30 protein-coding genes and 2 pseudogenes (1 of these 32 running past the window's edge) are annotated in these 47,316 nt (G+C 71.7%); 16 read left to right on the top strand and 16 right to left on the bottom strand.

Going from position 1 to position 47,316, the window contains the following annotated elements:
• Nucleotides 1–132 (top strand): non-reducing end alpha-L-arabinofuranosidase family hydrolase (locus ACPC54_RS33420; protein WP_498969713.1); only part of this gene is annotated, 132 nt, incomplete at its 5' end.
• 165 nt (nt 133–297) lie between these two features.
• Here ACPC54_RS33420 and ACPC54_RS33415 read toward each other — a convergent pair.
• Together ACPC54_RS33415 and ACPC54_RS33410 are read right to left on the bottom strand one after the other, a co-directional pair.
• A complete protein-coding gene (locus ACPC54_RS33415) occupies nt 298–1,416 on the bottom strand; it encodes a fatty acid desaturase family protein (RefSeq protein ID WP_498970195.1) in 1,119 nt (372 codons plus the stop codon).
• 7 nt (nt 1,417–1,423) lie between these two features.
• Nucleotides 1,424–2,485, bottom strand: a complete 1,062-nt coding sequence (locus ACPC54_RS33410) for a ferredoxin reductase (protein ID WP_498970194.1) — start codon at nt 2,483–2,485, stop codon at nt 1,424–1,426.
• A gap of 87 nt (nt 2,486–2,572) precedes the next feature.
• Between ACPC54_RS33410 and ACPC54_RS33405 the strand changes: the two genes are divergently transcribed.
• Entirely contained in the window at nt 2,573–3,712 is a 1,140-nt protein-coding gene (locus ACPC54_RS33405) for a PucR family transcriptional regulator (RefSeq protein WP_498970193.1), read from the top strand.
• A gap of 520 nt (nt 3,713–4,232) precedes the next feature.
• Here ACPC54_RS33405 and ACPC54_RS33400 read toward each other — a convergent pair.
• From ACPC54_RS33400 to ACPC54_RS33390, 3 genes and pseudogenes are all read right to left on the bottom strand, one after another.
• Nucleotides 4,233–4,328: pseudogene (locus ACPC54_RS33400) on the bottom strand (gfo/Idh/MocA family oxidoreductase); the annotation flags it as partial.
• Nucleotides 4,329–4,696: 368 nt separating this feature from the next.
• A complete protein-coding gene (locus ACPC54_RS33395) occupies nt 4,697–5,212 on the bottom strand; it encodes a DUF4265 domain-containing protein (protein WP_498970192.1) in 516 nt (171 codons plus the stop codon).
• Between the two features lie 2 nt (nt 5,213–5,214).
• Nucleotides 5,215–12,165, bottom strand: a complete 6,951-nt coding sequence (locus ACPC54_RS33390) for an RHS repeat-associated core domain-containing protein (protein ID WP_498970191.1) — start codon at nt 12,163–12,165, stop codon at nt 5,215–5,217.
• 718 nt (nt 12,166–12,883) lie between these two features.
• On the opposite strand from ACPC54_RS33390, the gene ACPC54_RS33385 reads away from it, so the two are divergent.
• Both ACPC54_RS33385 and ACPC54_RS33380 read left to right on the top strand, forming a co-directional pair.
• Entirely contained in the window at nt 12,884–16,435 is a 3,552-nt protein-coding gene (locus ACPC54_RS33385; RefSeq protein WP_498970190.1) for a ricin-type beta-trefoil lectin domain protein, read from the top strand.
• Nucleotides 16,436–16,763: 328 nt separating this feature from the next.
• Nucleotides 16,764–16,952 carry a hypothetical protein gene (locus ACPC54_RS33380; protein ID WP_498970201.1) on the top strand — a complete coding sequence of 63 codons (189 nt, stop codon included), beginning with the start codon at nt 16,764–16,766 and terminating at the stop codon, nt 16,950–16,952.
• A 187-nt stretch (nt 16,953–17,139) separates the two neighbouring features.
• On the opposite strand, the pseudogene ACPC54_RS33375 reads toward ACPC54_RS33380, so the two are convergent.
• Both ACPC54_RS33375 and ACPC54_RS33370 read right to left on the bottom strand, forming a co-directional pair.
• Nucleotides 17,140–17,448, bottom strand: a pseudogene (locus ACPC54_RS33375) (GMC family oxidoreductase N-terminal domain-containing protein); the annotation flags it as partial.
• Nucleotides 17,449–17,534: 86 nt separating this feature from the next.
• Nucleotides 17,535–17,984, bottom strand: a complete 450-nt coding sequence (locus ACPC54_RS33370) for an Lrp/AsnC family transcriptional regulator (RefSeq protein WP_498970189.1) — start codon at nt 17,982–17,984, stop codon at nt 17,535–17,537.
• A gap of 150 nt (nt 17,985–18,134) precedes the next feature.
• Between ACPC54_RS33370 and aspA the strand changes: the two genes are divergently transcribed.
• Nucleotides 18,135–19,580, top strand: a complete 1,446-nt coding sequence (gene aspA / locus ACPC54_RS33365) for an aspartate ammonia-lyase (protein WP_498970188.1) — start codon at nt 18,135–18,137, stop codon at nt 19,578–19,580.
• 22 nt (nt 19,581–19,602) lie between these two features.
• Here aspA and ACPC54_RS33360 read toward each other — a convergent pair whose 3' ends face one another.
• Complete coding sequence (locus tag ACPC54_RS33360) at nt 19,603–25,758, bottom strand: beta-ketoacyl synthase N-terminal-like domain-containing protein (protein WP_498970187.1); 6,156 nt, start codon at nt 25,756–25,758, stop codon at nt 19,603–19,605.
• Between the two features lie 201 nt (nt 25,759–25,959).
• Between ACPC54_RS33360 and ACPC54_RS33355 the strand changes: the two genes are divergently transcribed.
• Nucleotides 25,960–26,955 (top strand): alpha/beta fold hydrolase, encoded by a 996-nt coding sequence (locus ACPC54_RS33355; RefSeq protein ID WP_498970186.1) that lies wholly within the window; start codon nt 25,960–25,962, stop codon nt 26,953–26,955.
• Nucleotides 26,956–26,969: 14 nt separating this feature from the next.
• Here ACPC54_RS33355 and ACPC54_RS33350 read toward each other — a convergent pair whose 3' ends face one another.
• On the bottom strand, nt 26,970–27,512 hold the full coding sequence (locus tag ACPC54_RS33350) for a TetR/AcrR family transcriptional regulator (RefSeq protein ID WP_498970185.1): 543 nt from the start codon (nt 27,510–27,512) through the stop codon (nt 26,970–26,972).
• 104 nt (nt 27,513–27,616) lie between these two features.
• On the opposite strand from ACPC54_RS33350, the gene ACPC54_RS33345 reads away from it, so the two are divergent.
• Nucleotides 27,617–27,817: a hypothetical protein gene (locus ACPC54_RS33345; RefSeq protein ID WP_498970184.1), complete on the top strand. Its 201-nt coding sequence runs from the start codon at nt 27,617–27,619 to the stop codon at nt 27,815–27,817.
• A 242-nt stretch (nt 27,818–28,059) separates the two neighbouring features.
• On the opposite strand, the gene ACPC54_RS33340 is transcribed toward ACPC54_RS33345, so the two are convergent.
• Nucleotides 28,060–28,971 (bottom strand): LysR family transcriptional regulator, encoded by a 912-nt coding sequence (locus ACPC54_RS33340; RefSeq protein ID WP_498970183.1) that lies wholly within the window; start codon nt 28,969–28,971, stop codon nt 28,060–28,062.
• Nucleotides 28,972–29,160: 189 nt separating this feature from the next.
• Between ACPC54_RS33340 and ACPC54_RS33335 the strand changes: the two genes are divergently transcribed.
• Nucleotides 29,161–30,522 carry a TolB family protein gene (locus ACPC54_RS33335; protein WP_498970182.1) on the top strand — a complete coding sequence of 454 codons (1,362 nt, stop codon included), beginning with the start codon at nt 29,161–29,163 and terminating at the stop codon, nt 30,520–30,522.
• Between the two features lie 264 nt (nt 30,523–30,786).
• Here the strand turns inward: ACPC54_RS33335 and ACPC54_RS33330 are convergent, their stop codons facing one another.
• A complete protein-coding gene (locus ACPC54_RS33330; protein ID WP_498970181.1) occupies nt 30,787–31,980 on the bottom strand; it encodes a glycine C-acetyltransferase in 1,194 nt (397 codons plus the stop codon).
• A gap of 31 nt (nt 31,981–32,011) precedes the next feature.
• Entirely contained in the window at nt 32,012–33,040 is a 1,029-nt protein-coding gene (gene tdh, locus ACPC54_RS33325; RefSeq protein ID WP_498970180.1) for an L-threonine 3-dehydrogenase, read from the bottom strand.
• Between the two features lie 465 nt (nt 33,041–33,505).
• Here tdh and ACPC54_RS33320 point away from each other — a divergent pair, with 465 nt between their 5' ends.
• On the top strand, nt 33,506–34,933 hold the full coding sequence (locus ACPC54_RS33320) for a serine hydrolase domain-containing protein (RefSeq protein ID WP_498970179.1): 1,428 nt from the start codon (nt 33,506–33,508) through the stop codon (nt 34,931–34,933).
• A 55-nt stretch (nt 34,934–34,988) separates the two neighbouring features.
• On the opposite strand, the gene ACPC54_RS33315 is transcribed toward ACPC54_RS33320, so the two are convergent.
• A complete protein-coding gene (locus ACPC54_RS33315; protein WP_498970178.1) occupies nt 34,989–36,050 on the bottom strand; it encodes an ATP-dependent DNA ligase in 1,062 nt (353 codons plus the stop codon).
• 107 nt (nt 36,051–36,157) lie between these two features.
• Here ACPC54_RS33315 and ligD point away from each other — a divergent pair, with 107 nt between their 5' ends.
• Complete coding sequence (ligD, locus tag ACPC54_RS33310) at nt 36,158–37,165, top strand: non-homologous end-joining DNA ligase (protein WP_498970177.1); 1,008 nt, start codon at nt 36,158–36,160, stop codon at nt 37,163–37,165.
• A gap of 17 nt (nt 37,166–37,182) precedes the next feature.
• Nucleotides 37,183–37,845 (top strand): GNAT family N-acetyltransferase, encoded by a 663-nt coding sequence (locus tag ACPC54_RS33305; protein WP_498970176.1) that lies wholly within the window; start codon nt 37,183–37,185, stop codon nt 37,843–37,845.
• Here the strand turns inward: ACPC54_RS33305 and ACPC54_RS33300 are convergent.
• Both ACPC54_RS33300 and ACPC54_RS33295 read right to left on the bottom strand, forming a co-directional pair.
• Nucleotides 37,832–38,326, bottom strand: coding sequence for a hypothetical protein (locus tag ACPC54_RS33300; RefSeq protein ID WP_498970175.1), 495 nt, complete (start codon nt 38,324–38,326; stop codon nt 37,832–37,834). The two genes, ACPC54_RS33305 and ACPC54_RS33300, sit on opposite strands and share 14 nt — an antisense overlap.
• A gap of 40 nt (nt 38,327–38,366) precedes the next feature.
• A complete protein-coding gene (locus ACPC54_RS33295; protein ID WP_498970174.1) occupies nt 38,367–39,557 on the bottom strand; it encodes an 8-amino-7-oxononanoate synthase in 1,191 nt (396 codons plus the stop codon).
• Nucleotides 39,558–39,779: 222 nt separating this feature from the next.
• On the opposite strand from ACPC54_RS33295, the gene ACPC54_RS33290 reads away from it, so the two are divergent.
• The 4 genes from ACPC54_RS33290 to ACPC54_RS33275 all read left to right on the top strand — a co-directional run bounded on the left by ACPC54_RS33290 (nt 39,780) and on the right by ACPC54_RS33275 (nt 45,856).
• A complete protein-coding gene (locus ACPC54_RS33290) occupies nt 39,780–40,235 on the top strand; it encodes a hypothetical protein (RefSeq protein WP_498970173.1) in 456 nt (151 codons plus the stop codon).
• A gap of 32 nt (nt 40,236–40,267) precedes the next feature.
• A complete protein-coding gene (locus ACPC54_RS33285) occupies nt 40,268–42,547 on the top strand; it encodes a hypothetical protein (protein ID WP_498970172.1) in 2,280 nt (759 codons plus the stop codon).
• 3 nt (nt 42,548–42,550) lie between these two features.
• Entirely contained in the window at nt 42,551–43,273 is a 723-nt protein-coding gene (locus ACPC54_RS33280; protein WP_498970171.1) for a hypothetical protein, read from the top strand.
• Nucleotides 43,274–43,363: 90 nt separating this feature from the next.
• Nucleotides 43,364–45,856 carry a DEAD/DEAH box helicase gene (locus ACPC54_RS33275; RefSeq protein WP_498970200.1) on the top strand — a complete coding sequence of 831 codons (2,493 nt, stop codon included), beginning with the start codon at nt 43,364–43,366 and terminating at the stop codon, nt 45,854–45,856.
• A gap of 83 nt (nt 45,857–45,939) precedes the next feature.
• On the opposite strand, the gene ACPC54_RS33270 is transcribed toward ACPC54_RS33275, so the two are convergent.
• On the bottom strand, nt 45,940–46,791 hold the full coding sequence (locus ACPC54_RS33270; RefSeq protein ID WP_498970170.1) for a hypothetical protein: 852 nt from the start codon (nt 46,789–46,791) through the stop codon (nt 45,940–45,942).
• A gap of 248 nt (nt 46,792–47,039) precedes the next feature.
• Between ACPC54_RS33270 and bioB the strand changes: the two genes are divergently transcribed.
• Nucleotides 47,040–47,316: the 5' end (the start) of a biotin synthase BioB gene (bioB, locus tag ACPC54_RS33265; RefSeq protein WP_498970169.1), read on the top strand. Its footprint extends 950 nt past the window's final position; the window shows 277 of its 1,227 coding nt (coding positions 1–277); the start codon lies at nt 47,040–47,042; the stop codon falls past the right edge of the window.

Raw genomic sequence — 47,316 nt, 5'->3', positions numbered from 1 at the left:
GACAACCCCGACCAGACCATGACCGTCGACCCCTGCAACCTGCGACTCCTCTACCAGGGCAAGTCCCCCACCGCGACCGGCCCCTACGACCAGCTCCCCTGGCGCCCGGGCCTGCTCACCCTCCAGCGCTGACCCGGCCGGCTACGACGGGAAGGGGAACCCGGCCGATCACCGGCGGGGTTTCCCCTTCCGTACCACGGGCCGACGGGAGCGGTACCGTGCAGCACTGGTGGTGGAGTGCGGCGCAGGGGCTGCAGCACGACTCCTGGGGCAGCTGAGTCACCCGAGCCCCGGGGCTCAGGCCGCGACGGGCTCCTTCTTGCCGCCCGGCGTCGTGGCCGCGGGCTTCTTGTTCGGCAGCGAGAGCCGGAAGACCTTGCGCCACGCGGAGAACACCTGCCTGGGCAGCGGCCCGGTGACGTACTCCAGCTCGTACTTCTCGAACAGCGCGCGCACCTTCACCGCGACCTCGGCGTACCGGTTGCTCGGCAGGTCCGGGAACAGGTGGTGCTCGATCTGGTGCGACAGGTTGCCGGTCATGAAGTGCATGGCCCTGCTGCCGCTGATGTTCGCCGAGCCCATCATCTGGCGCAGGTACCACTGGCCGCGAGTCTCGCCCTCGACCGACCGGCGCTCGAAGACCTGTACGCCCTCGGGGAAGTGTCCGCACATGATGACCGAGTGGGTCCAGAGGTTGCGGACCAGGTTCGCGGTGAACGTGGCGGCGAGCGTGGTGAGGAACGACGGGCCCGACAGCAGCGGGTGGATCACGTAGTCCTTGAGCACCTGCTTGCGGATCTTGCGGCCCACGGCCCTGGCCCGCGCACGGAACTCCGGGTCCTTGCGGCGGCGTTTGCTCAGGTTCTTGCCGAGCTCCAGGTCGTACGCGGCGATGCCGTACTCGAAGAAGCAGGCGTTGATGAAGTTCCACAGCGGCTGGCCGAGGTGGAACGGGTGCCACTTCTGGTCCTCGTCGACGCGCATGATGCCATAGCCGAGGTCGTTGTCCTTGCCGATCACGTTGGTGTACGTGTGGTGCAGCTCGTTGTGCGAGTGCTTCCACTGATCGGACGGCGAGACGTGATCCCACTCCCAGGTGGTGGAGTGGATCTTCGGGTCCCGCATCCAGTCCCACTGGCCGTGCAGGACGTTGTGGCCGATCTCCATGTTGTCCATGATCTTCGCCACGGACAGGCCGGCGGTGCCGAGCAGCCACGCGGGCGGGAAGATCGAGAACAGCAGCACGCCCCTGCTGGCCAGCTCGAGCTTGCGCTGCGCCGAGATGACCTTGCGGATGTAGGCGGCGTCCTTCTCGCCGCGGCCGGCGATCACCTCGTCGCGGATCGCGTCCAGCTCGCGGCCGAGTTCCTCGATCTGCTCCGCGGTCAGATGGGCGGTGGGGTCGATGGCGGTCAAGGTGCTTCTACCGTTCGATGTCGCAGGGGCCCGCTGCGGCGGACACACAGGTCTGGATGAGGACGCCCGGCTCGGCCTCGGTGATCTCGCCGGTGCGCAGGTCGCGGACGGCGCCCGCCGTGAGCGGCGTGACGCAGCCGAAGCAGATGCCCATGCGGCACCCGGACGGCATGAGCACGCCGGCCTCCTCGCCGACGTCCAGCAGCGGCGTGGCGCCGTCCGCGTCGACGGTCTTGCCGGTGGTACTGAACGTGACCTCGCCGCCGCCGTCGCCGCCGCCGACGACGATGCGGGGGCGGAAGCGTTCGGTGTGCAGGCGCTCCGGGACGCCGTGCTCGGCCCAGTGCTCCGCTGCGGCGTCGAGCAGGCCCGCGGGCCCGCACGCCCAGGTCTCGCGCTCGGCCCAGTCGGGCACGAGGCCGTCGAGACGGGCGATGTCGAGCCTGCCGTCGGTGTCGGTGTGCACCTCGACGAGCCGCAGCTTCTGGTCTGCGACCAGGTCGTGCAGGTCATTGCGGAAGATCACGTCACGCGGCTGCGGCGCACAGTGGACCATGACGACGTCATCGAGCCCGGTGTCGCGCAGCATGCCCATCACGGGCGTGATGCCGCTGCCGGCCGTCAGGTACAGCACCTTGGCGGGCCTGGCACGCGGCAGCACGAAGTCACCGGTCGCCTGGTCGAGCTGGACCAGCGTGCCCGGTGTCGCCCTGCGGACCAGATGGTTGCTGACCTTGCCGTCCGGGATCGCCTTCACGGTGATCGTGATGCGGCCGTCCCGGCGGTTCGTCGGTGAGGTGATGGAGTAGGCACGCCACAGGCGCACTCCGTCGACGTCGACTCCGATCCGCACGTACTGACCGGCCGTGTGGCCGCGCCAGCCCCGTCCCGGCCTGATCACGACGGTCGCGGCGTCACCCGTCTCGGGGTGCACGGCCTCGATGCGCCCACGCAGGTCAGCGCCCGCACGCAGCGGGCTGACCAGGTCAAGGTAGTCCGACGGCAGCAGCGGCGTCGTGACCATCTCCAGCAGTTTCCAAGCCCTGCTGCGGAGGGCTGCACTCGTCATGACTCCAGCTTGTGCGCCTCAGGGCGTAAAGTCCTGACCGTAGGATGTAAATCTTGCCGGCTGAATTGTTCACAGGGAACAAAAAACGTGAGCCATGCAATCCGGAGGGCCAGCGAGCTGGTCCTGGACGACGAGACGGTCACCGCGCTTCGGGCCGCGCTGCCGGCCACCGCCGACGAGGTCGTCCAGGCGATCATCGACGAGGTCCCTCCCTATGCGAACGCCCTTTCGGGCCGCATGGGCGGCACCATCCGCCGAGCCGTCCATACCGCCCTGGGGCACTACCTGGACCTCGCGAGCGGGAACGCCACGGGTGGCGACGGCGGTGACGCAGCCTACGAACTGGGCCGCGGCGAGGTGCGCGACGGCCGTTCGATGGACGCCCTGCTCAGCGCCTACCGCGTCGGCGCCCGCGTGGCCTGGCGATGCCTGGCAGCGGGTGCCGTACCCGCAGGTCTGCCCGCCGCCGAGGTCGCCAAGTTCGCCGAGCTGACCTTCGCCTACATCGACGAGCTCTCCGCCGCGAGCGCCGCAGGCCATGCCGACGAACTGGCCGCCCGGGGCAGGGCTCGCGAGCGCCACCTGGAACACCTGGCCCGCGACCTCCTCGCCGGCGCGAGTCCGGACGTGTTGCTGGCCTCTGCTCAGCGGGCCGGGTGGCAGCCCCCGGTTTCGCTGACCGCGGCCCTGCTGCCCGCCGCCCAGGCCCGGCCTGTCTACCGGGCGCTCGACCCGGGCACTCTCGTCCTCGACGATCTGCCGGACGCCACCGGTGTGCTGCTCGTCCCCGACGCCGACCGATCACACCTCTTGCGGCAGCTGACCGACCGCGACGCCGTGGTCGGCCCGGCCCGGCCATGGACTCGTGCGTCCGCCTCGTACGCACGGGCCGTACGCGCACGCTCCCTCTCCGCCGATATTCGCGACACCGAGGACCACCTGCCCGAGCTGGTACTGAGTGCCGACGCGGACGCGTTCGCAGACCTGCGTGCCCGAGCCCTCGCACCGTTGCGGACCTTGCCGGTCACGACCGCACGGCGGCTGGAGGAGACGTTGCGGGCGTGGCTGCTGCACCAGGGCAGGCGGGACGAGGTGGCGGCGGAGTTGTTCGTCCATCCCCAGACAGTCCGGTACCGGATGTCGCAGCTGCGGGAGCTGTTTCCGGATCTCGCATCGCCACACCGGGTCCTTGAACTGACCCTGGCGGTGGGTCTTCGGCACAGCTGACGAGTTCTTCGACCCTCTACGGCCGCGTCCTCGCGTGCTCCAGGAACCATGCCCCGCCCTCGATGTGATCAGTAGTGATGGCGCCCGGCAACGTGCCAGGCCGAGACCAGAGGTACGCCATCACTACCCGCTACGGCCTCGACCCCGACCGGCCAGATCACCCCCGCAGACGGCTACGGACGACCCCTGCACCCCGAAAGCGTCCTCGACCGCTTCCACCTGCTCTGCGACAAGGCCGGCGTCCCCCACATCGCCCTACACGACCTGCGCCACCTCACCGCCAGCTTCACCACCCGCGCCCGCACCGGCAACTGGCCGCACACCAGCAGACCCGAACAGAAGAACCCACAGCGGCCTGGCCGATGTGGCCCGGAGACCACCATTGCGACCACCAGCTGACCGGGCAACAGAAAGACTCGACACTCGGTTTCCCAAGTACCGTCTCTCACAACCGACTTCACAATCGGGACGACAGGATTTGAACCTTCGGCCCCCTTTGACACCCAGCTCTCCACGCGCTGGTGTCGACCACGTGGATGAAGTCGTCGAAGACCAGCGAGCGGGCCGCCTCCGGCAGACCCTCGCGGTTCTTCTGCAGCACGATCAGGTCCCGGGGACGCCTGGTCGGCCAGGCCGACCAGGCGGTGGGCGCCGTCCAGGGCGTAGTCGAGGGGTGGGCTTTACCCCGAGATGTGGACACTACTGAGAAGCGGACCTTCGGGTCCGTGGAGAGGATGTCCTCATGGGTACTGCAAGGCACTCGGGGGAGTTCAAGCGGGACGCGGTGGCGCTAGTGGAGTCCAGCCGCCACCGACCCCGACGACAGCCACGACCCGCCGATTTGTGCAGCACCCGTCCGCTGACGTTGCCGTCAACTACTGCCGTCAGACCGCCCAACAAACCCCAGAAGCCCCACCGGAGCTATCTCCGGCGGGGCTTCTGGGTTCAAAATTTCTGACTCAGCGCCGCAGAAATCATACGAGTCTAAGGAAACTTTGGCAGTTGCTGCTGGTGGATCGAGGAGATCGCACTCTCCTGAATCTCGATTGCCCCGGCCCTCACTTGAGCCCTAAGCCATTCTCTAAGCTCGCCGTACTCGACTGTTGCCGGGATATCGACGGCCAAGAGATTCCCAAAGGAATGCGCCGATTCCCAGCTACAACCAGCGCCGCAAAGCTTGGACTCGATGACTTCCCTTTCGGCACCCCGGAGAAGAATAATCCGGACTGTCGAATGCCCCGACTCCGCCGTGAAACTCTCAAAAACGAGCTCGCGACGCTCATTGTCCGGGCGCACTTGAATGAGGTCGCCAAACGAGATTCCACGCACAAAGAACGGCGCATTCACTACGCGGATCTCAAGCTTGACCTCCGTCTTCTCCCCCCAGAGCCGCTCGACCGAGACCGGCGGCCAGTTCGGGCGCTCCTCTTCGAGGTCAAATGCCACCTTGAAGAGCTTGGCGCCGCTCGCAGAGGTCGGTCGCCTATTCGACTCGCTCACGCCTAATCCTCCAGGAACTCTCTGAGTTCGTCGTCCCACTCTTCAACCGTTTTAGCTGACTTGTCCCTATTGCATCGCCTACAGGCCACGCATCCATTATGGGCGGCTCCGCATCCGCCTTGCGCCTTTGGTATCTCATGGTCGATCTGTGCGTCATCCGGAAGACCCTTGATTGCCTTTCCATCTGGTCCTCGCGATGCCCTGCGCTCTACAGTCCTGCCGCAGTAATCACACTTGAGAACCCCGCCGTTCTTCGCCTCGTTAGCGTCGTAGACCTGCTGCCGACCACTGTCTGTGAAATCAAGGCCAGCCCGGTCATCGGCAGAGCCGCCACAATTATGGACGAGGACTGGCGAGATCCCCGCCAGCACATAGTACGTGTGGAGGTCTGCGACGGTCAGGTTGTGCATCCAGGCGTGGCCCGCCACTGGGCGCACAGCCGTTACCTCGGCGGGTTCGCTGGATGCGGTTTTGAGGGTGTGCCCCGGGGTGAGGTTCCCGGCCAGGGTCCACCGCTTGGTGGTGTCGTCCCAGAAGGGGTGGTTGGACGTTGTGTGAACTGTCTGTTCGGTGGCTCCTTGGGTCTTGACGGTCAGGTCGACGAGGTTGTCGTCGTCGTTGACGAAGGTGGCCAGGACCGCCTTTGCAGTACCGTCTCCGCCTGCGGGGCGCTGCGGGTCGTCTGACTTGACCTTGTCGCCGGTCTGGATTTCGCCGATGGGCTTGCTGGTGCCGTCCGCCATCAGGACCGGGGTGTCAGGGGTGAAGCTGCACGGCTTGAAGATACTCTTGAGCGCGTTCTTGATCCCGCCGGATTTCGTTACGAATTTCTTCGCAAGCTTGGCACCCTTGACAGCGGCCTTTATGCCGCCGACGCCGTCTCCGGCCGTCTCGGCGACGGTCTCGAGGATCTCTCCGAACCTGTAGGCCGGGTCACTGTGAGAAATGCCGAAGAAGTCGGCGGCCGGGTGTTCGCTTGGCTCTACGTGGTGGACCCCCGGGAAGATCGGGCCGATGCCCGTCTGGCGGCTGACCTGGTCGTTCGTGCTCGCGATGAGGTTGTGCGTCGCCGCGTAAGGGCTGATGCTGGCAAGCCAGCCGACAGCCTTATCGAACGCGCCGACGAATGCCTTCCCCATATCGCTCGCTACCTGTTTGGGCGTGGGCAGCGTGGGGAATATCCGGATCCCGTTGATGGACCACAGGCCGCTGGGGTCACTGCGGTTGATTGGGTCGTTGTCGCTGTAGGCGTAGCCGTTCCACTGCTGGGGGTCGGCGGGATCGAGGATCGGGTCGGGGTTGATGAAGCGGCCGTGGATGGGGTCGTACTGGCGGGCGCCGAGGTTGGTGAGTCCGGTGGTGTCGTCTCTGGTCCCGCCCACGTAGCCCTTGGTGCCGGCCCACTGGTTGGCGACGGGCTGGGTGCCGCGGGGGTTTCCGAAGGGGTCGGTGGCCCGGCGGGTGACGGTCATCGCCGGATCGGTGCCGATCTGGAGGCCGTTGGTGCCGTGCGGGTCTGCGGCCTGGATCAGGACGGTGCCGCCGCCGATGGCGGCGGTGACGCGGGTGTAGGTCAGGCCGCCGGGGGCGGCGAGGGAACGGACGTTGTTCATCGATCCGCTGGCCGTGTCGAGGGTGAGCTCGTCGGTGGGCAGCTTGAGCGTGGTCTTGCCGGGGTTGCGGCGGATGAGTTGGTTGCCGTCCGCGTCGTAGAGGTAGCGGGTGGCGCCGGCCTGATCGGTCTTGGTGAGGGTGTCGAGCTTGTCCTCGCCGTTCCAGGTCAGGGTGGTGGTACCGCCGGTGTCGGTGATGGCGGTGGTGTTGCCCTTGGCGTCGTACTGGTAGCTGACGGCCTTGGTGCCGGTCGGACCGGCCGTTGTGGACGTGAGGAGGGCGTGCGGACCTCCGGTGCCACCGCCGGTGTTCGGGGCGGTGGTCGGGGAATTGGTGGTCTTGGCACCTCCGAAGGTCTGGGTGACGGTGGTGTCGTTGAGGCTGTTGCCGGTGGTGTCGTGCTGGACAAGGCCGGTGCGGTTGCCCGTGGCGTCGTAGCTGTAGGTGTTCCAGTACGGGGCCGGGCCGCCGACAGTACGTCCGCCAGGGTTGACCGTCGCCGGGCCGGCGGTGTTGTTGCAGGTGCCGATACCGGGGACGGTGGTGGAGCTGCCGGTGCCGTGCTTGAGGCCGGAGGAGTCCGTCCAGTCCGCGGTCGTCCGGGTGCCGCCGGTGTCCGTCCAGGCGCCGGTGAGCCGGCTGAGGTAGTCGTAGGTGAAGCACTGGGTGTCGGTCGCCGACGCGTCCTGGACGTCCGTCACCGAAGTGATCTGGCCGGCCGGGGTGTAGGTGTAGCTGGTCTGGTCGGCCGAGACGGTGCCGCTCTGCCGGTCGACGAAGTTGTTGATGAGTCGTCCGGTCGCCCAGTCGAACTGCTGGGTCGCCACGACCTGCCTGCCGTATTCGCCGACTGTCGTGCGGACCGGGCGAGCAAGGGCGTCGTACTCGACCTTGGCGATGACAGCCTTCTTGAGGCTGGAGGCCCCGGTCAGCAGGCCTGTATCGGTGCGGCCGTAGCTGACGGTTTCCGCCGAAAGGCCACCGGCGGCCGGGATGTCGAGCTTCTTCAAGGAGCCGATGACCGGGCTGTACGTGTTGGTGTTGGTGTACGTGCCGGCCAACGCGCCTTCAGCACTCGGGATGGTGGTGGAGCTGCCGAGCGGGCGGTAGGCGGTGTCGTAGCCGGTGACGGCCTTGGTGTAGGCCGCGCCGCCGGCTCCGCCCACATATCGGCTGCTGGAGGTGAACTGCCCCTTGGCGAGCGTGTCGTACGTCCAGGACGCCAGCTGGTTGGCGGGCGCGACGCTGCCGCTGTACACGCCGGTCTTGCGGTTGAGCAAGTCGTACGTGTACGCGAGGGTGGTTCCCTTGGCATCGACGGTGTGGTCGAGGCGCCCCTGGGTGTCGTAGAACGTCTTGGTCGTACCGGTGTCCGGGTCGGACGCCGAGGTCTGGCGCCCGCGCAGGTCGTAGCCGTAGGACCACGTGTTGCCGCTGCTGTCCGTCCGGGACGCGCTCAGGCCAGCAGGGGTGTAGGCGTAGCCGGTGACGTCCGCGTCTGCCGGGTTTCCGGTCGGCGTGGGCGTCTTGTACTGCCACGCGGCAGTGGTGCGGCCGCGGGCATCGGTGACCATCGAGGTCGCTGTAGCACCGCTCGGCGGGGTGACGTCGATGCGGTCGGCGCCCGGGTAGGCCGTGGTGGTGGCCCACTGGAGGTTGCCGTTGGAGCGGAACTCCGTGCGCACCACGCGCCCGTTGCCGTCATAGGTGTTCCAGGTCTGGGCGGGCACTTGCCCGTCCGCCGCCGGGACGAAGATCGCCTCGGTCGGGAAGGAGGTCTGCTCGTAGTAGGGGGCGGAGGTCTTGATCACCCAGCCGTGGGTGTCGTACACGGTGTCGGTGATCAGGCGCCCGGTGGGCTTGGCGTCGCTGGTGCGCTGGGTCTGCCGGGGGCGGCCGAGGCCGTCGTAGATGTCGACGCTCGTGGAGAAACTGACGCCGTCGTCGTTGAGCGTCTCGGTCTTGGCGCTGGAAGGCCCGGTGGAGCCCTTGAAGGCGTAGGTGAATCTCCGGCTCGGATTGTCCGTCGTCGGGCGGTCCGGCGCCCAGAGCGCGGTGAGTCGCCCCATGGCGTCGTATTGGGCGGTGGTGACCCGGCCGTTGGCGTCTGTGCTGGTCAGGGCCGAGCCGCGGGCCGGGTCCTGGGTGACGGTCGTGGTCCAGTCCGCGCCCATCGGGCCGGTCGTCCGTACCTGGGAAGGCAGTTCGCCGGAGGCCGGAGTGAGGGCGACGGTCGTGACGGCGGGGGTGACCGAGGGAGCGCTCAGCTGGGCGCCGCCGCGGTCGTACGTCGAACCGTCTGCGGTCGCGGTGCTCAGCGAGCGCCCGTAGGCGTCGAAGGTCCCGCTGCCGGTGTGCGCGTACACCGGGTTACCGGACTGGTCGAAGCGGTCGAGGACTTGGGTGCTGGTCGGGTCACCTGTGGTGCCGGCCTGCCCGAAGGCTTTGCCGTCGTAGACAGTGCGGCCGCTGGACAGGGTGTTGGCGGCTGTGGCCTTGCCAGAACAGGACCCCTGGAAGGCTGTCTTCTCCGAAGCCAGGGTCAGTACCTGAGGGTTGTCGCTGGTCGCGTAGGCGGTGGTGGTGCAGATCTCGGGGGTGGCGGCGCTACCGTCGCCCTGGTCATCGACCTTGACCACCCGGTTGCCGTTGCCCGGCTCGGTGGTCGTCACCGTCGTGGTCGTGCGCCAACTGCCGTCTGCCAGCTTCGCCTTGGCGATCGCCGTGGTCTGCGAGTCCGGCTGCCAGGCGTAGATCTTCGGCGCACCCGCACTCTGTACGTGGGTCGCGGAGATCTGCTGGCCGCCGAAAGTGGAGCCGGAGATCCCGGTGACGTTGCCGCCGGCCATGTCGAAGGTCTCGGTGGCGATGATGCGGCCGGCCAACTGCGCGCTGTCGGTGACCGTTCCACCCAGCGGGCTCGCGACGTCGGGGACGGTGCGCAGAGTGGTGCCGTCGGCGAGGTAGTCGCCGGCCATGCCGCGCAGGTACGTGGCCCGTGTCTGAGTCTTGGGGGCTTCTCCCGGGTTGGCGTTGCCGGTGATGGCGGTGACGGTCTGGTAGCCGCGGAACTGGTCCCAGGTGCGGACCTTGGGGTCGGTGAACTCGGCGTCGTTGCGGTGCCAGGCCGCGCCGCCGCCGTAGCTGTACTCGGTGGTCTTCGCGACGGCGGGGGTGCTGACCAGGTCCTGCTCAACCACGGTCTTCACCAGCGGCTTGTCGAACCAGTCGCTGACCGGATCCTTGCCGGACTGCCCGGGCAGGTACCAGTGGACGGGTATGCAGGCCATCGAGTTGGTGTCCTCGGAGGCCGGCATGCGGTTGTTCACCCGGGAACACTCGGGATCCGTGTAGATGACGTCGATGCGGCCGCCCATCTCGGTGGTGATGCCCTGGATGCGCGGGCGCATGAACATCGGCGAGGCCGGGACGAGTCCGTCGACGCGGTTGGCCCGCATCTTGTACTGGAACTGCACTGGCGGCAGATTCGTCATCTCCGCCTGGCCGTTGCTCGGCACCCGCTGGATCGAATCGAGCTGCAGCAGGCGCTTCGTGCCGTCACCGGGGTCGGCCAGCTCCTGGTTGAGCTTCCAGGTGTCGACCGTGCGGTAGGCCGAGCTCACCAGGACCTGTGTGCTGATCGAGGTCAGGCGCTTGGTGGTGAAGAACGTCGGCGAGCCGACGGTGCAAGTGCTGTCGGCGCAGATCTGGTCGATCGGCGTGTCCGGCCACGCGTTGGCGTTGGCGGTGGTCCGCTTGCCTTCGGAGCAGTCGTTCGTGGCATCGGGCAGGCATCGCTCGGCGGTGGAGAAGACCACCTTGGCCGCCGGCTTGGCGCCGCCCTTGGCCGCCAGCTGGTCGGTCAGGCGCTGGCCGTAGCCGATCTCCTGGAGGTAGCCGCCGCGCTGGTAGTCGGTGAGAGTACCGGTACCACTGCCCTGGACGGTGCCCCGCTGGTACTTGTTGCCCTCGGCCGCGTACTTGTACGTGGTCAGGTTGCCGTGCGGATCCACGACGTAGTCGAGCTGCCAGCGCCACGCCATCTGGCACCACGAGCCGTTGCCCTTGCCCGCGTCGTAGCACGGGTCGCCGTTCTTGGGCGAGTACACCGGCACGGTGAACACGGAGTTAGCGGCCGGGTCCGTGCCGTCGCCGCCCGGCAGGTGGTTGAGGCCGAAGTAGTACTGGATGCCGTCCGGGGTGGTGATGCGCCAGTACTCGCGGTCGTTGTAGTCGATGTCACCCGCGCCCTTGGGCGATCCGGTCAGCTGCTCGACCTTCGTCCCGTCGTCGCCCTCCAGGTGCCAGGTGCCGGTGGCATCGTCGCGCACGATCGCACCGGAGCGGCCGGAAAGCGAGAGGCTGGCGTTCTGCCCGCCCCAGCACTCGTCGCCGGAGCCGGTGATCCCGTCCTTGTCGCAGGACTTGTAGGAACGCTCGATGAAGCCGGGCTCGTAGCCCCAGCCGTCACCGACCCACGACGGCTGCGCGTTCGACGCGGACGTCTTCCCGTCCACGTCCGCCGAGTTGTAGCCCAGCGCCACGGCGGGCGCCGCACCACCCAGCGACGGCGGCACCGAGATCGGGTAACCGTAGCTGAAGCCACCGGTGTTGGCCCCGGAGGTCCAGGACGACGACGAAGAGAGAGACGTCGCCCGATAGTCGCCCAGGGCACCGGACGGCGAGGGCGCCGCCGAGAGGACCACCGAGCCGCTGCCAGAGCCACCCTGGTCAGCCGCGGCCACCGCCCGACCGGACGGCGCCCCGGCGAAGGAAGCCTTCACCGCACCGTTCTGCCCCTGCTGAGGCGCCGTCCTGGGCGGCAGCACCACATCAGCGGTGACCGAGCCGCGCCCGTCGACCTTCGCCGAGACCGGAGTCTGGGTACGGCACTCGGGCTTCTCCGGCGTGGTCAGCGCGCAGGAGGGCAGGGCGACCAGGGCTGCCCGGTCCGACCACCCCGCCGCCTCCAGCGACTTCAGGTCCAAGGTGACAACTGCCCCTCGGCCGCCATCCGCCGCGGGCGCCTCGGCATCGGTCAGGGCGATGAGCGGCCCGCCGACCCCCGCGGCCTTGCCCTTCTCCTGCCCGGTCACCTCGACCGTGACCGTGTGCGCGCTTTCCTCCTTGCCGGTGCCGGGCGCGACCCGGACGGCCAGCGCGCCCGCCTTCGTCCCCGTCTGGCCGCTGGAGGCGGGCGACGCTCCGCCCGTCGCCCGGCTGGCAGCCGCGGCCTCGGCGCTGCCCGCTCCGACCGCGACCGTCTCGGCGCCGGTCACCAGAGGCGCCACCGCCTCCGGCTTCCAGTCCGGTGCCTTCGCGACGGGCTGCGGCGTCACCGGCCGCGCATCCTGTCCCTTGACCGGAACAGACGATCCCCCCAGAGGAGTGTGCGGCGGAGTCCACACCTTCTCCTCCGGTTCGGGGTACGTCCACGCCACAGCCGGCGGCACCGTCACCCCGGTCATCGCCATGGCGATCACCGCCGCCACCACGGGCGATCGCCATCGACCCCGTACCAGTAACCCAGCCCGTTTGCGGGCAGGCCCAACCCCCACCGTGAATCTCCTCACTTTTTGCAGTCGCGACATCACTCAGGCGCAGCACGCGCCATCATCGTTGTGACGATAGGTGAGGCCTCGGACACGCCGCAGCTGTTCGATTATCGCGGCCACGATGTTTATCAATTCTTGACCATTAGTCAGGAACTTTTCGGACATGTCCGTGCACTGTCGGCAATCGGTTTGACCAACTCGCCGGAAACAAAGCATCGTTCCCACCCGAACGTGACCCTCGTACAGTGGGTCGCCGATGGGGAGGGGACACCGAAGGATCATGTCCGTCATCCAATGGACAGCCAGGAACGCATCACCTACACGACCTGTTCGAATATGCGCCGCTCGAACGGCCGCGATCGGAACGAGCATCGCCCTGAGTCTGGGCCTGCTCGCCGCGCCGACCGCACTCGCCGCCGGCCCCACGTCCGCACCGTCCCACGGACCGATCGGCGGGGCGACTCCCATCGTTCCGTCCACTCCGGCGCCGCCCCGCGCCCCTGTGCAGCAGGCGATGCTGGACGCGGCGGCGAAGGCCAAGTCGACGGGCAAGCCGGTCGTCGTGGACGCGATGACCGATGTGGCGTCGAGGACCGTCGCGAACCCGGACGGCACGATGTCGACGACGGACAACGCCCTGCCCGTCCGGTTGAAGCGCGACGGCGGCTGGGCCGACCTCGACCAGACGCTGCGCCAGAACCCGGACGGGACGGTCAGTCCCGCCGTCGCGAGCACCGCGCTGGCACTCTCCGGCGGCGGCACCGGCCCGATGGCCACCGTCACCACGGCGGACGGCAAGAAGCTCGCCGTCAGCGCCCCCTTCGCCCTGCCAAGGCCGGCCCTCAGTGGCGCCACCGCCACCTACGCGGACGTGCTGCCCGGCGTCGACCTCCAGGTGACGGCGCTCCCGGTCGGCGGCTGGCGCGACGTGATCGTCGTACGAACCCCCGAAGCCGCCACCAACCCCGCCCTGAAGACGCTGCGCTTCCCCGTCACCGCCCAGGGCCTGAGCGTCGCCTCCGACGACAAGGGCGCCATCAGCGTCAAGGACGACAAGGGCGCACTGCGCTTCCGCTCCCCCTCCCCCCTGCAGTGGGACTCCTCGAAGCCCGCCCCGGCGACCGGGACAACGCCCAAGGCGGCGAAGCTGGTTGCCGCGCCGGCCGCTGAAGACGCCGCCGGCCAGAGCGGTATCCCGTCGACGGCCGAGGCGCCGGGCGACGGCGCGAACGTCGCCGCGATCGCCAGCCGAGCTACCAGCGACGCCATCGAGTTGACCCCGGACCCGAAGGCCCTAGGCTCGGGCACCGGCCCCTGGTACCTGGACCCCACCCTCACCGCCGTCACCAGCTACACCCAGAGCTCCGTCGAGGTCCAGGAGAACCACAAGGACGCCACGAACTGGAACACCAAGACCAACCTGGCCACCGGCTTCTGCGGCTACCACAGCTCCGACCCGAGCCAGGACTGCGGCCAGGAGGGCCGCCAGCGCGCCTACTTCCAGTTCAACGTCAACCCGGCCATCTACACCAAACCGGACGGCGCGCAGGTCCCGCCCACGCTCTACACCTCCACCCTCAACGCCCAGGTCTCCGGCGCCTCCAGCCCCGGTACCGCGACCAACCTCGGCGTCTACTGGGCCCCGACCGGCATCGACGGCAGCACCACCTGGAACCAGCAGCCGTGCGGCCTCGACGGCACCCAGGTCATGAACGGATGCGGCTACGTCGGCGGCCAGCAGATCACCGGCACCGGCCCGATCGCCGTCGACGTCAGCAGCGTCATGCAGCAGGCAGCGGCCGGCAAGTGGGCCACCTGGACCATCGCCATCGCCCCCAGTGACTCCGAGTGGAAGAAGGAGTACCGCCACTACCTCGCCAGCAACCCCAGCGTCACCACCACCTACGACATCACCCCCACCATCTGGTCCCCGCACACCGTCCCCGCCCCCGGCTTCGCCAGCAGCAACACCACGGCCGAGTGCAACACCAAGGGCGCCCACCCCTGGGACAACCCCGGCTGGGTCGGCAGCAACCAGAACATCTACCTCGCCGCGAGCAGCTACTCACCCAGCGGCCAGCCCCTCTACACCGGCTTCCAGATGTGGGACGACAACGACCCCAACTTCAACCTGGGCAGCAACGTCGGCGGCTGGGGCGGCAGTTACAACAACCCCTACACCCTGCCGGTCGGCTCGCTCACCGACGGCCACCAGTACGGCTGGCTCGCCCGATCCGCGGACGGTCTCCTGACCTCGCCGTCGAGCGACTGGTGCTACTTCCGCGTCGACAAGACCAACCCGCGCGTCAGCATCAGCTCCACCGACTTCCCGCCGTCCGGCACCCCCAACCCGAACCCGGCCAAGTACGCCGGCGACACCGGCACCTTCACCATCAACGCCGACGACCCCGTCCCCGGCGCGGGCCTGTACGCCTCCGGCGTCGCCTGCATCCGCGTCAGCACCAACCCCACCCCTGTCGTGGGCTGGAAGTGCGACCCGACCACCCTGAAGCCCGGCCAGCCCTACACCTACCAACCGCGCCAGTGGGGCACCAACACCATCTACGCCTGGGCCATGGACAACGCCGGCAACTACAGCCAGGCCGCGATCTACAACTTCTACGCCCCCTGGAAACCCGGCACCCAGCCCGTGTTCGGCGACGTGAACAACGACCAGAAGCCCGACATCGTCCTCACCGACAAAACCGGAGACCTGCGCATCATCGGCGGCACCACCGACCCGTCGACCTCCCTCGCCGCCCCCGCCGCAGCCGCTCCGGACGGTACCTCCTGGGCCGACTTCCAGATCAGCCACCACGGCACCTTGGCCATGGGCCAGGCCGTCGACGAACTCCTCGCCCACTACACCAAGGACACGACCTCGAAGCTGCGAGAAGCCCTCTACCTGATCCCGAACACAGGCACCGGCCGCTTCGACAACCTCAAACCCATCTCACTCACCCGCCCAACCACCTGCACCACCTACGGAACCGGAAAGCCCTGCCCCGACTACACCCCCAAGATCTGGAGCAACGTCTCCCAAGCACTCGCGTTCGGCACCCCCGAAGGCGAGGCCACCGCGAACGACCCGAAGGACCCGAACCACAAGATCATCACCAGCCAGACATCCATCCTCACCCTCGAGAACAACAGCCTCTACCTCCTCCAGCCCAACGGCACGTTCGACGACCTCGACAGCGCGACGCTGATCCCCACCGTCTCCGGCAGCTGGGCCGACCTGGAACTCCTCAACCCCGGCGCGGCCAACGGCCTCACCACCAGCACCGACAAGAACAACCCGGGCCAGACCAACCAGACCACCCTGTGGGCCCGCAACCGCACCACCGGCGACGTCTACGCCTACTCGCTCGGCTGGAACGCGGACGGCACCGTCGACTACACCACCCTCACCAAGCCCGACGCGGGCATCAAGCTCAACACCGGCGTGGCCCTGACCACCGCCAACTACCCGCGCATCGGCGCCGGCGACATCAACGCGGACGGCTACCCCGACCTCTGGACCGTCGACAACACCAACGCCATCACCATCTACCCCGGCCAGAGCAGCACCGCCACCAAGGGCAAGGTCGACGGCTTCGGCACCCCCAACGTGATCGGCTACGCCGACGCCAGCACCTCGATCCACCCGAACCTGGCCCCCTCGATGTGCATGGACGCCTGGGGCGGCCCCCGCGACGGCGCCCAACTCGCCATCGGCAGCTGCTGGAACACCCCCAACCAGCGCTACAACCTCGGCACGGACGGCACCATCCGGGCCGGCGCCTACTGCCTCTCCATCGCCGGCGGGGCCACCGCCAACGGCACCCTCGTCCAGCTCGCCAACTGCGCGGACAAGCCCACCCAGAAATGGACCGTCCGCCCGGACGGCCGCATCGTCAACAACGCCACCATCACCAACAACGACCCCAACACCGGCCGCTGCATCGAACTCCACGGCTGGGCAACCACGCCGGGCAGCAGCCTCGACATCTGGGACTGCCCCATCCCCCAGGACAACCTCCGCTGGACCCTCCAGCCCGAACGCACCCCGTAACGCACCGGAAGTAGCACCGCGAGGCCGAGGGCGCCGGCATCTCCGGCCCCTCGGCCTCCCGCACGACATCCACCAGCACCGCCGCCGGCACAGGCGTGAAGCCGAGCACAAGCACCAACACCGCCGCCACAACCTGCGGCTCGCGCGCTGACCCGCGCGCGGAAACGCCAAGAGCCCCGCTGGCGACAGGGGACGAATTCACCAGCTACTCCACACGTTCGCACCGACGCCGTCGCCCCCACCCTACGTACCGGACGCTCGGGTACCGCCGGGCCGATGGCTGGTGAGCTGCTCCAGGTACCGGGCCGTCATCAGGTGGGAGAAGCCCATGATGGTCTCCTGCGGGCTGACGCCGGTGGCGCCCGGCAGGACGCTCGCGTCGCACAGCCGCAGGTTCGTGAAGCCGGGCGGCGCCCTGGACGCTCACCTGCGTCGTGTAGACCGCGATCCGGTCCAGCTGGGCCAGCATCCGGTCGACCGTCCCGGCGGGGTGGGCGGCCAGTGCCGCGGCGAGTGACCCCGGGGTGAGGTTCGCGGGCATCACCCGCACACCCCGGTCGGCGAACTCCTGCAGTTGCGCGGTGAAGATCGTGCCCTCGGTGGCGCGGACGGGTTCGCCGAACCGCGGTTGCCCGGCCTGGGCGGCTGGTCGACGACGCCGAGGCGCCGCTCCGCCCCGGCCAGGTGGGGGGGGCGAGGTGGTGGGCCCGGAAGCCGTCGACGCCGGCGGACGCCCAGCACTCCAGCAGGTGGTCGGGAGGACGCCAGAACAGCCCGCCGTTGACCACGGTGGTGCCCCCGACGCAACGCCCCTCCCCGAACGGGATGGTGGGTGCGCCGTGGATGGGCAGCAGACCGCCCTGACGGTAGAGCAGGCGCAGGTTCTCCGCCGGGGACGCCCCGGTGATCCGCGCCTGCGGGACGAGCGGGCCCTCCTCCAGGACGCGGACCTCCCGGCCCGCGCCGGCGAGCTCCAGGGCCGCGGCGCTGCCTCCGGCTCCCGAGCCGATCACCAGGGCGTCGCAGCGGAGCCCGGATCGGATCCGGCCCCCCTCGTCCCGTCGGTCCGGGAGCAGGTGGGACGAGGGGGGCCGGCCGGTCAGCGGTCGACGGGGAGGCCGCTGGGCTGCTTGATCGGCTTCATGATGATCTGTGAGTTGACGGCGGTGGCTCCGGGGAGGGTGGTGAGCCGCTCGGTCCAGAGCTTCTCGTAGGCCGCGAGGTCGGCCACCGCGACGCGCAGCAGGCAGGCGGGGCTGCCCATCAGGCGGTACGCCTCGACGACTTCCGGGATCGTCAGCAGTTCGGCCTCGAAGGCCGCGACGGACCGGGTGTCGCGCTCGACCGACACCAGCACCTCGAAGCCGCGGCCGACCGCGGCCGGGTTGACGATCGCCCGGTACCCCTCGATCACGCCGTCCTGCTCCAGCTGCCGCACCCGTCGCATGCAGGGCGAGGAGGTGAGGCCGACCCGCTGGGCGAGTTCCTGGATGGTCAGCCGGCCGTCCTTCTGGAGCTCGCGCAAGATATCCCTGTCGATCCTGTCCATGACGCGATTATCCACCGCCGAAGCGGCCACGGGCGCCTGGATCGGCAAACCGATTGCGGACGATTCGGCCTAATCTTGCGCCTGGCGCCGCACCGCGGTCCGCATCCCGCCGCGCGCCTCCATGCCCGGCCCTCACTCGAACGGAACCCCATGCAGCCTGCCCCGAGCACCGTCAGCACGCCCGCGGTGCGTACCGAACACGATCTGCTCGGCGAGCGGGACGTACCGTCCGCCGCCTACTACGGCATCCACACGCTCCGGGCGGTGGAGAACTTCCCGATCACCGGCACGCCGGTCTCCGTGTACCCGCAGCTGGTGACCGCACTGGCCTGCGTCAAGCAGGCGTCCGCGCGGGCCAACCGCGACCTGGGCCTGCTCGCGGACCACAAGGCGGAGGCGATCACGGCGGCCTGCGAGGAGATCCGTACCGGACGGCTCCACGACCAGTTCGTCGTCGACGTGATCCAGGGCGGCGCCGGCACCTCCACCAACATGAACGCGAACGAGGTCATCGCCAACCGCGCGCTGGAGCTCCTCGGCCTCGCCAAGGGCGAGTACGGAAGCCTGCACCCGCTGGAGGACGTCAACGCCGGCCAGAGCACCAACGACGTCTACCCGACCGCCGTCAAGATCGCCCTGCACCTGGCCGCCCGCGAACTGCACGACGCCATGGGCGAGTTGCGGGACGCCTTCGCGGCCAAGGCGGAGGAGTTCGCGGACGTCCTCAAGATGGGCCGCACCCAGCTCCAGGACGCCGTCCCGATGACCCTCGGCCAGGAGTTCGCCACCTTCGCCGTCATGCTGGAAGAGGACCGCGGCCGGCTGGCCGAGGCCTGCGAGCTGATCCGGGAGATCAACCTCGGCGGCACCGCCATCGGCACCGGGCTCAACGCCCACCCCGACTACGCGGCCAGGGCCTGCGCCCACCTCGGCGCCATCACCGGCATTCCCGTCGTGATCGCCGGTGACCTGGTCGAGGCCACCCAGGACGCCGGCGCGTTCGTCCAGCTGTCCGGCGTGCTCAAGCGGATCGCGGTCAAGCTCTCCAAGACCTGCAACGACCTGCGGCTGCTCTCCTCGGGCCCGCGCACCGGCCTCGGCGAGATCAACCTGCCCGCGGTCCAGGCGGGTTCGAGCATCATGCCGGGCAAGGTCAACCCGGTCGTCCCCGAGGTCGTCAACCAGATCGCCTTCGAGGTCATCGGCAACGACCTCACCGTCACGTTCGCCGCCGAGGCCGGGCAGCTCCAGCTCAACGCCTTCGAACCGGTGATCGCCCACAGCCTCATGAAGAGCCTGACCCACCTGCGCGCCGGCTGCCGGACCCTGGCGGAGCGCTGCGTCGTCGGCATCACCGCCAACCGCGACCACCTCGCCCACCTGGTCGGCCACTCCATCGGCCTGGTCACCGCCCTCAACCCGCACATCGGCTACGAGAACGCCACCGCCATCGCGCAGGAGGCCCTCACCACCGGCGCGCCCGTCCACGACCTCGTGCTCCGCCGCGGCCTGCTCACCCAGGCGGAGCTCAGCGAGATCCTCCACCCCGACAACCTCGCCCGGCCGCACGCCGCCGCCCACGCCGCCGCCCGCTGACGCCCGCGGGAACGCCGCGGCTTCACGCCGACGGGCGGCCCGGCCCGGGCGGCACCGTCCGGGAGAGCCAGCGGCGGATCGCCGCCGCCGTGGTGGCCACGTGCTCGTCGAGGACCGAGTGGTGGTCGCCCGGCACGTCGCCGGCGCGCAGGTGCAGGGTCGGTACGGTCGACTCCGCCTGCCAGTCCAGGAAGATGCGGGTGTAGGCGCCCATGGCCGCGAGGGCGGGCTCGTCGAGGCCGATCGCGCTGCGGACCGGCAGTTCGGTGAGCCATTCCTCGTCGCGGACGGGGTGGGTGTCCACCAGCACCACGGCCTCGGCGCCGACCCGTTCGGCGGCGGCCTGCGCGACCAGGCCGCCGGTGGAGCGGCCCAGCAGCACCACCGGCCGGTCGAGCCGACCGATCGAGGCGGCGTGGGCCCGGACGAGGGCTTCCACGTCCTCCGGTACGGGGCCGCCGTCGTATCCCGGGTGCGGGAGCACCCACAGGCCCGGCAGGTGGCGGGCCAGCGGGCCGTACTCGCCCGGGGGTGAGGCGAAGGCGGGGAAGCAGACGATCGCCGGGCCCTCGCCGTCGCCGTCTCCATCGCCGTCGCCGAGGCGGCGTGGGGCGGCGGACGGGAGCGTCGCCGCGGACGGCAGCGCCCACGAGGCGGTGACGAGCAGGTGCATGGCCTCCCGGGGGCGGCCCCGTTCGCACAGCCTGCGGTAGAGGAAGGCGAGCGACCCCGGGGGCGGCGGCGGGCGCAGCTGCTCGGCCAGAGCCCTGGGTGTGGCGGATTCGAGCACCACCGTGGCGGGCAGGCGCAGCCCGGCCCGGCCTTCCAGCCGGTTGCGCAGCTCGATCGAGGTCAGCGAATCGAAGCCGAGGTCGAGCATCGGGGTGTCCGGGTGCACGTCCGGGTGGCTCAGCACGGCGGCGACCTCCGCGCACACCAGCTCCAGCAGGTCGGCCGGCGGCGTCGGAACGCCAGGTACGACCGGTACGGCCGGTCCGGCCGGTGCGCCTGGTACGGCCGGCGGTGCCGGCTCCGACGTCCGCCGGGCCCTCGGCCGGGCCGCGCGGTCGAACGCGATCGGCACCAGAACCGGCTCGTCGGTGCCCAGCGCGGCCTCCAGCAGTGCCACCCCCTCCCCGGGGGTGAGCGGCAGCAGGCCGGGGCCGGCCGTCCGGTCGGCCATCATCCCGACCGTCCACGGGCCCCAGGCCAGCGAGAGCGCGGGCAGCCCCAACCGCCGCCGGTGGCGCGCGAGTTCGTCCAGGTAGCTGTTGGCCGCCGCGTAGTTGGCCTGTCCGGCGTGGCCGAGCACCCCGGCCGCCGAGGAGAACAGCACGAAGGCGTCCAGGTCCCGGTGCGCGGTCGACTCGTGCAGGTGCCAGGCCGCTTCGGCCTTGGGGCGCCACACCGTCGCGAGGCGCTCCGGGGTCATCCGGGCCAGAATCCCGTCGTCGAGCACCCCGGCGGTGTGCACGACGGCCCGCAGGTCCGCGATCGAGTCGACCAGTGCGGTCAGCGCCGCGCGGTCGGTCACGTCCAGCCGCGTCTCGCCGGTGCGGCTGGCGACCACGACGCGCACGCCCTTCTCCCGCAGGTGGTCGGCGACCGCGCGGCCGAGTGCGCCGCCGCCGGTGACCAGGACGGTCCCGCGCCAGCGGAAGGCGCGGCCGCCCGGCACCGGGACCAGCTCGGCGCGCTCGGGCACGATCTCCGTACGGCCGTCGCCGAGTTCGGCCAGGATGAACCGGCCGGGGTGCTCGGCCTGCGCGACCCGGACCAGGCCGGCCACCGCCGCTCCGGCGAGGTCTCCCGGCCGCACCAGGACGGTCAGGTGGTCGTGGTCGGCCTGCAACTCCCGCAGCACCAGCGCCAGGGCGCCGGGCGCGTCCCCGGCCGGCACCTCCAGGACCTTGCCCCGCAGCGGTCCCGGGACCGGGTGCCACCGCGGGCGGTACAGGGCGCCCCGGCCGGTTCCGGCCGCCCGCGCGGTGAGCGATTCGACGAGCGCCACCGGTCGGCCCGTCCGGTCGGTGAGGTCGATCCGCCCGCCCCGGACGCGGACGCGCAACGCCGTGGCGCCGCGCGTCAGCAGGTGCACGCCGCGCAGGGCGAACGGCACGCCCCCGCCGAGCTGCCGGGCCGGGTGCAACGCCGCGTCGAACAGCGCGGGGTGCAGCGCGTACCGCCCCGCGTCGGGGAACTCCCCGCGCACCTCTCCGAAGAGTTCGTCGCCCCGGCGCCACAGCCGGCTCAGCCCGCGGAACGCCGGCCCGTAGTCGGCGTGCTCGACGTCGAGCTCCTCGGCGTCCGGCGGGGGCCACTCGCCGGTCTCCACCGGCGGCGCGGGCCGGGAGCGGGCGTCCAGCCGGCCGCTGGCGCACCGGACCCCGTTCGCGTGCACCTCGAACGGCCGCACGCCGTCGGACTCCGGGCGCACCACGATCTCGGCCCGCCTGGTCTCCGGCAGGCGGATCGGCGTGTGCAGGACCAGTTCCTCGACGCTGCCGCAGCCGGCCCGTTCCCCGGCGTACAGCACCAGTTCCAGGATCGCCGTGGCGGGTACGACCGCCGTCCCGCCGACGACGTGGTCCAGCAGCCAGGCCGGGCTGAGGTCGGCGACGCACACCACCTCGCCGGTGCCGGGCACCACCACGGTCGACTCGACCAGCGGGTGCTCGGCCGCGCGGTCGAGCCAGTAGCGCCGGCGCCGGAAGGTACGGGTGCCCCGCAGCCGGGCCACCGCCCGCTCGGGGTCGGTGGTGGGGATGACGCGCCCGGCCAGCTCGGCCGGCGGGTCGCCCGGGCCCAGTCCGACCAGGGTGGCGCCCCCGACCAGGGCCAGCTGGTCGGCGAGGCGGACGGTCTCGCACAGCTGCCGCACCCAGTGGTCCGGATCGTCCGGGCGGGCGCCGACGACCGGGATGGCCGGTGGACGGTACGTCAGGCTCCGGGCCAGCTCGGCGAACCCGCCGAGAGCGGATTCCGCGGCGTCGCCCGCCGTCCCTTCGCGCAGCAGCCGCCCGCGGGCCGTGACCAGCCGCGCCGCGTCGGGCAGCGACAGCACGCCCGCCACGTGCGCCGCCGCGATCTGCCCGGTACCCTGCCCGATCAGCGCGTCCGGGCGGTACCCCCAGGACTCCAACAGGCGGAACAGCGCCACCTCGTGGGCGAACAGGGCCGCCTGGGCGAGGTCCGTGCGGTGCACCGGCTCGGTGCCGGTCGCCTCCCGCAGCTCCGGATCCAGCCGGGCGCACGCCTGCTCGAAGGCCTCGGCGAACACCGGGTACCGGGCGGCCAGGTCCCGTCCCGTGCCGGGCCGCTGCGCCCCCTCCCCCGGGAGGAGGAACGCCACCCGCAGTTGCTCGTACTCCTCGACGATCACGTGCGCGTTGGTGCCCGAGATCCCGAAGGCCGACACTCCGGCCCGGCGCGGCCGGTCCCGGGCCGGCCAGGGCGTCGGCTCGGTGACCAGGCGGAGCGCACCGGCGGACCAGTCGACGTCCGGGGACGGCTCGTCGATGTGCAGGGTGGCGGGCACGGTGCGGTGCCGCATCGCCAGCACGCTCTTGATCACGCCCGCGACCCCGGCGGCGGCCTGGGTGTGCCCGAGGTTGGACTTGACGGTACCGACCAGGACCGGGTCCGTGCGGTCCTGGCCGTAGGTGGCGAGCAGCGCGGCCGCCTCGATCGGGTCGCCCAGGGCGGTGCCGGTGCCGTGGGCCTCGACCACGTCCACCTCGGCGGCGGTCAGCCCGGCGTCGGCCAGCGCCTGCTGGATCACGGCCGCCTGGGCCGGGCCGCTGGGCGCCGTCAGGCCGTTGGACGCGCCGTCCTGGTTGACCGCCGAGCCGCGCAGCAGGGCCAGGACGGGGTGGCCGTTGCGCACCGCGTCGGCCACCCGTTCGAGGACCAGCAGCCCCACTCCCTCCGACCAGGCCGTGCCGTCGGCGGCCGCGGAGAACGGCTTCACCCGTCCGTCCGGGGCCAGGGCGCGCTGCCGGCTGAACGCCACGAAGCTGTCCGGCGTGGCCATGACGGTCGCGCCGCCGGCCAGGGCCAGGTCGCACTGGCCGGCCCGCAGCGAGTCCGCGGCGAGGTGCAGGGTGACCAGGGACGAGGAGCAGGCGGTGTCCAGGGTGAGGGCCGGCCCGTGCAGGCCCAGGGCGTAGGCGATCCGACCGGAGGCCACGCTCCCCGCCGCGCCCAGGGCGATCTGGGACTCCAGCGGGTGCGGGGCGCCCAGGAAGCGGCCGGCGTAGTCGTTGTACATCAGTCCGACGAACACGCCGGTGTCGCTGCCCCGCACCGATTCGGGCGCGATGCCCGCCCGTTCGAGCGCCTCCCAGGCCGTCTCCAGCAGCAGTCGCTGCTGCGGGTCGGTGGCCAGGGCCTCGCGCGGCGACATCCGGAAGAACCCGGCGTCGAAGTCGGCCGCGTCGGTCAGGAAGCCGCCGCGGGTGACGTAGCTGGTGCCCACGTGGTCCGGGTCCGGGTCGAACAGCTCGTCCAGCGGCCAGCCCCGGTCGGTGGGGAATCCCGTGGTGGTGTCCTGTCCGGCGGCGACCACCCGCCAGAGGTCCTCGGGGCAGCTGATCCCGCCGGGGTAGCGGCAGGCCATGCCCACGATCGCGATCGGCTCGGTGGCCCTGCGGGCGGGCGGCGGCGGGCTCGCGGCCCCATCGGCGAGGTGCTCGGCCACCGCGCGGGGCGTCGGGTGATCGAACACCAGCGACGGCGGCAGTGCGACACCCAGCTCCGCGCCCAGCCGGTCGCGCAGGCGCACCGCGCCGAGCGAGTCCAGACCGGCCCCGGCGAACGGTTGGTCCTCCGCGGGCGGGCGGCCGGTGATCGCCGCGGTCTCCCGCAGGACCACGTCGAGCAGGTACCGGAAGCGGAGCCGCTTGCGCACCGGTTTGCCCGAGGAGGTCTGCGGGATCCGGCCGAGCGGGCGGATCGCCTGCGGCACCCGGTGCGGTGGCAGCAGGCGGCGGCAGTGGGCGAGCAGCGCCGCCGGATCGGCGTCGCCCACCACGTAGGCGACCGGCACCTGCCCGAGGACCGGGTCGGGCTCGCCCGCCACGGCCACCTCCCGGACGCCCGGGCAACGGGCGAGGACCTGCTCGATCTCGGCCGGGTGGATGTTCTCCCCGCCCCGGATGATCAGCTCGCCGACCCGCCCGGTCACCACGAGCCGGCCGCCCTCCTCGCGGCCGAGGTCCCCGGTGGCGTGCCACCGGTCGGTGCCGGGCATCCGCAGCCGGATCTCGCCGTCCACCAGCCGGGTGTCGATGCCGGGCAGGACGACGCCGTCGATCGCGATCTTCCCGGAGGTCTCGGTGCTGCCGTAGCCGTCGTGCAGTTCACGGTCGAACCGGCGGCGGAACCGGGCCCGCAGCTCGTCCGGCAGCGGCGCCCCGGCCGACAGGCACCGCGCCGGCAGCGGCGCCCCGACGTCCAGGAGCTGGGTGAAGACGGTCGGCACGCCGCCGAGCGCGGTGAACGGTACCGCGCGCAGCAGCTCGGCCGCCCGGTCCGGCGTGAAGCGGTCCATCACGTAGGCGCTCGCGCCCAGCGTCAGGACGCCCACCACGCACATCGAGTGCCCGAAGGCGTGGAACAGCGGGAGCGGCCAGAGCAGGTGATCGTCGGCGGTCATGCCCAGCAGGTCCCGGTAGGCGTGCTCGGCCGACCGGAGCCAGGCCCGCTGCGTCGACGGCACGCCCTTCGGGTCCCCGCTGGTCCCGGACGTGTAGTGGAGCCAGGCGGGCTCGTCCGGTTCCAGGTCGTCGCGGGGCGGCGTTCCGGTGGGCGCGAGCAGGTCGTCGACGGTCACCGCGCGGGCCCCGGCCACCCGCCGGGCGCGTGCCAGGTGTTCCCGGTCGGTGACCACCAACTCCGCGCCGCTGTCGGCCAGTCGGTGCCGGAGCTCGTCGTCGTCGCCGCGCACGTCGAGCGGGACCCCGACCGCGGCCGCACGGCAGACGCCGAGCGTGGCCGTGACGGCGGGCACCCCGTTGCCCAGGTACAGCGCGACCCGGCTTCCGCGATCGACCCGGAGGTTGCCGGCCACCCGGGCGGTTCTGCGGGCGAGTTCGCCGTAGCCCACCGCTTCGTCGGCGTCGGCGAAGGCGGTCTTGTCCTGGAGGTCCGTCGCATGACGGCGGATCAGCTCGTGCACCGTGCACCTCTGTCATCGATACCGACGGTCGGCCGAAGGCGGGCACCGGGGGCCCGCCCGCGGTCGGGCCCGAACCCTCCGTCGCCGGTGACAGCCTAGGGCCACAACCCCCGTGACGAATGGTCAGTAAGGAGGCGTACGTTCTTCCGGGGAGAACCCCCGAACGATGAGCTCCACCGGGACACAAGGAGGTGGCCGCACATGGCCGAGGAACAGCGAAGTGCCGGGAATGGCGGGACGTCGCGGCGCAGTGCGCTGAAGGCGGCCGTCGTCGGGGCGGGTGCGGTCACCGCGATGGGCGCGGCCGCCTCCGCCGCGCACGCGGACGGGCCCGGGCCCGGGCCCGGCGGGCCCACCTTCGTCCTGGTGCACGGTTCGGGGAGCAACTCCTTCTACTGGCAGCCCCTGTTGCGCGAGCTGGGTCTGCGCGGGCACCGCGCGATCGCGGTCGACCTGCCCGGGCACGGCCTCGGCGCGTACCTGCCCGAGTCCTACCAGACCCCGCAGGACCTGGAGCGGCTGCGCACCGAGCCGTCCCCGATATCCAGGGTGACGCTGGCGGACTTCGCCGCGCACGTCATCGGCGTGGTGCGGCAGGCGCGCCGCAACGGCCCGGTGGTGCTGGTCGGCGGGAGCCTCGGCGGGGTGACCCTCAACGCCGTCGCCAACCAGGTGCCCGAGCTGGTCGCGCACCTGGTGTACGCCTCCGCGTTCTGCCCGACGAAGCACCCCTCGGTGCTGCGGCTGATGACGGCCCCCGAGGCGGCCACCAGTTTCATGACCAGGCTCCCCGCGGTCCGGACGGCGCCGGAGCTGGGCATCAGCCGGGTCAACTGGCGCTCGGGCGACCCGGGGTTCCTCGCGATCGTCAAGGAGGCGATCGCCGCGGACCGGTCGGACGCCGAGGTCCGGGCGCTGATGAACATCCTGGAGCCGGACGAGTCGGCGGCGATCGGCGCGAGCGAGGACGCCCGCGGACTGCCCGCGACCTGGGGCCGGGTGCCGCGCACATTCGTGCGCTACACGCAGGACCACACCATCCCGCTGCCGCTCCAGGACCTCATGATCCGGGAGGCGGACGACACCACCCCGCACAACCGCTTCCGCGTGCGCTCGCTCAGCGCGCCGCACGCCGGCCCGCGTGACGTGGCGCTGCTGGCCCACGAGTTGGAGCTCGTCGCACGGCTGTGCCGCTGACGCCTCGCACCGTCTCAGGCGGCCAGCAGGGATTCCGCGATGCCGCGGGCCCGCCAGGCGGCCTCCGGCGTGCCCTCGCGCAGCGCGGTGACGATGGCGCCGTCCATCAGCAGGGCGAACTGCTTGGCGCGCACGCCGGATTCGGGGACGTCCGCGTCCCGCATCAGCTGCTCGACCAGCTCGACGACGCGCGTCTTGTGCAGCGCCGCCATCCGGCGGGCCGGGCTGGACCGGTCGGCGATCTCGGTCATCGTGGTGATCGCGACGCAGCCGCGGTAGTCGGGCGCCGAGAACCGTTCGGCCAGTGCGTCGAAGATGTGCAGCGGGTGGCCGCCGTGCGCGGCCACCCGCTCGGTGAGCCAGGCGCGCCACCGCGCGTCGCGGCCCTCCAGGACCGCGGTCACCAGGGCCTCCTTCCCGGCGAAGTGCCGGTAGAAGGACGCCCGGCCCACACCGGACTCGGAGAGGATGCGCTCCACTCCGACCGCGTGGATCCCGTAGGCGTAGAAGAGGGCTTCGGCCGTGCTCAGCAGGCGCGCCCGTGCGTTGACTGCCATGCACCGATCCTAACCACCCTTGACGCCAAACGGTACCGATCGGTACCGTCCTCTCAGTCGGAACCGATCGGTACCGTTTCGCAGGTCGCACACCGGGGGGACGCATGAGCGAGGACTGGATCGAAGCCGCCGTCGAACTCAACACCGGCTACACGGTGCTGAACGCGGACGGCGAGGCGATCTCGTACGTGCCCAGTGCGCTGGTCGCGCTCCAGGGCGGCTTCGCCAAGCTGCGCGTCCCCGGCACCGACACCGTCCAGGTGGTCTCGGCCCCCGCCGTCCACCTCATCACCCTCACCGGGTGACCCCGGGCGGTCCCGACCGACCGCCCCCACCGACCAGCGGCTGCACGGCCGCCCGAGCCGGGACGCCCCGCCACCCCACCACGGCGGCGGCCGCCCGCCCCGGGACGCCGAGCGACCGCCGGACTTCCGGAGCCCTGCCCGCCGCACGCGCGGGCAGGGCTCCGGCGCCGTTTCCGGGCAGCCGCCCCGGTCGGTTCGCGGCCCGCGCGGTCTGCTCCGTCCGCCGAAAGCGGGAGGCGGCGTCAGGCCTCGGCGGCGGCCGCCTCGGCGAGGGCGTCCAGCACCGGCCGGATCAGCGGGTGCCCGTCCGCGCCCGCCCGGACGGCGGCGAACACCCGCCGGGTGGCGAGTTCGCTGTCGACGGGCCGGACGGCGACCCGCCCGAGGTCGACGCCGCGCAGCGCCGAACGCGGCACCAGCGCGACCCCGGCGCCCGCCGAGGCGAGCGCGACCACGGCGCGGAAGTCGTCCGAGGAGTGCAGCAGCCGGGGCTGGAAGCCCGCGTGCTCGCAGGCCAGCAGGACGACGTCATGGCAGGGGTTGCCCGGGTAGGGCCCGATCCAGGGCTGGTCGGCCAGGTCGGCGACGGCGAGCGGGCCGGAGTCGGCGGCCAGCGGGTGGTCGAGCGGCAGGACGGCCTCGAAGGGCTCGGCGTACAGCGGGACGCGGGTGAGCCGGGCGTCGTCGGCGCGCGGGGCTCCCCGGTACTCGACGGCCACGGCGAGGTCGGCCCGCCCGTCCAGGACCATCGGCAGGCTGGCGTCCCCCTCGGCGTCCAGGACCTTGAGCCGCACGCCCGGGGCGCGCTCGGCGAGCAGCCCGATCGTCGGGGCGAGCACGAGCGCGATGCCGGTGGCGAAGGACGCGACGGTGACCTCGCCGGCGGCGCCCGCGCTGTACGCGGCGAGGTCGGCCTCGGCGCGTTCGAGCTGGGCGAGCACCACGTCGGCGTGGCCGAGCAGGATCTCCCCGGCGGCGGTCAGCCGCACGCCGCGGCCCTCGCGGGCGAGCAGGTGGTGCCCGGTCTCCTGTTCCAGGGCGGTGAGCTGCTGGGAGACCGCGGAGGGGGTCAGGTAGAGCGCGGCCGCAGCGGCGGTCACGGTCCGGTGGTCCGCCACGGCCCGGAGGGTCCGCAGCCGTCGTGCGTCGATCACACGCCAATTCTGCCAGCGTGTCCGAGCCCTTCCGTACGAGCCCGCCACCGCCCGGTCCACTGTGCGGCGTATTTCCGTTCGACATCGCACTGCCCCGTTGACCGCCCGGCGCGATCGGCGTTGGCTCGTGGCCGAGCCGGGCCACGGGGGATTCGAGGGCCCGGCACTCGACATCAGGGGAGGATGTCCATGATCACCGCTCGTTCCCGCCACCGGCTGGCCCGGACCGCCTGCGTGCTGGTGGCCGCCGTCGCGGTCGGTGCCGCGATGCCGGCCGCCGAGGCCCGGCCGCACAAGGGCGAGACCACCCGGGTCACCGAGGGCCCCAAGGGCGAGCAGCTCGACGACGGCTCGCGCGCGCTCGGGCTGAGCGACGACGGCCGCATCGCGCTGTTCACCTCGTCCGCGACCAACCTGCTGCCCGACGACGGCACCCCGAACACGCAGGACGTCTACGTCCGGGACCTGCGCAACGGGCACGTCGAGCGGGCCAGCGTCGCCGACGACGGCTCCCGGCTGAACGCGCTCACCGCGGACGCCTCGATCAGCGGCGACGGCCGCTACGTCGCCTTCAGCACCGCCGCCACCAACGTGGTGCCCGACCAGGCCAAGCACGAGCTCGACGTCTTCGTCCGCGACCTGTGGACGGGCGACACCGAGCTGGTCACCACGAGCAACGTCGCCACCGGCGACGACGAGACCAACCGCATCGCCCAGCAGCCCACCCTGAGCGCGGACGGCCGCTACGTCGCCTACTCCTCCAACCGCACCGACCTGACCCCGGGCACCCGGCCCGGCCGGGTCAACATCTTCGTCACCGACCGCTGGACCCACACCACCAGGCTGGTCACCGACGGCATCCGCGGAAACACCCCCGCCGACAGCTCCTGGAACCCGACCATCAGCGCGGACGGCGACACCGTCGGCTTCACCTCCCGGGCCGTCTCCCTCGGCTCGCAGCCGGTGACCGCGGCTGCGGTCGAACAGGTCGGACCCGGGCCCCGGTTCTCCCCGTACTACGTCTGGAACGCCGACACCGGCAAGATCACCGGCGCCAGCCTGGACGGTACCGGCCGGCTGCGCGGCGCCGGCGGCGACGCCCGGATCAGCCCGGACGGCCGCTACGCCGTCTACAGCCTGCCGACCGACGGCGCCGGGAAGCAGCGCGGCGTCCGGATGGACGTCTGGGTCCGCGAGCTGGCCACCGGCGCGCTCACCCAGGTCAACACCCCGCTGCCCGGCACCACGACCACCGGCGGCTCCTACGACGCCGTCATGAGCACCGACGACCACTGGGTCTACTTCGACACCGACGCCGACAACCTGGTCGCCGGCGACACCAACCACTACCGCAGCGTGTTCCGCCGCGACCTGCGGACCGGGGAGATCGAGCGGGTCAGCGTCGCGGCGGACGGCTCGCCGAGCACCGGCTCCTCGGGCGGCCCGTACGTCGACGCCACCGGCGACAACGTCGTCTTCACCGCGCAGGGCGCCAACCTGGTACCCGGCGACACCAGCACCTTCACGAACGTGTTCCTGCGCCGCTCGTGAACCCTGAACCACCCCGCCGTCTACGACAGTTGACGTAGTCTCCGGTCGCGTCCGGCTCAGCTGCCGACCGGCGGCGGAAACCGCGAACGGGGGCGGGCCGCCGGCCGGAAAGCCGGGGCCCGCCCCCGTAGCGGGAGGGTGGGGCAGATGGTCTTGGGGTCCGTGCGGCGCGAGCGGAGTCGATTCGCCCGCGCCGCACGGAAGTCGGGGCCCGCGGGGGCGGTCCGGTTCCGAGCGGACCGCACCCACGGGCAGTTCGGGGGGCTACTCGCCCAGGGCGGCCCGCGCGTCGATGAAGGCCGCGACGGCGCGCTCGACGTCCTCGGTGGAGTGCGCCGCGGACAGCTGCACCCGGATCCGGGCCTGGCCGTGCGGCACCACCGGGTAGGAGAAGCCGATCACGTACACGCCGCGCTCCAGCAGCAGCTCGGCGAGCTTGCCGGCCTTCGCCGCGTCGCCGATCATCACCGGGGCGATCGGGTGGTCGCCGGGCAGGATCTCGAACCCGGCCTCGGTCATCTTCGAGCGGAACAGCGCGGTGTTGGCCGCCAGCCGATCGCGCAGCTCGTTCGAGTTCTCGACCAGGTCGAGCACCTTCAGCGAGGCGGCCGCGATGACCGGGGCGAGCGAGTTGGAGAACAGGTACGGGCGGGAACGCTGGCGCAGCAGGGCGACGATCTCCCGGCGGGCGGCGACGTAGCCGCCGGAGGCACCGCCGAGCGCCTTGCCGAGGGTGCCGGTGATGATGTCCACGCGGTCCATCACGCCGTGCAGTTCGGGGGTGCCGCGGCCGCCCGGGCCGACGAAGCCGACCGCGTGCGAGTCGTCGACCATGACCATGGCGTCGTAGCGGTCGGCCAGGTCGCAGATCTCGCGCAGCGGGGCGACGTAGCCGTCCATCGAGAAGACGCCGTCGGTGACGATCAGGCGGCGGCGGGCGTCCTGGGTGTCCTGGAGCTGCTTCTCCAGGTCGGCCATGTCGCGGTTGGCGTAGCGGTGGCGGCGGGCCTTGCTGAGCCGGATGCCGTCGATGATGCTGGCGTGGTTGAGCGCGTCGGAGATGACGGCGTCGTTGGCGTCGAGCAGGGTCTCGAAGACGCCGCCGTTGGCGTCGAAGCACGAGGAGTAGAGGATGGTGTCCTCCTGGCCGAGGAACGCCGAGAGGCGGTCCTCCAGCTCCTTGTGCACGTCCTGGGTGCCGCAGATGAAGCGGACGGACGCCATGCCGTAGCCCCAGCGGTCCAGCGCGTCCTTGGCCGCGGCCAGCACCTCGGGGTGGTCGGCCAGGCCGAGGTAGTTGTTGGCGCAGAAGTTCAGCACCTCGCCCGGCTTGCCGCCGCCGGTGACGGTGACCGCGGCGCTCTGCGGGGAACCGATGACCCGCTCGGGCTTGAACAGGCCGGCCTCGCGGATCTCGTCGAGGGTGGCGGCGATGTCGGCGCGCACGTTGTCGAACACGAGCAGACTCCTATCGGATCGGCGGGGTGGCTCAGGCGGTCCAGTCGAGGATGATCTTGCCGCAGTTGCCGCTCGCGGCGTCGTCGAAGGCGGCCTCGAAGTCGGTGGCGGCGTAGCGGCCGGTGATCACCGGGCTGAGGTCCAGGCCGCCTTCCAGCAGCACGGACATCGCGTACCAGGTCTCGAACATCTCGCGGCCGTAGATGCCCTTGATGGTGATCATCGAGGTGACGATGCGGGCCCAGTCGACCGGGAAGTCGTCGGCGGGCAGGCCGAGCATGGCGATCTTCCCGCCGTGCGTCATGTTGGCGATCATCGACTGCATCGCCTCGGGGCGGCCGGACATCTCCAGGCCGACGTCGAAGCCCTCGCGCAGGCCCAGCTTCTGCTGGCCCTCCTCGATGGTGTGCTCGGCGACGTTCAGCGCCAGCGTCACGCCGACCTCGCGGGCCAGGTCGAGGCGGTACGGGGAGACGTCGGTGATCATCACGTTGCGGGCGCCGGCGTGCTTGGCGACGGCGGCGGCCATGATGCCGATCGGGCCGGCGCCGGTGACCAGCACGTCCTCGCCGACCAGCGGGAAGGACAGCGCGGTGTGCACGGCGTTGCCGAACGGGTCGAAGATCGCGGCGACGTCGAGGTCGACCGGCACCCGGTGCACCCAGACGTTGGAGGCGGGCAGCGCCACGTACTCGGCGAACGCGCCGTCCCGGTTGACGCCCAGGCCGATGGTGTTGCGGCACAGGTGGCGGCGGCCGGCCAGGCAGTTGCGGCACTTGCCGCAGACCAGGTGGCCCTCGCCGCTGACCAGGTCGCCGATCGCGATGTCCGCGACGCCGGCGCCGATCTCGGCGACCTCGCCGACGAACTCGTGGCCGATCGTCATCGGGGTCCTGATGGTCTGCTGCGCCCAGCCGTCCCACTTGCGGATGTGCAGGTCGGTGCCGCAGATGCCGGTCCGCAGCACCTTGATCAGCACCTCGCCGGGGCCGATCTCGGGCTTCGGGACGTCGATCATCCAGAGACCGGGCTCGGCCTTCTGCTTGACGAGTGCCTTCACGGGCGACGGCTCCTGACGTGCGGTGCGGGGACGGCCTGCGGAGGGGGGCAGGCCGAGGGGCCCGGTGCGGCCGCTCCTGGCGGACGTACTCCGGGCAGGCAGAAATCTGCCTGGTGGGAGGGGGTGCGGTCCATCGAGGAATTCTTAAGGCCGGTCACAGCTGGGCTAAACGATCGTGCCCGAGCCGCGGTCGCGGGCCGGTACGGCGTGCCGGTGCTCACCCGTCCGGCGGAGCGCGGGGCTCCGCCCGCGACACCGACCGGCGGTCGGGCCGGGGCCCTCGACAGCCCGCCGCCACCCGGGTTGGGGCGGTCGGCTGACGGCGGGCCCGTTCGGATCAGCCGAGGATCGACCCGCGCGCGCACGGGCGGCGGCGGTGCTTACGGTGGCGACGCTCCCCCGCGGCCCCGTGGAGCCGTCCTTCGAGCTCCGGGGCCCTCCGCCGCAGAGAGGCGCTCCCGACCCATGACCAAGACCCGCCCGTCGCGCCCGGCCGCCGCCCGCACCGCCCGCCGCGCGACCGCCGCCACCCTGGCCCTGACCGGCCTGCTCGCCACCGCGGCGTGCTCCGGGGACTCCAAGCCCGCACCGAGCGGCGGCGCCGCGATCACCGCCGAGCCGGCGGCGCTCAGCCCGTCCGCCTACAGTTCGTCCTCCCCCTCGGCCGCCGCCACCTCCTCCCCCACCGGCGGCGTGGTGGCGCTCACCCCGGACGTCCAGAGCAAGCTGGACGCCGCGGTCCAGCAGGTGATGAGCCAGGCCGGCATCCCCGGCGTGATCGTCGGCTACACCACCCCGGACGGCAGCTACCAGAAGGCCTTCGGCATGGCGGATCCCGGCCGCAAGGTGCCGATGTCGACCGACCTGTACACCCGGATCGGCAGCGTCACCAAGACCCTCACGGCCACCGCCGTCCTGCGGCTGGTGGACCAGGGCAAGGTGGCCCTGGACGACCCGATCTCCAAGTACGTCCCGAACGTGCCGAACGGCGACAAGATCACCGTCCGCGAGCTCGGCGACATGCGCAGCGGCCTCTACAACTACAGCCAGGACCCGGACTTCGACCACGCGCTGCTCAGCGACCCGACGCACCCGTTCACCCCGGACCAGCTGCTCGCGTACTCCTTCAAGCACCCGGCGAACTTCCCGCCGGACACCCAGTTCGAGTACTCCAACACCAACGCGATCCTGCTCGGCCTGCTGGTCGAGAAGGTCAGCGGCCAGTCGCTCCCGGACTTCCTGAAGGCCCAGGTCTTCGACCCGGCCGGGATGAAGAACTCGGTCTTCCCGACCGACGCCACCTTCCCGGACCCGCACGCCCACGGCACCACCAACCAGACCCTCGACGGCTCGGTCACCGACGCCACCGGCTGGAACCCGTCCTGGGGCTGGGCGGCCGGCGCCGCCATCTCCAACCTCGCCGACCTGCAGACCTGGTCGAAGGTGCTGGCCACCGGCACGCCGCTGGTCAACCCGGCCACCCAGGTCGAGCGGCTCAAGAGCCACGACGCCGGGCTGCCCGGACTCGGCTACGGCTTCGGGGTGTTCAACACCCACGGCTGGATCGGGCACAACGGCTCGCTGCCCGGCTACCAGACCGTCGTGATCTACCTGCCGGTGGCGCAGGCCTCGCTGGTGATCATGACCAACACCGACATCTCGTACCAGGGCACGGAGCCGTCGACGCTGCTCGCCCGGGCGATCACGCAGATCGTCTCGCCGAACAACGTCTACACGCTGCCGACGCCCGCGGAGACCGGCTCGCCCTCGGCGCCCGCCTCCGGTTCCGCTTCGCCCTCCGCGGGCGCGCCCCGCACACCCCTGGGCACGGCGACGCCGCCCGCGCCCTCCGGCTCGGCCACGCTGCACATCTCGGAGGAGACCGACTCCTGAGGACGCACCGCCAGGGGACCGAACCGGAAGGCCGGTTCGGTCCCCTGGCGCCGCGTCAGATCCCCAGCACCTTGGAGAGGTCGTACGACACCGGCTCCTCCAGCTGCGCGTAGGTGCAGCTCTCCGGCGTGCGGTCCGGCCGCCAGCGGCGGAACTGCGCGGTGTGCCGGAACCGGGTGCCCTCCATGTGGTCGTACGCGACCTCGACCACCCGCTCGGGGCGCAGCGCGATCCACGACAGGTCCTTGCCGCCGGTCCAGCGGCTGACCGCGCCCGGCAGCCGCCCCTCGGCGTGCGCGGCCTCGTCCGCCCACCCGCCCCACGGGTGGGCGGCGAGGTCGTCCATGCGCAACGGGGCCAGCTCCTCGGCCAGTTCGCGGCGGCGGGCCATCGAGAAGGCCGCGCAGACGCCGACGTGCTGCAGCCGGCCCGCCGCGTCGTTGATACCGAGCAGCAGCGAGCCGACCACCGGGCCGCTCTTGTGCTCGCGGTAGCCGGCCACCACGCAGTCGGCGGTGCGCTCGTGCTTGATCTTGTACATGGTGCGCTCGCCCGGCCGGTACGGCTGGTCCAGCGGCTTGGCGACCACGCCGTCCAGCCCGGCGCCCTCGTACTCGGAGAACCAGGTCCGCGCTGTGTCCGGGTCGGTGGAGGCCGGGGCGGTGAACACCGGGGCACCGGCCTCGCCGAGGACCTCCTCCAGGGCCGCACGGCGCTCGGCCAGCGGCAGCTCCAGCAGTGGCACGTCGCCGAGGGCGAGCAGGTCGAAGGCGACGAACGAGGCCGGGGTCTGCTCGGCCAGCAGCCGCACCCGGCTGGCCGCCGGGTGGATGCGCTCCAGCAGCTCCTCGAAGCGCAGCCGCCCGTCGCGGGCGATCACCACCTCGCCGTCCAGCACGCAGCGCGGTGGCAGCTCCCGCTTGAACGCCTCGACCAGCTCGGGGAAGTACCTGGTCAGCGGCTTGCCGGTCCGGCTGCCGAGCTCCACCTCGTCGCCATCGCGGAACACGATGGTGCGGAAGCCGTCCCACTTGGCCTCGTACTGCATCCCCGGCGGGATCCTGGCCACCGACTTGGCGAGCATCGGCGCCACCGGCGGCATCACGGGCAGGTCCATGGCTTCGATCCTCGCGCCTACGGCGGCCGGGCGCGCGGCGGGGAGGCGGAGGCGGGATCGGCGGGCTCGGGGCGCGCGGCCGACGCGGCGCGCTTAGCGTGAGACGCATGGGCTCAGCCGTGGAACTGGAAGTCGCCGGGCGCACCGTCCGGCTGTCGAACCCGGACAAGGTGTACTACCCCGAGCGCGGCTTCACCAAGCTGGACGTCGCGCAGTACTACCTGGCCGTCGCGGACGGGGTGCTGCGCGGGCTGCGCGACCGGCCCACCACGCTGCAGCGCTTCCCGGACGGCGTGGACGGCGAGTTCTTCTACCAGAAGCGCGCCCCCAAGGGCCTGCCGGAGTGGCTGCCCACGGCGCGCATCGAGTTCCCCAGCGGCCGCTCCGCCGACGAGATCTGCCCCACCGAACCGGCCGCCGTCCTGTGGGCCGCCAACCTGGGCTGCCTCACCTTCCACCCCTGGCCGGTCCGCCGCAGCGACACCGACCACGTCGACGAGCTGCGCATCGACCTCGACCCGCAGCCCGGCACCGACTTCCACGACGCCGCCCGCGCCGCCCACGAGCTGCGCGCCCTGTTGGAGGAGCACGGGCTGCGCGGCTGGCCCAAGTCCTCCGGCGGGCGCGGCCTGCACGTGTACGTGCCGCTCGCACCCGAGTGGACGTTCACCGACGGCCGGCACGCCGTCATCGCGCTCGGCCGGGTGCTGGAGCAGCGGATGCCCGGCAAGGTCACCACCGCGTGGTGGAAGGAGGAACGCGGCGAGCGGATCTTCGTCGACTACAACCAGATGGCCCGCGACCGCACCATCGCCTCCGCCTACTCGCTGCGCGCCCGCCCCCGCGCCACCGCCTCCACACCGCTGCGCTGGGACGAGCTCGACGACGCCTCCCCCGAGGACTTCGACCTGCGGACCGTCCCCGCCCGGTTCGCCGAACTCGGCGACCCGAACGCGGAGATGGAGCGGCACGCGTTCCGGCTGGACGGCCTGCTGGAGCTGTACGAGAAGCAGCTGCGCGACGAGGGCATGGGCGAACTCCCGTACCCGCCCGACCATCCCAAGGCCGCGGGCGAGCCCACCCGGGTCCAGCCGAGCCGGGCCCGCAAGAAGTAGCCCGCTAGCCTGGGCAGATGAGCATCGATGTGAGTGTGCGCGGGCTGGCGGAGATCCTGGCGGACGCGGCGGGCGGGGTGTTCCCGCCGCCGGACGGGTCGGTGACGGTGGTGCCGCAGCCCTCGCCGCGCGAGGCCGGGGTGGTGTCCTTCGCCGCGCACGCCGTGGTGCTCACCGACGAGGACCCGGACTGGGTGCGCGCCACCATCGCCGCCGCGCCGGGCGAGCCGCTCTCGGCGCCGCTCGGCCCGCCGTTCCTCTCCGCCTTCGCCGCCCGCACCGGCCGGATCGTCGGCAACACCGACCTGGTGACGGCCGCGGGACGCCTGCCGGGCGAGCCGCCGCTGACGCTGACCGAGGTCGCCGACCGCGAGCACCCCCGGGTGCTGCGGGCCCTGCGGTTCCGCGAGGACGTCCGGGTGTTCACCGCGGACGGCGGCGTGCTGGTCCTCGGCCGCGGCCTCGCCGGCCGCTGGGAGGCCGCCATCGAGGTCGACCCGCACACCCGCGGCCGCGGCCTGGGCCGCGCCCTGGCCGTGTCCGCCCGCCACCTGCTGCCCGAGGGCGAGGTCGTCTGGGCCCAGCAGGCCCCCGGCAACGCCCCCAGCGTCCGCGCCTTCCAGGCCGCCGGCTACCGCCCGGTGGGGGCGGAGGTGCTGCTGGTACTCAGGCGGTCGTAGGGGGCGGCGGCTGCCACAGCACCCGGACCCGGTCGGCCTCGGGGTCGTACCCGAGGAACGGCGCCCGGGTGTCGCCCTCGAAGTACACCGACACCGGTTTGCCGAGCCGCCGCCCGATCGCAGCCAGGAAGCCGCAGAGCACGTCCAGCCGTTCCTGGCCCTGCAGCTCGTGGAGATCGAGGTCGAAGTCGATCTGTTCTTCCCCGAGGAAGCGGAAGATCGCGCGGACCTCCCGGTCCGGCCACACCGACAGGCTCGGGCACTCCGCGCCGGCGGGCCGGGACAGTACGGTCTCGGCCCGTGGCAGGGGCAGCACGAAGCAGCCCACCGTGTACTCGTACACCCAGTCCCGCTCCACGACGAGGTCGAGCACCGCCTGCCAGTGCGCCGCCGTGGTGTCGGGCACGTACACGTCCGGCAGCGTGCCCCCGTCCGAGGGGTCGAGCAGCCGGGCGACGTCGTCCCAGAGCAGATCGGCCATCCGGCCATCCTGTCCTGGGACGCGCCTGCCTGACCAGCGGTTATCCGCGCCGGGCGCCCGCCGGGGCGAGGTCGGCGATGGTGCGGACGGCCTCGGCGATCTGGGTGTCCGTCAGGTCGCCGCGGGCCGTGAGGCGCAGGCGGGAGATGCCGTCCGGGACGGACGGCGGGCGGAAGCAGCCGACCGCGAGGCCGGCGGTGCGGCAGTCGGCGGCCCAGGCGACGGCCGCCTCGGGGCCGGGGGCGCGGACGGAGACGACGGCGGCGTCCGGCTCGCAGGCGTGCAGGCCGGCGGCGGTGAGGCGGGCCGCGAGGGTGCGGGCGACCTCGCGGGCGCGCTCGGCACGCTGCGGTTCGGCGCGCAGCAGGCGCAGCGCGGCGAGGGCAGCGCCGGCCGCGGCCGGGGCGAGGCCGGTGTCGAAGATGAAGGTGCGCGCGGTCTCGGTGAGGTGGCGGATCACCCGGCGCGGGCCAAGGACGGCACCGCCCTGCGAGCCGAGCGACTTGGAGAGGGTGACGGTGGCGACGGTGTCCGGCTGCCCGGCGAGCCCGGCGGCCGCGAGGGCGCCCCGGCCGCCGGGGCCGAGCACGCCCAGCCCGTGCGCGTCGTCGACGAGCAGCGCGGCGCCGTGCGCGCGGGCGGCTTCGGCGAGGCCGGGCAGCGGGGCGGCGTCGCCGTCGACGGAGAACACCGAGTCGGTGACGACCAGGGCCCGGCGCTGCGCCCGTGCGGCGAGCGTGTCGGCGACGGCCGCCGGGTCGCTGTGCGGGGCGCGGTGGACGTCGGCGCGGGCGAGGCGGCAGCCGTCGATGAGCGAGGCGTGGTTGTAGGCGTCGGAGACGATCAGCGTGTCCGGGTCGGTGAGCGCGGTGAGCGCGGCGAGGTTGGCGGTGTAGCCGGAGGAGAACACCAGCGCGGCCTCGACCCCGCAGAACTCGGCCAGCTCCGTTTCGAGTTCGGTGTGCAGCGCGGTCGTTCCGGTGACCAGCCGGGAGCCGGTGGAGCCGCCGCCCCAGCGCAGTGCGGCGTCGGCGGCGGCGCGGGTGACGGCGGGGTGGCGGGTGAGGCCGAGGTAGTCGTTCCCGGCGAGGTCCAGCACCGGGTCGTCGGCGGCCCGGCTGCGCAGGGTGCGGGTGAGCCCGGCGTCGGCGCGCAGCGCGGCGGTCTCGTCGAGCCAGTCGAAGACGTGCGCCTGGGCGGGGTGGGACTTGGAGGCGAGGGGGTGGACCATGTTCGGCACTCTGGCACGTGGGGCGAGGCGGGGGCAATGTGCGACTGGGCACAGGTTCACACCCCGGCGTTGATCGCCATTCACCTTGCGTTCACTCGAATTCTGCCGCCAATACATTTAAACCTGAATTTCGCAAATCTTTATGATTCTTCCGCAGACGCCACACCGCTACCCCACGACACCAGCGGTACGCTCCGTTCCGTTCTTCACAGGGGGTGGCAAGTGACAGACCTCGATTTCGAGCGTCGTATGAATCCGTGGCTCTTCGACGACAAGGGAAACCTGACCGAAGAGGCGAAGAAGCAGTTCCCGGACCTGGCCGGCGCCAACGACGCCCCGGTCTCGCTGACCCCGGCGGGCGGCGGCGGCAAGGCCGTCACCGTGAACACCGGAGTCCTGCAGCAGGCCGCGCAGAACGCCTTCGCCCTGCGCGACGCCGTCAAGACCGAGTGCAACCAGCCCGCCGAGCACGTCGCCTCGGCGGGCACCGCCCTCGCCGGCTGGTCCCTCGGCACCGTGCTGCCCGCCGCCTGGAGCACCTGGTCCAACCAGGCCGACGCGCTCCGGACCGCGATCGGCGACATCGGCACCAACCTGCAGACCACGGCGCAGTCGTACGTCAGGACCGAGGGCGACATCCACGCCAACTTCAACAAGCCGCAGGGCTCGGCCGGCTAGCCGCAGCACGATTCGGGGGAAGCAACCGCACCATGGTGACGTTCAGTCAGCTCAAGCAGGTCGACCTGGGCAGCCTCGACTCGGCGGCCGGCGACTACGAGAAACTCGTCCGCAACTGGGACCTCACCCGGCGGATGCAGAACGAGGTCATCGGCACCGTCCAGCAGTCCGGCTGGCACGGCGACGCCGCCGGCCTCGCCAACGCCCGGTTCACCTGGGCCCGCGACCAGATCCACGCGGCCTTCGAGGAGGCCACCGCGATCGCCAAGACCCTGCGCGACGCCCACACCGCGATCTCCGCCGCCAAGAAGGACCTGGTCGCGGCCGTCCAGAACGCCGTCACCGCGGGCCTCACGGTCACCGACGTCGGCGGGGTGACCTGGCCCGCGCCCACCACCCAGGCGGACAGGAAGGACCCGGATTACACCAAGAGCTGGCAGGCCAAGGCCGAGACGGCGTCCAAGGCCATCTACGACGCGGTCGACCGCGCCACCGAGGCCGACCAGGACGCCTCCCGGGCCCTCGGCGACGACACCGGCAGCGACGGCACCGCCTTCAACGCCAAGCCGGTCGGCGGCATCGCGGAGGAGGAGGCCAAGACCGCCACCTACATCATGAGCCTCGGCGCCGGGGCCTCCGACCAGCAGCTCAAGAACCTCCAGACCATCCTGGACCACTACAACCAGGACCCGCGGTTCGCCTCCGCCTTCTACGGCAACCAGGACCCGGCCGACTTCATGGCCAAGTACGGCGCCATGGCCCAGAGCGGGGACTACGCCAACAGCGCGGCCCGCAGCGCCGCCATCAAGGGCATCCAGAAGGACCTCGGCCTCACCCTGGCCACCGCGACCGACACCAAGCAGCCGCTGCACGTCTCGGACGACTGGGAGACCAGGTTCCGGGCCGCGGGCGCCAAGCAGATCCCCGTCCCGCCGGGCGCCGACCCGGCGCACAGCCCGTACGGGTACCAGATCGTGTCGAACCTGCTGCGCGACGGGAAGTACGACGCCCACTTCCTCAACCCGATCGCCGAGCACGTCACCCAGCTCACCGAGGAGAACCCGGGCCGCTGGCAGGCCGTGGCCTACAAGAACAGCTACCCGTTCGACGGGCTGAAGTTCATCGGGCAGGTCGACAAGGACGGCCACCTCCAGGGCCTCAACCCGCTGTCCGGCATCCTGGACGCCTTCGGCCACAGCCCCGAGGCGGCCACCAGGTTCTTCCACGACCCGACGACCACCTACAACCCGGACGGCACGGTCAAGAGCACCGGCGGCGAGAACAACTACGTCAGGCTGTTCACCACCGGCGGCGACAACTCCCTTCTCAACGACATCAGTTACCCGCTGCGCCCGATGGAGACCAAGCCCGACCCGGCGCACGTGCTCTCGCTCGGGCACGCCCTGGAGGCCGCCGCCACCGGCCGGGCCTGGGACGACACCACCGGGAAGTACCCGCCGCACACGGCGGAGATGAACGACGTGATGAGCAAGGTCGTCGACCGCTTCGGCACCGGCGACGGGCCGAACATGCTGCGCGGCGGGCCGCTCGCCAACCTCAACGGCAGCATCGGCAACATGGCCGCCAACCACATCGGCGACATCGAGAACGCCCTGGACGGGCCCGGCCCGAACAGCGGCGGCCCGAACTCGCGGCTGCCCGTGAACGGCGCCCCCGGCTTCCTCAACCACGACAACACCGCCGTGCTGCTCTCCACGGTCGGCCGCAACCCGGACGCCTACGCCTCGATCGCCACCGCGCAGCAGGCGTACCAGTCGGCCCAGATCCAGCAGGTCATGATGCACCCGGAACTGCACCCGGACATGGCCACCGCGATCGAGAACGTGACCATGCCGGGCGGCCAGGTCGCCGGCCTGATCACCCACGCGATGTCGGACGAGATCCAGCAGAACCACGCGGTGTCCGACAAGGCGATCAACGACGCGATCGACTCCAAGAAGGACATCGCCAAGACGGTCTGGGACAACAGCGGCGGCATCCTGGTGGACAAGATCCCCAAGGCCGGCAGCCTCATCAACGACCAGATCGGCAACATCATGACCCAGGTCGCCGACAGCTACCACGTGGATACCACCAACCAGGGCCGGGACGAGGCGCACAAGACCACCGGCGCGACGGTCCAGGGCTCGCAGCAGGCGATCGTCAACGCCGTCGAGGACGCCGGCCGCGAGGCCGGACTCGACCAGAACCGGGTGGACGACCTGGCCACGCGCGCCAAGCAGACCATCACCCAGGGCTGGTCCGCCGGCCACGACCTCTACGACCCGACGATGGCCTCGAAGGTGGGCTGACCGATGACCGACGGCACCGACACCGACCCGCGCTCGCCCGAGGGCCCGCCGCCACCCACGCGGTGGCGGCGGGCCCGGCCCTGGCTGGCCGGCGCCCTCGCCCTGGCCGTCGTGGCGGGCGGCGCGCTGTGGGTCTGGCAGCCCTGGCGCAGGCAGGAACTCCCGCAGAGCGCCTGCTGGTCCGCGCTGTCCGCGAACGACCTGAAGCCGCTGGCCGGAGCGTACGGGAGGACGACCCAGCAGGGCACGGCGCGGATCCAGACGCCCACCGGGCTGCAGGATCCGGTGAACCGCGGCACCACCTGCTTCCTCGACTGGTTCCCGGACGGCGGCGACGGCAGCCGCACGCTCCTCTCGGTGCAGGTCGGCCCCGCCTGGCACGGGATCGACGCCGACCGCACCGAGGAGTCCTCGGGAGGCCGCCCGGTCGCCGCCCTCGACGTCGGCGGCGGCGCGGCGGCGCTGGCCACCACCGAGCCGAGCCGCCGCATCCGGTTCTACGTGCGCTGCGACGTCCACGAGCCCCCCGCCGGCCCGTACGCGCAGTACATCCGCATCGACGTCGGCGGCAGCACGATCGACGGCGCCTCGCCGGCCAAGGCCCGTCAGGCCTACGCCGACATCGCGCTGAAGGTCGCGCGGGTCGCCGCCACCGAGTACGAGTGCGGCGACCTGGCGCAGTTGCCCGCCACCGCGCCCGCCGTCCCGGACCTCGCGAAGCGGTGAGCCGTCCGGGCGGCCTGCTCGCCGCCGCCCCGGGCTTTGCCCGCGGCGGCGGCGAGCAGGCAAGATAGCCGGGTGACCCTCCTTGATCTGATGCCGAAGCCCGCCACGCCCGACGCGCTGTACGAGACGTTCGCCGCCTGGGCGCAGGAGCGGGGGATCACGCTGTACCCGGCGCAGGAGGAGGCGCTGATCGAGCTGGTCTCCGGGAACAACGTGATCCTGGCGACGCCGACCGGTTCGGGCAAGAGCCTGGTGGCGGCGGGCGCGCACTTCGCCGCCCTCGCCGAGGGGCAGCGGACGTTCTACACCGCCCCGATCAAGGCGCTGGTGTCGGAGAAGTTCTTCGACCTGGTGAAGATGTTCGGCACCGAGCAGGTCGGCATGATGACCGGCGACGCGAGCGTGAACCCGACCGCCCCGATCATCTGCTGCACCGCCGAGGTGCTGGCGCAGATCGCGCTGCGCGACGGCTCCCGGGCGGACATCGGCCAGGTCGTCATGGACGAGTTCCACTTCTACGCGGAGCCGGACCGCGGCTGGGCCTGGCAGATCCCGCTGCTGGAGCTGCCGCAGGCGCAGTTCCTGCTGATGTCCGCCACGCTCGGCGACGTGCGCCGCTTCGAGGAGGACCTGACCCGCCGCACCGGCCGCCCGACCACGGTCGTGCGCAACGCGACCCGCCCCGTCCCGCTGTTCTACGAGTACCGCCGCACCACCATGCACGACACGCTGGAGGAGCTGCTGCAGACCGGCCAGGCGCCGGTCTACGTCGTGCACTTCACGCAGAAGGAGGCGGTGGAGCGGGCGCAGTCGCTGATGAGCATCAACATGTGCTCGAAGGCGGAGAAGGACGCCATCGCCGACCTGATCGGCAACTTCCGCTTCACCACCAAGTTCGGCCGCAACCTGTCCCGTTACGTGCGCCACGGCATCGGCGTGCACCACGCGGGCATGCTGCCGAAGTACCGCCGGCTGGTCGAACGCCTCGCCCAGGCGGGCCTGTTGAAGGTGATCTGCGGGACGGACACGCTCGGCGTCGGCGTCAACGTGCCGATCCGCACGGTGCTGTTCACCGCCCTGTCCAAGTACGACGGCCAGCGCGTGCGGATCCTGCGCGCCCGCGAGTTCCACCAGATCGCCGGGCGGGCCGGCCGGGCCGGCTTCGACACCGTCGGCCAGGTGGTGGCGCAGGCGCCCGAGCACGTGATCGAGAACGACAAGGCGATCGCCAAGGCCGGGGACGACCCGAAGAAGAAGCGCAAGGTGGTGCGCAAGAAGGCCCCGGAGGGCTTCGTCGGCTGGACCGAGGAGACCTTCGACAAGCTGATCGCCGCCGACCCGGAGCCGCTGGTCTCCCGCTTCAAGGTCAGCCACGCGATGCTGCTGTCGGTGATCGGCCGCCCCGGCAACGCCTTCGAGGCGATGCGCAAGCTCCTCACCGACAACCACGAGGAGAAGTCCGCCCAGCGCCGCCACATCCGCACCGCGATCGCGATCTACCGCTCGCTGCTGGAGGGCGGTGTCGTCGAGCGCCTGCCGGAGCCGGACGCCGAGGGCCGGATCGTCCGCCTCACCCTGGACCTGCAGGAGAACTTCGCGCTCAACCAGCCGCTGTCCACCTTCGCGCTGGCCTCCTTCGAGCTCCTCGACCCGACCTCGCCGACCTACGCGATGGACGTCATCTCCGTCGTCGAGGCGACCCTCGACGACCCGCGCCAGATCCTCGCCGCCCAGCAGAACAAGGCGCGCGGCGAGGCCGTCGCCGAGATGAAGCGCGACGGCATCGAGTACGAGGAGCGGATGGAGCGCCTCCAGGACGTCACGTACGACAAGCCCCTGGAGGAACTGCTCACCCACGCCTACGAGGTGTACCGCCGGGCGCACCCGTGGATCGGCGACCACCAGCTGCAGCCGAAGTCCGTGGTCCGCGACCTGTACGAGCGGGCGATGACCTTCTCGGACTACGTCGGCTTCTACGAGCTGGCCCGCACCGAGGGCATCGTGCTGCGCTACCTGGCCGGCGCGTTCAAGGCGCTGGAGCAGACCGTCCCCGAGGACGTGAAGACGGACGAGCTCAAGGACGTCATCGCCTGGCTCGGAGAGCTGGTCCGCCAGGTCGACTCCAGCCTGCTGGACGAGTGGGAGCAGCTGGCCAACCCGACCGAGGCGGCCACCGCCGAGGTGACGCTGGAGGACAAGGCCGCGCCGGTCACCGCCAACGCGCGGGCCTTCCGGGTGCTGGTGCGCAACGAGATGTTCCGCCGCGTCGAGCTGTGCGCGCTGGAGAACTGGGACGCGCTCGGCGAGCTGGACGGCGAGTACGGCTGGGACGCGGACCGCTGGGCGGACGCCATGGACGGCTACTGGGACGAGTACGACGACCTGGGCACCGGCCCGGACGCGCGCGGCCCGAAGATGCTGATCATCGAGGAGGAGGACTCCGCCTGGAAGGTCCGGCAGATCTTCGACGACCCGGAGGGCGACCACGACTGGGGCATCAGCGCCGAGGTCGACCTGTACGGCTCGGACGAGGAGGGCCGGGCGGTGCTGCGGGTCACCTCGGTGGACCGGCTCGGCGGCTGACCGCCTGACACCCCGTCAAAAACCGTGGGGGTCCGACCGGGTTCTGCCGGTCGGACCCCCACGGCCTTGCCGCCGCCGCTTTGTCAGATCCAGACGAACGGCGTGCCCGCCGCGTAGGACAGCGCGCGGTTGGCCTCCTCCAGGGACTGCTCGGTGCTGGGCGCCGCGCCGCCGGTCGGCGTCGGCGCGGGGGACGGGGAACCGCTCGGGCCGGCGGTCGGGCCGCCGAAGCGGCCGTCGCTGACCCGCGAGCTGGTGACGGTCACGTAGTGCCCGACCGCCTCGACCCGCGCCTCGCCGCCGGCCGGCTTCGTGGCGCCGGCGGTCGGCGCGGGTGCCGGCTTGGAGTCCGGGAGGATGAAGGCGAGCGCGCCCGGCTTGCCGCGCAGCGCGTCGGCGGCCTTGGCGGCCGCGGCCTGGTCGGGGAAGCGCAGCAGGGTGACGCTGCTGAGCACCGGGCGCTCCTGCCCGGTGAAGCTGACGGTCAGGTAGGCCTGGCAGCCGCTGTCCTTGAACAGCTCCTGGGAGCGGTCCTGCAGCGCCTCGGCGCAGTTCTCGCCCTGCCAGGCGCCGTTGCGCTTGGCCTTGTATCCGGCCACGTCGACCGGGCGCTGGGCGGGGAAGTAGTTGTCGACGTTCAGGCTCTCGCCGTCGACGCGCGGCGGCGGGGTGCCCAGGACGGGCGGCGTCTTGGAGGCGTCCTTGCTGGACGGTCCGAGCCCGGGTATGTAGTCGCCGGGCGTCGGGCGGGTGATGATCCAGCCGCCGGCCGTCACCACGCACAGCACCACGACCCAGCCGACCGCCCGGCGGGGCGTCAGTCGTCCGAACGCCGCCCTCCCGAGCCCGGCCCCCCGACCGGTCCGCTGCCGCTGCCCTGCCTGGCCGTCCTGGCCGTCTCCCGGAGTCGGGGTGTGCTCCCCCTGCGTGGTCATGGCGCAGATTCTAAGCATCCGCCAGGTGGCGTGGATCACGGGGTGGGTCAGTTGTGGATCACGCTCCCGCGTGGTGCGGAACGGGCCCGGACTACTCGCCGGTAATCCGCTCCCGGCGTCCCCGTCAAGGGCGTGACCAGCACCGACGTCGTGAGCTTCGACACTGTGGCAAGTGGCACATCCGTCAGCGGATCTTCTGGCGGGTTTCCTCTGGCGCCGCTCACGCGCCACCAGGCAGGATCGGCCCCATGGATCTCCTCGATACCCTCACCGCCAAGGGCCTGCGCGGCGAAGCCCCGACCCGCGAGGAGGCGCTGGCCGTCCTCGCCACCACCGACGACGAACTGCTGGACGTCGTCGCCGCCGCGGGCAAGGTCCGCCGCCGCTGGTTCGGCCGCCGGGTCAAGCTCAACTACCTGGTGAACCTCAAGAGCGGCCTCTGCCCGGAGGACTGCTCGTACTGTTCGCAGCGCCTGGGCTCGAAGGCCGAGATCCTCAAGTACACCTGGCTCAAGCCGGACCAGG

This window comes from Kitasatospora sp. NPDC094028 (genome assembly GCF_049543595.1).
Classification (GTDB): domain Bacteria; phylum Actinomycetota; class Actinomycetes; order Streptomycetales; family Streptomycetaceae; genus Kitasatospora.
The sequence above is the reverse complement of the archived record's forward strand: the minus strand, read 5'-3'. Positions and strand labels throughout refer to the sequence as shown.

Bases quoted from the DNA above. Each gene is read 5' to 3' on its own strand.
- ACPC54_RS33410 (WP_498970194.1), bottom strand. From the start codon at position 2,485: ATGACGAGTGCAGCCCTCCGCAGCAGGGCTTGGAAACTGCTGGAGATG.
- ACPC54_RS33380 (WP_498970201.1), top strand. From the start codon at position 16,764: ATGATGGTCTCCTGCGGGCTGACGCCGGTGGCGCCCGGCAGGACGCTC.
- ACPC54_RS33370 (WP_498970189.1), bottom strand. From the start codon at position 17,984: ATGGACAGGATCGACAGGGATATCTTGCGCGAGCTCCAGAAGGACGGC.
- aspA (WP_498970188.1), top strand. From the start codon at position 18,135: ATGCAGCCTGCCCCGAGCACCGTCAGCACGCCCGCGGTGCGTACCGAA.
- ACPC54_RS33355 (WP_498970186.1), top strand. From the start codon at position 25,960: ATGGCCGAGGAACAGCGAAGTGCCGGGAATGGCGGGACGTCGCGGCGC.
- ACPC54_RS33350 (WP_498970185.1), bottom strand. From the start codon at position 27,512: ATGGCAGTCAACGCACGGGCGCGCCTGCTGAGCACGGCCGAAGCCCTC.
- ACPC54_RS33345 (WP_498970184.1), top strand. From the start codon at position 27,617: ATGAGCGAGGACTGGATCGAAGCCGCCGTCGAACTCAACACCGGCTAC.
- ACPC54_RS33335 (WP_498970182.1), top strand. From the start codon at position 29,161: ATGATCACCGCTCGTTCCCGCCACCGGCTGGCCCGGACCGCCTGCGTG.
- ACPC54_RS33320 (WP_498970179.1), top strand. From the start codon at position 33,506: ATGACCAAGACCCGCCCGTCGCGCCCGGCCGCCGCCCGCACCGCCCGC.
- ACPC54_RS33315 (WP_498970178.1), bottom strand. From the start codon at position 36,050: ATGGACCTGCCCGTGATGCCGCCGGTGGCGCCGATGCTCGCCAAGTCG.
- ligD (WP_498970177.1), top strand. From the start codon at position 36,158: ATGGGCTCAGCCGTGGAACTGGAAGTCGCCGGGCGCACCGTCCGGCTG.
- ACPC54_RS33305 (WP_498970176.1), top strand. From the start codon at position 37,183: ATGAGCATCGATGTGAGTGTGCGCGGGCTGGCGGAGATCCTGGCGGAC.
- ACPC54_RS33300 (WP_498970175.1), bottom strand. From the start codon at position 38,326: ATGGCCGATCTGCTCTGGGACGACGTCGCCCGGCTGCTCGACCCCTCG.
- ACPC54_RS33295 (WP_498970174.1), bottom strand. From the start codon at position 39,557: ATGGTCCACCCCCTCGCCTCCAAGTCCCACCCCGCCCAGGCGCACGTC.
- ACPC54_RS33285 (WP_498970172.1), top strand. From the start codon at position 40,268: ATGGTGACGTTCAGTCAGCTCAAGCAGGTCGACCTGGGCAGCCTCGAC.
- ACPC54_RS33280 (WP_498970171.1), top strand. From the start codon at position 42,551: ATGACCGACGGCACCGACACCGACCCGCGCTCGCCCGAGGGCCCGCCG.
- ACPC54_RS33275 (WP_498970200.1), top strand. From the start codon at position 43,364: ATGCCGAAGCCCGCCACGCCCGACGCGCTGTACGAGACGTTCGCCGCC.
- ACPC54_RS33270 (WP_498970170.1), bottom strand. From the start codon at position 46,791: ATGACCACGCAGGGGGAGCACACCCCGACTCCGGGAGACGGCCAGGAC.